Below are 55,705 nucleotides of genomic sequence, written 5' to 3' on the forward strand. Positions count from 1 at the left end.
CCGATGACAAACCCCGTAGCCAGCAGGCCGCCGGTAACGGCGCCGCCGCGGCTCCCAAGCCGTCCGGCCCGACGCCGGCCACGGCAGCACGGCCGGGCCCCCCGGCCAAGCCGGCACCCGCAGCGGCCGCCGCACCGACGCCGTCCGCGCCGGTGAAGCCGTCCGCACCCAAGCCCGCTGCACCGCCACCACCGGCCGCCGCGCCGAGCGCGCCCGCGCCGTCCGCGCCAGCGCCCGCAGCGAGCGCCCCGGCCGCGACGCCCACCCCGGCGCCGCGCCCGACTCCGGGCGCCACACCCGGCCCGAGGCCGGGTCCGGCACCCAAGCCCGCGCCGCGCGCCCCGCGCGTCGGCAACAACCCGTTCTCCACGCAGCAGCCTGCGGAGCGTCCCATTCCGCGGCCGCAGCCCCGTCCCGGGGCTCCGCGTCCGGGCGGCGGACCGCGTCCGTCTCCGGGCAACATGCCGCCGCGTCCGGCGGGCGCCGGTGCGCCCGGCCGTGGCGGACCCCGTCCCGGCCCGCGTCCCGGCGGTGGCCCCCGTCCCGGCGGTGCCGGTCAGGGTGGTCGTCCCGGCGGCGGTGGCGGCGGTAATTACCGCGGCGGCGGTGCCGGCGCTGGTGGCGGCGCAGGCGGCGCGGCTGCTGGAGGCTTCCGTGGTCGTCCGGGTGGCGGTGGCGGCGGTGGCCGCCCCGGCCAGCGCGGCGGTGCCGCGGGTGCGTTCGGTCGCCCCGGCGGTGCGCCCAAGCGTGGCCGCAAGTCGAAGCGGGCGAAACGCGCCGAGTACGAGAACATGCAGGCCCCCGTGGTCGGTGGTGTGCGGTTGCCGCACGGCAACGGCGAGACCATCCGGCTGGCCCGCGGCGCGTCGCTGTCCGACTTCGCCGACAAGATCAATGCCAACCCGGCTTCGCTCGTGCAGGCGCTGTTCAACCTCGGCGAGATGGTCACCGCGACTCAGTCGGTCGGTGACGAGACGCTTGAGCTGCTCGGTAGCGAGATGAACTACGTCGTGCAGGTCGTCTCGCCCGAGGACGAGGACCGCGAGCTGCTGGAATCGTTCGATCTCACCTATGGCGAGGACGAAGGCGGCGAGGAGGACCTGGAGGTCCGCCCGCCGGTGGTCACCGTCATGGGCCACGTCGACCACGGCAAGACCCGACTGCTGGACACCATCCGGAACGCCAGCGTCCGCGAGGGCGAGGCAGGCGGCATCACCCAGCACATCGGTGCCTACCAGGTCGAGGTCGACCTCGACGGCACTGTCCGGCCGATCACCTTCATCGACACCCCGGGTCACGAGGCGTTCACCGCCATGCGTGCCCGCGGTGCGAAGGCCACCGACATCGCGATCCTCGTGGTCGCCGCCGACGACGGCGTCATGCCGCAGACGGTGGAAGCGATCAACCACGCGCAGGCCGCCGACGTGCCGATCGTGGTTGCGGTCAACAAGATCGACAAGGAAGGTGCCGACCCGCAGAAGATTCGCGGTCAGCTCACCGAATACGGGCTGATCCCCGAGGACTACGGCGGCGACACCATGTTCGTCGACATCTCGGCCAAGCAGGGCACCAACATCGAGGCCTTGCTGGAAGCGGTCGTGCTGACCGCCGACGCCGCACTGGACCTGCGGGCCAACCCCGACATGGAGGCCCAGGGCGTGGCGATCGAGGCACACCTCGACCGTGGCCGCGGACCGGTGGCGACTGTGCTGATCCAGCGCGGCACGCTGCGCGTCGGCGACTCGGTGGTGGCAGGCGACGCCTACGGACGTGTCCGCCGCATGGTCGACGAGCACGGCGAGGACGTCGAAGAGGCGCTGCCGTCGCGTCCCGTCCAGGTCGTCGGCTTCACGTCGGTGCCCGGCGCCGGTGACAACTTCCTCGTCGTCGACGAGGACCGCATCGCCCGCCAGATCGCCGACCGGCGCAGCGCGCGCAAGCGCAACGCGCTGGCCGCCCGCAGCCGCAAGCGGATCAGCCTCGAGGACCTGGATTCGGCGCTGAAGGAAACCAGCCAGCTGAACCTGATCCTCAAGGGCGACAACGCCGGTACGGTCGAGGCGCTCGAGGAGGCCCTGCTGGGCATCCAGGTCGACGACGAGGTCGAGCTGCGGGTCATCGACCGTGGCGTCGGTGGCGTCACCGAGACCAACGTCAACCTGGCGTCGGCGTCGGACGCGATCATCATCGGCTTCAACGTCCGCGCCGAGGGCAAGGCGACCGAGCTCGCGAACCGCGAAGGTGTGGAGATCCGGTACTACTCGGTGATCTACCAGGCCATCGACGAGATCGAGAGCGCGCTCAAGGGCATGCTCAAGCCGGTCTACGAGGAGAAGGAGCTCGGCCGCGCCGAGATCCGCGCCATCTTCCGGTCGTCGAAGGTCGGCAACATCGCCGGCTGCCTGGTCACCTCGGGCATCATGCGGCGTAACGCCAAGGCACGCCTGCTGCGCGACAACGTGGTGGTCGCGCAGAATCTCACGGTGTCCTCGCTGCGCCGGGAGAAGGACGACGTCACCGAGGTGCGCGACGGTTACGAATGCGGTCTGACGCTGACGTACTCCGACATCAAGGAAGGCGATGTCATCGAGACGTACGAACTCGTCGAGAAAGCACGTACCTAGAAGTGGCTGATCCTGCACGCGCGAAACGACTCGCCAAGCGGATCTCCACGATCGTGGCCTCGGCCATCGAGTACGAGATCAAAGATCCTCGTCTCGCCGGGGTCACGATCACCGATGCGAAGGTATCGGGGGATCTGCACGACGCCACGCTGTACTACACGGTGATGGGTGCGACGCTCGACGACGACCCGGACTACGCGGGTGCCGCGGCGGCGCTGGAGAAGGCCAAGGGCGTACTGCGCTCGAAGGCCGGCGCCGGCCTCGGCGTCCGGTTCACCCCGACTCTGGCGTTCGTCCGCGACACCGTGCCCGACACGGCTCACCGGATGGAGGAGCTGCTGGCCCGGGCGCGGGCCGCCGACGAGGAAGTGGCCAGAGTTCGGGAGGGTGCCACGCACGCCGGTGACGCCGACCCGTACCGTGTGAACGGGGCGGAGGAAAACGGGCCAGCCGACGGGGCAAACGCTGAGGATGCCGGTGACGACAACCGATCGGACGACTGACATAGCTCCTGGCGTGCGCGTCAACGCGCACCAGGCCGCCGACCTGCTGTCGCAAGCGTCGAGTGTCAGTGTGGTCTGTCACGTCTATCCCGACGCCGACACGATCGGTGCGGGGCTGGCGCTCGCTCAGGTGCTGGAGGGTGCGGGCAAGCAGGTCGAGGTCGCGTTCGCGGCGCCCGCCCAGCTTCCCGAGTCACTGCAGACGCTGCCGGGCGGTCATCTGCTCGTCGCTCCCGAGACGATGCGCGACGACGCCGAACTGGTTGTCACGGTGGACATTCCGAGTGTCAACCGGCTCGGCGCGCTGCGTGATCTCGCGGAGGACGGTCGCCCGGTGCTCGTGATCGACCACCACGCGTCCAACCAATTGTTCGGCAGCGCGAACTACGTCGATCCGACCGCGGATTCCACCACGATGCTGGTGGCCGAACTGCTCGACGCCTGGGGCAAGCCCATCGACGAGCAGGTCGCCCACTGCCTCTACGCGGGCCTGACCACCGACACCGGTTCGTTCCGCTGGGCGACCGCGCGGGCACATCGGCTCGCGGCCCGGCTCGTCGAACTCGGCGTGGACAACGCCGCCATCAGCCGTACCCTGCTCGACACGCACCCGTTCGCGTGGCTGCCGATGCTGTCGCGGGTGTTGGCGTCGGCTCGGCTGTTGCCCGACGCCGTCGACGGCCGCGGTTTCGTGTACGCCGTCGTCGCGCACACCGAGTGGGCCAGCGCCCGCCCCGAGGAAGTCGAGAGCATCGTCGACATCGTCCGCACCACGCAGCAGGCCGAGGTGGCCGCGGTGTTCAAGGAGATCGAACCGATGCACTGGTCGGTGTCGATGCGGGCCAAGTCGGTCAACCTGGCCGAGATCGCCAGTTCGTTCGGAGGCGGCGGACACCCGCATGCGGCCGGATACTCGGCCACCGGCCGGGCCGATGACGTCGTGCGGGCGCTCGCGCAAGCCCTTGGTTGAACCAGCGGGCGACCTGCCCGTCGCCCCGGCCACAAGCCGTCGCATCGCGGGTCTGGCCCTGCCCGCCCTCGGAGTGTTGGCCGCCGAGCCCATCTATCTGCTGTTTGACATCGCGATCATCGGCCGCCTCGGCGCGGTCAGCCTCGCCGGTCTCGCGATCGGTGGATTGATCCTGAGCCTGGTCAGTACCCAGCTGACGTTCTTGTCCTACGGCACAACGGCGCGCTCGGCCCGGTTTTTCGGAGCCGGCGACCGGCCCGCCGCGGTCCGTGAAGGTGTGCAGGCCACGTGGCTCGCGCTCGCGCTCGGCCTGGCGATCGTGATCGTGGTGCAGGGGATCGCCGCACCGCTGGTGTCGGTGCTCGCAGCGGGTGGCGACATCGCCGACGCGGCATTGCCGTGGTTGCGCATCGCGATCCTGGCCGCCCCGGCCATCCTGGTGTCCCTGGCCGGCAACGGGTGGATGCGCGGTGTCCAGGACACCGTGCGACCGCTGCGCTATGTGGTGTTCGGGTTCGCGGTGTCGGCGGTGTTGTGCCCGCTGCTGGTGTACGGCTGGCTCGGCATGCCCCGCATGGGCCTGCCAGGGTCCGCGGTGGCCAACGTCGTCGGCCAATGGCTGGCCGCGGTGCTGTTCATGTGGGCGCTGCTGGCCGAGAAGGTGAACCTGCGAGTCCAGCCCGCGGTGCTCCGGGCTCAGCTCGTGATGGGCCGTGATCTGTTGTTGCGCACCATGGCCTTTCAGGCGTGTTTCGTCTCAGCGGGGGCGGTGGCTGCCCGATTCGGCGCGGCCGCGGTGGCCGCGCACCAGGTGGTCCTGCAGCTGTGGAGTTTCCTTGCCCTGGTGCTGGATTCGTTGGCCATCGCAGCCCAGTCGCTGGTGGGGGCGGCGCTGGGCGCGGGACAGTTGGCCCACGCCAAGTCGGTGGCCTGGCGGGTCACGGTGTTCTCGGCGTTGGCCGGCGTGGTGCTCGCGGTGTTGTTCGCGGTCGGTGCGTCGGTGCTGCCGCCCGTGTTCACCAACGATCAATCGGTGCTCGCGGCGATCGGTGTGCCGTGGTGGTTTCTCGTCGCGCAATTGCCCGTCGCCGGAATCGTTTTCGCCCTCGACGGGGTTCTGCTCGGCGCCGGCGACGCGAAGTTCATGCGCAACGCCACACTGATCAGTGCCCTCGTCGGGTTTCTGCCGCTCATCTGGCTGTCGCTGGCGTTCGGGTGGGGCTTGCTCGGCATCTGGTCGGGCTTGAGCACCTTCATGGTGCTGCGGCTGGTTTTCGTCGGCTGGCGCGCCTTCTCCGGTCGCTGGCTCGTGCCGGGGACCGCCTAGTCGGTTTTGCCGAGCGTGCGCGTCTGCCGGCGACACACCGCTCTTTTTCCGACAAACGTGCACGCTCGCGAGTTATTACCGCGTCCCGCTGACAATCCACACGGCGCCTCGGCCGCTTCCGTGCGTGCCCACGCACACGTCCTCGAATCCGATGCTCCGGCACAGTGCCGCGAAGGACTCTGCCTGTTGCTGCGTCCAGCCGTGACTGGCCAGGCCCGTCGCACCGACCGGTGACTGCCGCTCGATCGCGATCAGCCGTCCGCCGGGGGACAGCACCCGGTGCGCCTCGCCGACCCCTTTGCCGACGTCCTGCCAGTGATGCACGGTGGCCAGTGCCCAGACGACGGTCGCGTCGCCGTCTTCGACGGGCACGTCCTCGGCCGTGCCCTCCCGCCACGTGATGTCGCCCGTCCGGGTGACGAAGTCCGCGACGCGCAACATCGCGGCCGACGGATCGACGCCCGTCACGCGCGCACCAGAGCGGGCCGCGACGCGAGCCGCGGTGCCCGGACCACACCCCACGTCGACGACGTGATCGGCGGCGGAGATCTCGGCGACGCCGGCGGCAAGCTTGGCTTTGGCGCGGCCGACCAGCATGAACATGATCCCGAACAGCACGCCGGTCGCCCCGGAGAATCCCGGATGGTCGGCGTGGTGGTTGATCGCAAGCGCGTCGTTCATACCTCGACCTTGCCGGTTCAAGTCGGGTTGAAGTCAAATGTCGACATGGACGTGATCTCGATCGGCGAGGCGGCGGCGCGGTTGCAGATGAGCCCGTCGGCGTTGCGGTACTACGACGAGCGCGGGCTCGTGTGCCCGCGGATGCGTCGGGGCGGCAAGCGGATGTATGGCCCTGACGAACTGCGCCGGCTCGCGTTTCTCAAGATCGTGCACCGGTTGGGGCTGCCGCTCGACACCGCGGCCGCGGTACTCGACGCGCCGAGCGAACAGTGGCGTCAGACGGTTCGCGAGCAGATCGCCGAACTGGACCGGGTGATCGCCCAAGCACAAGGCGCACAACAGTTCCTGACGCACGCCTTGCATTGCCCGACCGATCACCCCGCCCGCGACTGCACCACGATGACCGGTGCCTTGGACCGGCTGGTCGACGGCATGAGCGTCGAGGACCTCGCCGCCGAACAGACTGGAAGGAGTTGGATTGCCGACTGATCGCAAATTGCGCCGCGAGCGTGCGCGAACTGCTGCTGTTTTACGGCGTGTCGAGCAACAGACGCGCACGCTCGCGGTGCAAAGCAAACAGGGTCAGTCGGCGGCGCTGGAGCTGCCGAGCAGGTCACGCACGCGATTGGCGACGCGGATGAACTCCGGGCGCTCCATGGTTTCGGCATAGTCGCGTTCGGCGGGCAGGTCGACGTCGAGCATCTCGACGATCCGGCCGGGGCGCGGGCTCATCACCACGACGCGGTTGGCCAGGTACACCGCCTCGGCGACCGAGTGCGTCACCAGCACCACGGTCGTGCCGGTTTCGCGCCAGATGCGGTGCAGCTCGACGTTCATCTTCTCGCGGGTCAATGCGTCCAACGCGCCGAACGGCTCGTCCATCAGCAGCACGTCGGGTTCGTGCAGCAGCGCCCGGCACAGCGAAACACGTTGCTGCATACCGCCCGACAGCTCGTGCGGCAGTGCGTTCTCGAAGCCGGTGAGGCCGGTCATCTCGATGAGATAGTCGCAGCGCCGCGCGGCGGCCTGGCGCGGCATCCCACGCATCTCGGCCTGCAGCAGGATGTTTCGGCGCACCGAGCGCCATTCCAGCAGTGCCGCGCGCTGGAACACATAGCCGATCTCGCGTTGCGGCCCGCGGACGCGATTGCCGCGCAACCGGACCTCACCGGAGGTGGCGTCGGTCAGCCCGGCGATCACCTTGAGCAAGGTCGACTTGCCGCAACCTGACGGGCCCGCGATGGAGACGAATTCACCGTCGGCCACCCGCAGGTCGATGTCCTCGAGGGCGGTAACCGTGGCTCGCTTGGAGGCGAACCGGACGGACAGGTTGTCGACTGTGATGGCTTCAGCGGCTTCGGTGGTCACCGTGGTCCCTGGCGCGGTGATGGTGGCAGTGGTCATGTCGATCTGCTCCTACTACTGCGCCGGCTTCGGGGCGAACGACGAGTCCCAGTAGTCCGCAGGCGATTTCGCGGTCTTGAGCAGTCCGGCGTCGGTCAGTGTGGTGATCGTGGTGGTCCAGTCCTCCTCGGCGTTGGCGCCCGGCGGCTGGTTGGTGGTGGCCTCGGTGCTCAACAGCGGGATGGTCTGCTGCCACTGGTTCAACAGCACCTCCTGCGGCGGCATCTGCGGGTCTTTGCCGGCCATCGCCTGAACGGCTGCCTCCGGATCGGCGGCGGCCGCGGTGAACGCCTCACTGGTGGCGTCGACCATCGACTGCACGAGATCTGCCTTGTCGCCGATGGTTTCGGTGTTGGCGATCAGGCCGTTGCTGTAGAAGTTGAGCCCGGCGTCGGAGTACTTCAGGTAGCGCACCTCGCGACCGCTCTTGTTCGCGATGGTGGGCCCCTGGTCGTGGGCGAATCCGATCAGACCGTCGACGCGGCCCGAGAGCATCGCCGACATCTTGCCCGCCGCGTCGAGGCTCTGCTGCGTGACCTGGTCGGCGGGCACGCCGACCTTGTCCAGGAAGATGGGGAACGTCGTGGTGGGCGCGTCTCCTGCCGAGACCGCGATGGTGCGGCCGGCCAGGTCCTTGGGCTCGTTGATGCCGGAGTCGGCGAACACCTGCACGGCCGACGGCGTGGTCTGCAGGAACACGCCGGTGCTCTTGACCTTGACGCCCTTGTCGATGTTGGTGAGCACGGCGGGCGTATCGGCCCAACCGAAGTCGGCCTGCTGCGAGCCGACCGCTTGAACCGTCTTGGTCGAGCCCTGGCCCGCATCGATCGTGAGGTCGATGCCGTGCTTGGCGAAGATCCCCTCTTGCACACCGTAATAGAAGGGAGCGTGTTCGCCGTACGGATACCAGTTCAGCATCAGGGTCGCCGGAGTGGTCGAACCCTCGGCGGCTGGGGCGTTTTCGGTGTCGCTTCCGCCGCACCCGGCGAGGACGAGGGCTGCGGTGCAGGCCAGCGTGACGGTGGCGCGGCTTCGGGAAAAGATCATGTGTCTACTCCTGGGTCGGTCAGGCGGAGGTGGCGGACTTGGTGGTACGGCGGGACGAATGCCATGGGATGAGCAGCTTTTCGGCGATCTCGATGATCGCGAACAACACGATGCCCAGAATGGACATGATGATCAGTGCGGCGAACAGCATTGCGGTGTCGACGTTGCCGTTGGCCTGCAGGATCACATAGCCGAGACCTTCGTTGGCGCCGACGAATTCACCCACCACGGCACCGGTCACCGCGAGGGTGGCCGCGACTTTGAGGCCCGACATCAACTGCGGAAGAGATGCCGGGAAGCGGATCTTGAGGAAGGTCTTGAAGCGGCTGGCGCCCATGGTCGAGGTCAGTTCGAGAATCTCGGGGTCCACTGAGCGCAGGCCGGCCAGGCCCGAGATGACGATCGGGAAGAACGCCATCAGCACGGCAACGAGAATCTTCGGTGTCGGGCCGAATCCCAGCCACACGATGAACAGCGGGGCGATCGCGATTTTCGGGATCACTTGCGCGAACAGGATGAGCGGGTAGACGGTCTTCTCGAGACTGGCCGAGTAGATCATGACGACGGCCACGAACTCGCCGACGATTGCGGCGATGAGGAAGCCGAGCACGGTCTCCCAGCTGGTCACCCAGGTGTGCTGGGCCAGGTAGGCCGCGTTCTCCTGGGCCGTGCGCCAGGTGTCGGTCGGCGAGGGCAGGATGTAGGGCGCGACAAGTTCAGCCTCGGTGACTGCCCACCAGCCGGCGAGCAGCGCCGCGACGAGTGCCAGCGGACGCCACAGCGCCGACGCCGTGCGTTGCAGAGAGAAAGCCCGGGCGGGGGAGAAAGTTCGGCGCCGGGGTGCCGGCCCGGAGGCCGGGGACCCGGAGGGGCGCACACCGGCCGAAGCGGTTACCGCCATGGATAAGTCCTAAGGTCGCAGTGGCACGGGGCCTGGGCCCCGATCTGGGAATGCGCTTTCCGAAGCGCCTCGACCATAACGTGACCCAGCGCACACTGTCAACGGCGGTGTGCCGTCTGCCCGAATCCGCCAGCTCAGGGCAGCCGCGTGCTGTCGCGCAGCACGACGCGCCCTGGTATGCGTTCGCGCAGGTCATCGCAGTCGGTGTCAGTGCGCAGGGCGAGTTCGACGGCTCGTCTGCCGATTTCTTCAAGCGGCAGGACGACGGTCGTCAGGCTGGGGGTGTAGTCCCGCAGCGTCGGGATGTCGTCGAACCCGGCGATGCCGACGTCGTCGGGCACCGACAGCCCGAGTTCGCGCCACGCCGCGATCGCGCCGATCGCCATGACGTCGGTGACGGCGAATACGCACACGGGCTCGGCCTGGGCGCCCGGGCTGATCTGCAGCGCCCCGGCCAGCCTGCGCGCCGCCGAGTAGCCGCCGTCGCGCGTGAACTCGCCCGACACCTCCACCAGTGGGGTCAGGCCGCGGCGCCCGAGCGCGTCGACGAACCCGTTGCGGCGGTCGACGCCCGTGCGGATGCTGCCGGGGCCGCCGATGACGGCGAACTGCGTGTGTCCTTCTGCTATCAGTGCGTCGGCCAATTCCCCTGAGGCAAAATAATTTTCGGGTTCGACGGCACCTCCGAAGGCCAGCGGCTGCCCGATCGCGACAACCCGGCCGCCATTGGCGCGGTAGCGCCCGAACTCGGCCTCGAGGTCGCGGTCGAGGTCGCCGCTCTGGCGAGACCCGGCGAGGATGATCGCGTCGGCGCGGTGTGCGATGAACGTGCTGACCGACTCGCGCTCGATGTCGAAGTCGCGGTCGGTGCTCGCCAGCAGCACTTGCTTGCGGGCCGTCCTCGCCGCGGTCTGAACTCCGCGAGCGATCGACGAGAAGTACGGGTCGGCGATGTCGTGGACGATCAACCCGAGCAGGCCGGTCGAGGCTCTCGCCAAGGCCTGGGCCTGGGCATTCGGTACGTATCCGAGTTCGCGGGCGGCCGCGCGCACGCGATCGGCGACGCCGATGCCCGGTACCCGGCTCGAGCCGTTGAGCACGCGCGACGCGGTTGCCTGCGATACGCCCGCGCGGGCGGCCACGTCCTGCAGTGTCACTGCTGCCATCTGCGCTCCCGCCTCGTTGGGGTTGACCGGATCGTTGCATGAGCTTACCGTGGAAAGCGCATTCCGAAGTGCTGACATCGCTGACTCCGCGTAGGAGCTGTCCGGCGATGCAGGTCAGTCGACCGCGCTTGCCGGTGTTCGCCGGCTTATCAGATAAGGCATCACTCGATGAGTACAACCACAGCACGCCGCACTCTGCGCATCGCCATGAACGGCGTCACCGGCCGCATGGGTTACCGCCAGCACCTCGTCCGGTCCATCCTGCCGCTGCGCGACTCCGGGCTGACGCTCGACGACGGCAGTCGCGTGTCGGTCGAGCCGATCCTGGTCGGGCGCAACGCCGACAAGCTCGCCGACATGGCGGCCGAACACAACATCGAGCATTGGACCACCGACTTCGGCTCGGTGATCGCCGATCCGACGGTGGACGTCTACTTCGACGCCCAGGTGACCTCGCGGCGCGTGGAGGCGCTGACCGCGGCCATCAAAGCAGGCAAGCACGTCTACACCGAGAAGCCCACCGCAGAGACGCTGACCGAGGCGATCGAACTGGCCCGGATGGCCGAGAACGCCGGAATCACGGCCGGCGTGGTGCACGACAAGCTGTACCTGCCGGGTCTGGTCAAGTTGCGTCGACTGGTCGACGAGGGGTTCTTCGGCCGCATCCTGTCGATGCGCGGCGAGTTCGGCTACTGGGTGTTCGAAGGCGACGGCCAGCCTGCGCAGCGCCCGAGCTGGAACTATCGCGCCGAGGACGGCGGCGGCATCACCGTCGACATGTTCTGCCACTGGAACTACGTGATGGAAGGAATCCTCGGCAAGGTCGAGGCGGTGACGGCCAAGGCCGTGACCCACATCCCGACCCGGTGGGACGAAGCCCGCCAGCCGTACCAGGCCACCGCCGACGACGCCGCATACGGGATCTTCGAGCTGGCGGGTGGCATTGTCGCGCAGATCAATTCGTCCTGGGCGGTGCGGGTGCACCGCGACGAGTTGGTCGAGTTCCAGGTCGACGGTACGCACGGATCGGCCGTCGCGGGCCTGCGCCGCTGCGTCGCGCAGCATCGGTCGCACACCCCGAAACCGGTGTGGAATCCCGACCTTCCCGCCACCGAACCGTTCCGCGACCAGTGGCTTGACGTGCCGGCCAACGCCGACCTCGACAACGGTTTCAAGCTGCAGTGGGAGGAGTACCTGCGCGATCTGCTCGCGGGCCGGCCGCACCGCTACGGCCTGTTGTCGGCAGCCCGTGGCGTGCAGTTGGCGGCGCTGGGACTGCAGAGCTCGGCCGAGGGCAGGCGCATCGAGGTGCCGGAGATCGTGCTGTGACCGCAACCCAAACCGGCATCACCCTCGTGCTGCCGCTCGACGGCGAGATGCGCCGCGTCGAGCTCGGCGAACCGGGCCGGTGGCGACGGCCCGAACAGCCGATCACGTCTCGGATCGCCTATGCCGCAGCGCATGTGGTGCCCCGAACCCTGGGTGACAACACGCCCGGCGCCCCGGCCGACCTCGACTGGGATGCGACCCTGGCCTACCGCCGGGAGCTGTGGTCCTATGGTCTCGGCGTCGCCGACGCGATGGACACCGCCCAGCGTGGGATGGGCCTGGACTGGGCCGCCACCCGGGAGCTGATTCGCCGCAGCGGCCGGGAAGCCGCGGCGGTGGGCGGTCGGCTCGCGTGCGGAGCGGGAACCGATCAGCTTGTGCTCGACGATCTTCCGTCCGGTTCGAGAGGATTGGTGACGATCGTCGACGCCTACCGCGAGCAGATCGACGTCGTACGCGACGCCGAGGCGCAGGTGATCCTCATGGCGTCACGCGCGTTGGCGCGCGTCGCGCAGTCACCCGCCGACTACCTGACCGTGTACGACGCGGTGTTGTCCGCGGCTGATCAGCCGGTGATCCTGCACTGGCTCGGCGACATGTTCGACCCGGCGCTGCGCGGGTACTGGGGCTATGGCGAGATCGATTCCGCGACAGCGGTATTCCTCGATCTGATCGGGTCCAACGCGGACAAGGTGGACGGCGTGAAGGTCTCACTGCTCGACGCCGAACACGAGATCGCCCTGCGCCGGGCGCTGCCTGCCGGCGTGCGCCTCTACACCGGGGACGACTTCAACTACCCCGAGCTGATCATCGGGGACGATCAAGGCCATTCCGATGCCCTTCTCGGAATCTTCGCCGCGATCTATCCGGCCGCCTCGACGGCACTACAGGAACTCGATGCCGGCAACGGCGAAGGCGCAGGCGCGATCCTGGAGTCGACGCGTGCGCTGGGGCGCCACATCTTCGCCGCGCCCACCTACTACTACAAGACCGGGATCGCATTCCTGTCCTGGCTCAACGGGCATCAACCCGGGTTCGCGATGGTCGGTGGGCTGGCGAGCGGGCGGTCGGTCGGGCACCTGGCCGAACTGTTCGTCCTGGCGGACCGGGCGGGCCTGCTCACCGATCCGGCGCTGGCTGCGCAGCGGATGCAGGCGTTCCTGGAACTGAACGGAGTGCGGTCATGAGCCCCGATGCCAACCGCCGGCTGTCGCTGAACACCATGACCACGAAGGCGTTCACCCTTCGTGAGGCGGTCGAGGCCAGTGCCGCAGCCGGTTTGGAGGCCGTCGGACTGTGGCGCGACCGGGTGGCCGAGGCCGGCCTGGATACTGCTGCGAAGCTGGTTCGCGACAACGGTCTTCGGGTGTCCAGCCTGTGCCGCGGCGGTTTTCTGACCGGTGCGGACCGGGCCGCCGCGCTTGACGACAATCGCCGAGCGATCGAAGAGGCGGCCACCCTCGGGACCCGCGAGCTGGTGCTCGTGGTGGGCGGCATCCCTGACCGCGACCTGGCCGCCGCTCGGCAGCGCGTGGCCGAGCGGCTCGGCGAATTGGTGCCCTACGCCGTCGAACACGACGTCCGGCTGGCGCTGGAGCCCCTGCACCCGGTGTTCTGTGCGGATCGCGCCGTGATCTCCACGCTCGGCCAGGCGCTTGCGATGGCGGCGCCGTATCCCGCCACCGCGGTCGGGGTCGTCGTCGACACGTTCCACGTGTGGTGGGACCCCGAACTGGCGGCCGGGATCCAAGCCGCCGGTGCGCAGGGCCGCATCAGCTCCTATCAGATCTGTGACTGGCTCGTGCCGATGATGCCCGACCCGCTGGTGTCACGCGGCATGCTGGGCGACGGCGTCATCGATTTCTCGGCGATCACCGCGCACGTTCGCGATGCCGGCTACCAGGGTGACGTCGAGGTCGAGATCTTCAACGAAAAGGTCTGGGCGACAGCGGGATCGACCGTCATCGAAACCATGAAGGAGCGGTATCGCGAGCTCGTGGCCCCGGCGCTCACGGCAGGCTGATCATGAGTACTCCGGCAAGTACGACACCGGATGCGACGGCACGCCGGGCACCGAGCTTCTCGCCAAGGAAGATCGAGCCGATCAACGCACCGAACACGATGCTGGTCTCGCGCAGTGCCGCGATCGGCGCGAGTGCGCCGCTGGTCTGCGCGGCCAGCACGATCGTGTACGCGGTGAGCGAGATGGCGCCGCCTGCCAAGCCGGGCACCGCGCACTCCCGCACGGCGCCGGCAAGTCGTGGGCCGCGACGCACGGCGGCGAGAATCGCCAACGGCGGGCCCTGCAGCAGAAACATCCAGCCGGCGTACGCGAACAGCGGTGAATGCTGCACGCCCACACCGTCAATCACGGTGTAGCCGGCGATCGTCACGCCGGTCAGCAATGCTGCCCCTAGCGCCGGAAGGTCCTTGCGATTCGGCCGGCCGCCCAGAAAGACAAGGCCGATCAACCCAGCCGAAATCGTCAGCACGCCGATCAATTCGGTGACGGGCATATCGCGACCCAGGAACATCATGGCGATCACCGCCACCAACCACGGTGAGGTTCCGCGCGCCAGTGGGTACATCTGGCTGAACTCGCCAAGCTGATAGCTCGCGAGGAGCAGCAGGTTGTACACCACGTGCGCGAGTGCCGAGGCGATGATGAAGGGCCAGGCTCCGGCGGGCGGCAGGCCGCCGATGGCGGCAAGCGCGGCGCCGCCGATGGCGTCGACGAGGCCGATCAATGCGAATCCGACGAGGCGGTCAGGGACCGCGTGGGCCAGCGAATTCCAGACCGCGTGCAGGAGAGCGGACGCGAGCACTGCAAGCATGATCGGTACGGACACCAACGGCTCCCTTGGGTCGGCCCCATGGCGGGGCGCGGGTTAAGGAAGCCTCCAGGCTTTTATCCCGTCAGCTGAGGACTGATGTCCTGGCGCCGCTCGGTCCAGGCCCGAACCGTCCTGATTGTCGATACCGGGCGGACGGCCGGCGGAACCCTAGGCGCAATCGAATTCAACATACCTGCATGGGGTCAGTGCGCTTTTACGCGGCCCCGTAATGCGACGAAGACATCGTCGAGCACGCGTGGGCGCCCGGCCCGCTCGGCGGTCTTGCGTGACGACGGATTGTGCCGGTCGATGGTTCCGACGAGCATTCGTGTGCGGTCGACGGCGACGTATGTGGCCCAGGCAGTTTGAGCCGACACCGCGTAGCCGTTGCCGCAATGTTCTGCACGGATGACTTCTTCGTTGATTTCGTCGCCGCCCAGCCAGCCGATCGCGCCGGGCACGATGGCGATGGCTCCGACGATCTCGTCGCGGACTCCGATGGCACGTAACCGACCGTCGTCGTGCCATCGACGTATGTCGGCCGGATCGGCGGGGGAGATATTGCGTGCCAACGCAGGCTGGGTGGCCGCGACATGCTCGTACCGTCGGCCGACGAGGTCGACGGCCTGCTGCGCGTCGGCGAACGGATGCAGCTGCACCCGGCCGTCGAAGCCCGTCATGTCGCAGTGGCGGGCGGCATGAATACTGACGTCGAGCACCACATCGGGCCCGGTGATACGTCCCGGCCGACTCCGTAACCGAAAACAGCCCGGCCTGAACGCCGCCCATTCTGCGTTTACGCAATCAGCCAGTACCGCAACGTCATCGAAGCTGTGCGCCACCACCTCCACGAAAGGGCGCGTGACGTCTCGGCTGTAGAACCGGATGCCGCCGACAAGATCGCCGCGGGCCGTGCGTAGATGGCGATGCGCATAATCGGCCGACCGGATACCGGGCAACGAGATGTGATCGGAGAAGGTGCGGGCGAACTCGAGGTCGTCGACCCGTGCCGTCTGCTCGGCGAGCCATGCACCGACCATTCGGGGGCCGCGTTCGCCGAACAGCGACGTGGCTATTGCGATCTGGTCGCCCAGCGAAGGCCATGCGACGGGATCGTCCATGTGCCACAGGATTCCCGTCGCAGTGCGCCGCGTCCACTGATTTCTGCGGTCGTCAGTCCACCGTCAGAGTCCTGGTGCCGGTGTCGATGACGGCCTGCGCGCCGAGCGGCACCGTCAGCGCGTGCGCGCCGTGCCCAAGCGGAAGCCCGCCCAGGATCGGAACATCGAGACGTGCGAAGTGGTCGCGCAACAGGGCGACGATGCTGATGCCCTTGCTCGGCTCGATTTTCGTGAAGCGCCCGACGGCGATGCCACACACCCCGTCGAGGTGGCCCGCGTTGCGCAGCATGGTCAGGCGGCGATCGACCTGGCCGATGTACATGTCGATCGCTTCGATGAACAAGATCGCCCCGTGTAGATCGGGCAGCGCCCAACCGGCGGCCGTGGCGATCATCTCCAGATTGCCGCCGAGCAGCGGGCCACGTGCGGTCCCTACCGTGGTGAGTTCGTGCGTCGGATCGTCCGGAACGGCCGTGACGACGGACGGACCGTCCGCCATCAGTGCCGCACGCAGTGATTCACTGCTGATTTCGGAGATTCGCCCCGTCGATTCGTCGACATAGAGCGCGCCGTGCAATCCGGCGACGGCGCTGTGTCGCCACAGACTCATGTGCAGAATCGTGATGTCGCTGATCCCGACGAGGAACTTCGGATCACGACGCGCGGCATCGAAATCCAGGCGGTCGGCGATGCGGTAGGACCCCTTGCCGCCACGCGTCGCGACGATCGCGCGGACGGTGGGATCTCTCAGCGCAGCGTTCAGATCCGCCAGCCGCTCGTCGTCGGTGCCCGCGAGGTAGCCGTAGCGGCGATAGACATGGTCGCCGAAATCGACGTCCAGTCCCCAGCTCCGCAACATCCGACCGGTCTGCGACACACTGTCGCGGTCGGGCGGGCTGGCCGGCGACACCAGACGAACCTTGTCGCCGGCCCTGAGCGGTCTCGGCCGCACCGGCGCGATATCTCGATCGCCCGTGCCCGCCATCGTCAACCGGTCAGCGCACCTGCGCGCGCCCTCGGTCCATCACGGCCGCTCGGTTGGCCGCGATGTCGTCACCGGTTGCTGTCGCCATCCACTCGCGGGCCGAGGCGGCCTCGATCCACAGACCCTCGTTGGTCTGAGATTCGTCGATGCGGTGATACGACGCCAGCAGGGCACGGACCGCGGCTTGGTTGTTGCCGACGATCGAGGCCGCCACCCGCCGTGCGGCGGGCAGGAGCTCGTCATGCGCGACGACCTCGGTGACGAGGCCCGCGCGCAGCGCGTCGGCGGCCGAGAGATAGTCGCCGGTGAGGCTCATCCGCCGGGCCAGGCCCACGCCGACCTTCTGCGGCAACCGCACGCTCAGGCCCCACGTCGGTAGCAGTCCCACGCGGGCATGGGTGTCGGCGAATCGAGCCTGCTCCGACGCGATCAGGATGTCGCAGTACAGGGCGAGTTCGAGGCCACCGGTGACCGCGGCGCCGTTGATGGCCCCGATGACCGGTTTGGTCATCGCCGGCCATTTCGGCGAGATGTCGGGCAGCTCGGTGGTGTCGCCCAGCTCCTTGAGGTCCAGCCCCGCGCAGAACACCGGGTCGGCACCGGTGACGATGACGACGTCGACATCGTCGTCGGTCTGGGCGTCGCGCAGGGCGCCGTAGAAGGCCCTCCGCAGTTCCGCCGAGAGCGCGTTGCGGGACTGCGGCCGGTTCAGCGTCAGCGTGCGGACCCGGTCGGTGGTGTCGATGAGCAGAACGGCAGAGTCGGTCATCCGCTCACCGTATCCGGCGTGCGCATCGCGCATATCGTGGGTTCCATGTGCCGGAACATCACCGAGCTGCGCGGGCTCGAACCCGCCGCCACCGCCGAAGAGATCGAAGCCGCCGCGCGTCAGTACGTCCGCAAGGTCAGCGGAATCACGCGGCCGACCGGGGCGAATGTCGATGCGTTCGAAGCCGCGGTCGCCGAGGTCACGGCCACCACGACGCGCCTGCTGGACGGCCTGGCGCCGCGGCGTCAGCCGCCGAAGACCGTTCCGCCGCTGCGTCGTCCAGAGGTGCGCGCGAGGCTTGCGGCGCAGTGACCGCACCCGCGGCCACGCAGGCCGCGCTCAAGGAGTGGAGCGCGGCCGTGCACGCCCTGCTGGACGGGCGCCAGACTGTGCTGCTGCGCAAAGGCGGCATCCACGAGAAGCGGTTCGAGGTCGACGCGTCCAGATTCGTGTTCTTCCCGACGATCGCGCACAGCCACGCCGAGCGGGTGCGCCCCGAACACGCCGATCTGCTCGCCGCCGCGGCCGACGACAGTACCGAGGATGCGGTGACCATTCGGGCCGGTGCCAAAGTGATTGCCGCCGTTGAGGTCCACCGGCCCGAAGCAATCGACGAGCTGGCCGATCTGCACATCTGGACGGCGGAATCCGTGCGCGCCGACCGGTTGGATTTCCGCCCCAAGCACCGGCTCACGGTGCTCGTGGTGCAGGTGAGCCCGCTCATCGCGCCGGTACGGCTGACACGCACGCCCGATTACGCGGGATGCAAGAGCTGGGTCGAGCTTCCGGTTCAGGCCGAGTGGGGGACACCCGTGCACGACGACGCGATGCTGGTGGACATCGCCGAGCGCGTGCGCAACTCAGTCGGCTGACGGCGGCTGCGGACCGGCGGGCAACAACACACGCGAGACCCCGCCGTCGCCGTGATGCACGGTGTGGCGGGCACGGGCCAGTCGTGAGCCCGAGATCTGGGGTTCACCGGTGCCGAGATTGCGGGCGAACCGGGGGTGTGAGCCACCCGCCACCAGGAGGCGGATCCGCGAGCCCGCCGCGAAACGGTGTGCCACGGCGTCGAGTTCGAGCCGTATGGTCCCGGACTGGTCGGTGCGCCTGCGGAAGGCATCGGTGACGTTGCGGGAGCGACCCTTGGCGTCGACCTCGCTGATCCGGACGAACACGTCGTTGTTCGGGTTGTCGCAGCTGTGTGCGAGCTCGACCACCGGTGTGCCGACGACGTACAGATCGGCCGGTAACGGGTCCCCGGTGAACGTCACGACGTCGGTGCGCCGCGCGAGCGACGTGTCGTCACGGTAGCCGCCCTGCCGGGCCAGTTGGCGGCCGCCGACCGCCGGAGTCGGGCGCGCCGGGTGATAGGTGAACGACGACGGCGGCGCGGTGGGTGCGGGCGGCGCGTCGGTGAGCCGCCCGGTGGGCTGCAGGAACAGTTCCCGCTGCGGCATGACGGGAGGCCACTCGGGTAGCTCGACCCAGCTGTCCCCGTTGATGTGGATCCGGACCGGGCAGCGCCGCGAGCTCGGGCGCCCGGCCAGGTGCGTGCCGAGCCATTCCAGTGACTCGGCCAGCACGGTCGGCGCGCCCTTGGTCATCAGCTGCCCGTGCGTCCACGACCCGACCGTCAGCGCGACGGGCACGCCGCGCCGGTGCAACTGGGTGTACTGCTCCAGCGTCTGGTCCAAGAACAGGTCCTGCCATCCGCTCAGCAGCAGGATCGGCACCTCGACATGCTCTAGCGCCTCGTCGAATCTCAGCAGTTTCCAGAACGGGTCGTCACGTTCGGGATGCTCGAGCCACGATTCGAACCACGGCGCGCCGCTGCCGAGCAGCTGGCGCCCGGCCGCACCCATGGGCAGGCCACTGGCCGCGCGCGCGAGTTCACGGGGCCCGCGTAGTTCCCTCGCGAGGGCGGCGAGCAGGCCGGGCTCCTCCTGGCGGGCGACCATCGCGCTCCAACCGAGGAAATCGTTGAGGGTGAACGAGCCGGTGCCCCACGCCGACTGGCTGAAGTCGTGCGGGCCGACCGTGATGACGGCCGCCTTCATCTCCGGCGGGGGATCGGCCAGCAGCGCCCACTGGGTGAATCCGAGGTAGGAGATCCCGACGGTCGCGAAGGAGCCGGTGAACCACGGCTGACCGCGCAACCAGTCGACCGTGTCGGCGCCGTCGGCCATCTCGTGGACCATCGGCGTGAACTCCCCGCCCGAGCCGAACGTCCCGCGCACGCTCTGCAGCACGACGTGGTAGCCCCGCGCGGCGTACACCTCGGCGAACAGCGTGGAGAACGGGAACCGGCGGCCGTAGGGGCCGCGTACCAGCAGTGTTCCGGCGGGCCGGGCGGTCTCGGGCGCGTAGTGGTCGGCGATCAGTTCGACGCCGTCGCGCATCGGCACCCGCAGTCCGTGTTCGACGGTGTGGTCGGTCTCGTGCGGTGGGAGGCCCAACACACGGCTGATGGTCTGGCCGGTGAACCTGCGGAATCTGGTCACCGCACCAGGTTACGGATCAGAACTTGTAGTACGGCGCGAGCTCGTGGGCGCGCTGCAGATTGACCTGTAGGCAGTCGGGATCGGGCTCGGAGTAGATCGGCGAGTAGAACAGCGACTGCTGGATGACGCCGTAGCTGGTCTTGAACGCCACCATGCAGGTGATCCACCAGCGGTCGTTCCAGTCGGTGGGCTTCATGATCCAGTACTGCGCGGCGCGATGGCCGTCGATGTCCAGCTCGAGGGCGTCGGGCGGAATGGTCTCCTCGTACGTGCGCCAAACGAACGCCTCGACCGCCATCTGGTAATTGCCTGCGTCGTACTTGCAGCGCAGGCTGTCCTCAGGGGTCGGCGGGGTGAACGCCAGCCCGATTCGCTGGACTGCTTCGAGCGGGATGTCACGGCACGGATCGAACGGGGACGGGTCTGTGGTCTCGATCACCGGCCACTTGATGGTCGTCGACACGTTGGTCATGGGCATGTCGGTCGACTCCAGCCGCAGGACCCCGGCCGGCGAACCTGCCGACGGCCCCGTCTGCCACACCAGGATCACCGCCGCGACCAGCGCAGACAATGCCGACAGCAGGCGCAACCTGGCGGCCATCACACCCCCTAGCAGACTCGGTGAATATTCGTCCCCGGCTTGCGGGGAGTGTAGCGGTCAGCCACAGCGCACTCGACCATAAACGAGAACATGTTCTAGTTGCGAGCGCCTTCGCCGCCCGGTGCGCCGTTAGGCTGGTCGGTTGTGGTGGTGCAACTGTGGTGACGGACCAGGAGTCGCGGGACCGGCAGCCGGTGCTGTGGGCGATCAGCGATCTGCATACCGGGCACACCGGCAACAAGCCGGTCACGGAGTCGCTTTATCCGGCATCGCCGGACGACTGGCTGATCGTCGCGGGCGATGTGGGTGAGCGCACCGACGAGATCCGCTGGGCGCTCGACCTGCTCCGTAAGCGGTTCGCGAAGGTCATCTGGGTGCCAGGGAACCACGAATTGTGGACCACCAACAAGGACCCGATGCAGATCTTCGGGCGCGCACGCTACGACTACCTGGTCGACATGTGCGATCAGATGGGCGTCGTCACGCCCGAGCATCCGTTCCCGGTGTGGACCGAGCAGGGCGGTCCGGCCACGATCGTGCCGATGTTCCTGCTCTACGACTACAGCTTTCTGCCGGAGGGCGCCTCGACCAAAGCCGAGGGGCTGGCCATCGCCAGGGAGCGCAATGTCGTCGGCACCGACGAGTTCCTGCTGTCATGCGAGCCGTACGCAACCCGCGACGCCTGGTGCCGCGATCGGGTCAAGCACACGCGCAAGCGGCTCGAGGACCTCGACTGGATGACACCGACCGTACTGGTCAATCACTTCCCGCTCGTCCGCGAACCATGCGAGGCGATGTTCTATCCCGAGTTCTCGCTGTGGTGTGGCACGACCGCGACCGCGGACTGGCACACCCGCTACAACGCGATCTGCTCGGTGTACGGCCATCTGCACATACCGCGCACCACGTGGTATGACGACGTTCGTTTCGAGGAAGTGTCAGTCGGCTATCCGCGAGAGTGGCGGCGCCGCAAGCCGTATCGGTGGCTGCGCCAGATTCTTCCCGATCCCAAGTACGCGCCTGGATATCTGAACGAGTTCGGTGGTCACTTCGAGATCACGCCCGAGATGCGCGCCAACGCCAAAGCGATGCAGGACCGGATCAAGGCGCGGCGCGCATGACCGGCACGTTGTTGGCGCAGGTGCTGCCGGGTGGCGTGGTATCGGCGGAGTTGTACGACGATCCACCCGGTCTCGCCCCGCTTCCAGAGGAAGAGCCGCTCGTCGCGCGCTCGGTTGCCAAGCGCCGCAACGAGTTCGTCACGGTGCGGTACTGCGCGCGCCAGGCGCTGGGGGAGTTGGGAATCGGTCCGGTACCGATTCTCAAGGGCGACAAGGGTGAACCGTGCTGGCCGGACGGCGTCGTCGGCAGTCTCACCCACTGCCAGGGGTTTCGCGGCGCGGTCGTCGGCCGGGCGGGTGAGTTCCGGTCGATCGGAATCGACGCCGAACCGCACGACGTGTTGCCCAACGGCGTGCTCGACGCGATCACCCTGCCCGTCGAACGCACCGAGCTGAGCGCCATGCCCGGCAGCTTGCACTGGGACCGAATACTGTTCTGCGCCAAAGAGGCAACGTACAAGGCGTGGTATCCGCTCACGCATCGCTGGCTCGGATTCGAAGACGCGCACATCACCTTCGCGGTCGACGATTCGGGCACCGCGGGCCGCTTCCGGTCCCAGATCCTGATCGATCCGGCCGCCGAGCACGGGCCGCCGCTGACCGCGCTCGACGGCCGCTGGTCGGTGCGCGACGGTGTGACGTTGACGGCGATCGTGCTGTGAAAGCGGCTCCGGAAGCGGGGCTGGTCATCGTCGACAAACCTGCGGGCATGACGAGCCATGACGTGGTCGGCCGCTGCCGTCGGCTGTTCGGCACGCGCAAGGTCGGACATGCCGGCACCCTGGATCCGATGGCGACCGGTGTGCTGGTGATCGGCATCGAACGGGCCACCAAGATCCTCGGATTGCTCACCGCAACGGACAAGTCCTACGCCGCGACGATCCGGTTCGGCCGCACGACGTCCACTGACGACGCCGAAGGCGAAGTGGTCGAAGAGGTTTCGGCCGCCGCGGTCACCGACGAGCAGATCGAGTCCGCGGTGGCGGCGCTGCGCGGCGACATCGCGCAGATTCCGTCGGCGGTGAGTGCGATCAAGGTCGGCGGGCAACGTGCCTACAAGCTGGCGCGCGAAGGTCAAACCGTCGAACTGGCCGCACGCCCGGTGCGGATCGACCGGTTCGAGGTGCTCGCCGTCCGGCGCGAGGGCGAATTCGTCGATGTGGACGCCGAAGTCGACTGTTCGTCGGGCACCTACATCCGCGCGCTGGCCCGCGATGCCGGTGCGGCGCTTGGCGTGGGCGGGCATCTGACCGCGCTGCGGCGCACGCGCGTCGGGCGCTACGGCCTGGACGAGGCGCGCACGCTCGACGGACTGGCCGAGCAGGCCGAGCTGAGCTACACCCTCGATCAGGCTTGCCTGCTGGCCTTTCCGCGCCGCGACCTGACTGCCGACGAAGCCGAGGACACCCGACACGGCAGGGCGTTGAAGCCGGCGGGCATCGACGGCGTGTATGCGGCAACCGCACCCGACGGTCAGGTCATCGCGCTGCTACAGGACGGTTCGGTCCGCACCAAGAGCGTGGTGGTGTTGCGGCCCGCCACGTTGTAGGTCGGACACTGTAGGCGCATTCAAAGTTGGCCGTGTCGTGGGGGTTTCGTCCCCGACAGTGTGTAACGCCCGATGTGGTGCAGTTTCCAGCGCGTCGGATCGTGCAATGTGTGGGTGCGGGCATCGCGCCAGTAGCGCGCCAGGTTCCCACCGGCCGAGGCGCTGCGGGTGCCGCCGAACTCGAACAGTCTGGTCGACGCGTCGAGCGACGCGCGTACAGCCGACACCTTGGCGATCGCGACCGCGATCGACGCCGCCGCTGCGGTGTCCTCGGTGAGATCGGCGCGCGCCGCGTCGACTTGGCGGGCCGCCTCGGCCAACAGCGCCTGCGCTCCGCGGACCGTCACGGCAAGCTCACCGGCGACCTGAATCAGGGTCGGGTCATCGGCGGCATCGGACACTTTCGCCTCGAAATGCGGCCGGGCCTTGACGGCTTGGCGAACCCCCTCGTCGAGGGCGGCCGTCGCGATGCCGACGTCGATCGCGGCGTGCAGTAGCTGCGCACGTGCGCCGTAGACCGTGGGACGGGCGAAGATCGGCGTGAAATCCACGACGTGCTCGGCAGGGATTCGCACACCGTCCAGCGTGACAGTGCCCGACGCCGTCGTCCGTTGCCCCATCCCGTCCCAGTCGTCGACGACGGTCAGGCCCGGTGCGTCGCGCGGTACGAACGCAATGGCCTTCGGGGTGGAAGCCGTGGGTATCGCGCCCGAGCCGTCGGACAACGACGCCCGGACGATCAACCAGTCGGCGAACAGCGCACCCGTCGAATAGAACTTGCGACCGGTGAGAACGTATCCGCCGTCGGACGCCACCAGCGTCGTGGTGTCGACGTCGGTCGGGTGCGGACCGCGCTCGGACTGCGCGTTCGCGAACAGTGCGCCGTCGAGCACAAGCCCGTAGAAGAACGCCTTCTGCGATTCGGTGCCTTGCAGCCGCAATGCCTCCAGGAACGTGAAATGCGAATGGGGGATCTGTCCGAGCGACGGATCACCGTGGGCGAACAGCCTGATGACTTCCGCGAGGACGACGGCCCCGACATCGGGACCGCCGTACTCGGCGGGCACGGTCAAAGCCAGGAGCCCGGACTCTTTGAGAACGCGCACCTGCTCGTGCGGCAGCACCCGATCGGCATCCCGTGCGTTAGCGCCGTCCGCGAAGACCGCCGACAGCCGAGCCGCCGTCGCCAGTGCGTGGTCGGGCGAGGCGATGCGGGCGCCGCTCGCAAGCTCGGTCATCGCGCCGCACCGACGAACGGTATGGACGCCGGCGCCGCGGTGTGTGCCCCGACGTCGAACAAACCGCGCTTACGTAGGATCGGCACGACGCCTTCGCCGAACCAGAACAGCTCCTCGAGGTGGGGATAGCCCGAGAAGATGAACTCGTCGATGCCGATCGCGGCGTACTCGGCGATTCGCTCGGCCACCTCGGTGTGGCTTCCCACGAGCGCCGTGCCGGCACCGCCGCGCACGAGGCCGACACCCGACCACAGGTTCGGCGCGATCTCCAGGCTGCGGGCGTCACTCCAGCTGCCATTGCGCCGGTTCGCCTCGTGGAGTGCCAGCATCCGTCGCTGTCCCTCGGACTGGCTGCGGGCCAGCCCTTCCTGGGCGTTGCGCACGGTTTCCTCGTCGAGGGCAGCCACCAGCCGGTCGGCCTGTGCCCACGCCTCCTCGGAGCTGTCGCGGGAGATCGTGTGCAACCGGATGCCGAACCGCAGTTTGCGTCCCTGCTCTTCGCCGAGTGTCCTTATCCAGTCGATCTTCTGCCGCACCGCCTCCGGTGGCTCACCCCACGTCAGATAAACGTCGGAGTGCCGGGCCGCAACCGGCCCTGCTGCCGTGGAACTGCCACCGAAGTACAGGGGCGGCACCGGATTAGGCGGCAACGCGAGCGAGGCCTCTTCGACGTCGATGTACTGGCCGCGGTGCGTCACGGTCTCGCCCGCCCACAGGCGCCTGACGACGTCGAGGAATTCGTCGCAACGCGCGTAGCGGGCGTCCTTGTCGAGGTGGTCACCGAACGCGCGTTGTTCGTGGGCCTCGCCGCCGACCACGACGTTGAGCAGGATGCGGCCCGGGGCATGCCGCGCGAACGTCGCGGCCATCTGCGCCGACAGCGTCGGGCTGACGAGGCCGGGGCGGAACGCCACCAGGAACGCCAAGGACGTGGTCTCGCGGGCCAGCAGCGATGCCGTGATGAACGCGTCCTCGCACCACGCTCCGGTCGGGATGAGCGCGCCGGTGAAGCCGAAGGTTTCCGCCGCCCGGACGATCGAGGCGAGGTAGTCGATGCTGGCGTCGCGGTCGCTGTGGGCAGCTCCGGCCGGCGTGCCGTGGCCACCGCCGACGATGAACCGGCTGTCGCCGTAGGTGGGCAGGAACCAGTGCAATGTGACAGTCACAAAGACGTCATCCTGGTCGGCGACCGGGACCAAGGCACGAGTAAGAATCGCCGTGATCCCAGGGTTGCGAAACGCTAGCTGGCGACCACCCAGATGGCATCCGCGGCGGGATTGCCCAGATCAACGGTGGTGTCGGGATCGCTCGATCCGACCGGGGATTCCACGGCCACCGAGATCAAGCCTGCGAAATCGCGCCGCGCGAGCACCCTCAGCCGGGAATCGAGGCTGATGCCCACACTGTCGAAATAGCGCAGCATCTCGGGATCGGCGTCGGAGATACGGGCCACTGTCCCGGCCTCGCCGTCCTGGCAGGCCGAAAGCTGGCGCGCCGGTGGCGTGGGGACCTGCCCGTCGGCGGCCGGGATGGGGTCACCGTGCGGATCGCGGGTCGGGTGGCCCAGCTTCGCGTCGATGCGGTCCAGCATCCGGTCGGACACGGCATGTTCGAGGATCTCGGCCTCGTCGTGCACCTCATCCCAGCTGTAACCGAGCTCCTGGACGAGGAAGGTCTCCATCAAGCGGTGGCGGCGCACCATCGCCAGCGCGGCCCGGCGGCCCTCGTCGGTCAGGGTCACCGCACCGTACTTCTCGTGGTGCACCAACCCCTGATCGGCGAGCTTGCGGATGGACTCCGACGCGGTCGATGCCGACACGCCGATCCGTTCGGCCAGCAGTTTTGTGCTGACCTTCTCGCGCGACCATTCCTGGGCTGTCCAGATGACTTTCAGATAGTCCTGGGCAACCGTCGAGAGGTCGCGATGGTTACCGTCTGGACTCACAGTAAGGAAGTTTAGGCAATCGTCACCTGACTTGGTGATCTAGAGCAGACCACGGCGCGGCCGGGCCGTAGGCTAGCTGCTGTGCAGCGCTGGCGTGGGCAGGACGAGATCCCCACGGACTGGGGCAGGTGTGTTGTCACCATTGGGGTGTTCGACGGTGTTCACCGCGGACACGCGGAGCTGATCAGTCACGCGGTGAAGGCGGGCAGATCGCGCGGGGTACCCGTGGTGCTCATGACCTTCGATCCCCATCCGATGGAGGTGGTGTTCCCGGGGAGTCACCCGGCTCAGTTGACCACCCTGACTCGCAGGGCCGAGTTGGTCGAGGAGCTGGGCGTCGACGTGTTTCTCGTGATGCCGTTCACGTCGGACTTCATGAAGCTCACCCCCGAGCGCTACATCCACGAGTTGCTCGTGGAGAACCTGCATGTCGTCGAGGTCGTGGTGGGGGAGAACTTCACGTTCGGCAAGAAGGCGGCGGGCAATGTCACGATGCTGCGCAAGGCCGGTGAGCGGTTCGGCTTCGCCGTCGAGGGCATGAGTCTGGTCGCCGAGCATCACCGCGACGAGACGGTCACCTTCTCGTCGACCTACATCCGGTCGTGCGTGGATGCCGGCGACGTGGTCGCGGCCGCCGAGGCGCTGGGCCGTCCGCATCGCGTCGAGGGCGTCGTCGTGCGCGGCGACGGCCGGGGCCGGGTGCTGGGATTCCCGACGGCCAACGTGGCGCCGCCCATGTACTCGGCGATCCCGGCCGACGGTGTGTACGCGGCCTGGTTCACCGTGCTCGGACACGGCCCGGTGATGGGCACCGTAATTCCCGGTGAGCGATATCAGGCCGCGGTTTCGGTGGGCACCAACCCGACGTTCTCGGGTCGTACCCGCACCGTGGAGGCGTTCGTCCTCGACACCAACGCCGACCTGTACGGCCAGCACGTCGCGGTCGATTTCGTGGCCCGCATCCGCGGCCAGGAGAAGTTCGACGCGGTGAAGGATCTCGTGGTTGCCATGGAGGCCGACACCGAGAAGGCGCGGACGATTCTCCGCGATTCTTTCTGAGCACTGACGAACTGTTAGACTTCTCGCCGATCCGGCGCATGCTGCAGTCCGCGGTGGCTGCGCCGAGAATATGTTCGCGGGACCTATTGATGGAGTTGCTTCGTGGCGCTTACAGCCGAGCAGAAGAAAGAAATCCTGGGTAGCTACGGTCTGCACGAGACCGACACCGGGTCGCCCGAGGCGCAGGTCGCGCTGCTGACCAAGCGGATTTCGGACCTCACCGAGCACCTCAAGGTGCACAAGCACGATCACCACTCGCGGCGCGGCCTGTTGCTGCTGGTCGGCCGTCGGCGCCGGCTGCTGAAGTACGTCGCTCAGGTCGACGTCGAGCGCTACCGCTCGCTCATCGAGCGCCTCGGGCTGCGTCGCTGACGCGGCTTTAGTGGCATCCCTGCCCGCGGCCGTCGTGGGGGCGGCCGCGCTACTCGCCATCGGGGGGTTGACAGGGTGTTCGTCCGCGGCTGCCGCGGACATGCAGGCGGGAGACTGCCTCAAGATCGGTGGCACATACGACCGGCCGGAAGCCTCCGAAGCGCAGTGTGGCAGCAAGCAGTCCAACTACAAGGTGGTCTCGACAGTCACCGACAGCGACCAGTGCCCCATGGACGTGGATTCGTACTACTCGATGAAGAGTCCGTTCAGCGACGAATCCGAGACGGTCTGCATGGACATCGACTGGATCGTCGGCGGGTGCATGAGCATCGACCCGGAGAACGACACCGACCCGTACCGGGTCGACTGCTCGGATTCGACTGCGCCGCATCGACAGCGGGCCACCGAGATCCTCCAGGGCGTGTCGAACGTCGATCAGTGTGCCAGCGGTGTGGGCTACGCCTATGACGAACGGCAGTTCACCGTGTGCGTCGAGGACGTCGGCTAACCCGGCCTGAGCTGGGCCGGATTGGCGTTCACGCGGTTGCTGCCGTGTAACATGAGGGCGTTCGATGGCCGAAATTGATTCGAGAGCGCACTACGAATACTTTCTGGCTGGTCGGACGCGAGGTGCGGTACCCGCGATCCGCGGGCGCTGCTCCTGCGAGTCACGTCAGGGCCCGTCTGTTCGGGCGGTCTTCGGTAGTGGCTGCCGGGAGCTCCCATCGGGACATGTCCGGCCGCTTCGATCGACGGCCGTAGCCGAATCCAGACCCGTGGCACATCTGAGCGTGACGACGCGAAACAGCTGAATGAAATCGAAAGAGGCCGCGGACTAAATGTCTGTAGTTGAACTTGAAGACGGTGTGTTCGAAGCCACCGCTGTCATCGACAACGGGAGCTACGGCACCCGCACCATCCGTTTCGAGACCGGGCGCCTCGCCCAGCAGGCCGCCGGCTCCGCCGTCGCCTACCTCGACGACGAGACCATGCTGCTGAGCGCCACGTCCGCCAGCAAGAACCCCAAGGATCACTTCGACTTCTTCCCGTTGACGGTCGACGTCGAGGAGCGCATGTACGCCGCGGGCCGCATCCCCGGCTCGTTCTTCCGCCGCGAAGGCCGCCCGTCCACCGACGCGATCCTGACCTGCCGCCTGATCGACCGTCCGTTGCGTCCGTCCTTCGTCGACGGCCTGCGCAACGAGATCCAGGTTGTCGTCACCGTCCTGAGCCTTGATCCCAAGGACCTCTACGACGTGCTGGCCATCAACGCCGCCTCGGCGTCCACCCAGCTCGCCGGCCTGCCGTTCTCCGGGCCCGTCGGCGGCACCCGCGTCGCGCTGATCGACGGCCAGTGGGTCGGCTTCCCGACCGTCGAGCAGCTCGAGCGGGCCGTGTTCGACATGGTCGTGGCCGGTCGGATCGTCGGAGACGGCGACAGTACCGATGTGGCGATCATGATGGTCGAGGCTGAGGCAACCGAAAACGTCATCGAGCTGATTTCGGGTGGTGCCCAGGCGCCGACCGAGGCCGTCGTGGCCGAGGGCCTGGAGGCCGCCAAGCCGTTCATCAAGGCGCTGTGCGCCGCGCAGCAGGAGCTCGCCGAGGCCGCCGCCAAGGAGACCGGCGACTTCCCGGTGTTCCCGGACTACGCCGAGGATGTCTATTACGCGGTGTCCTCGGTGGCCACCGACGCGCTGTCGGAGGCGCTGACCATCGCAGGCAAGACCGAGCGCAACGACCGCACTGACGAGATCAAGGTCGAGGTGCTCGAGCGCCTGGCCGAGCAGTACGCGGGCCGCGAGAAGGAAATCGGCGCGGCATTCCGGTCGCTCACCAAAAAGCTTGTGCGCCAGCGCATCCTGACCGATCACTTCCGTATCGACGGGCGCGGCATCACCGACATCCGGGCGCTGTCCGCCGAGGTCGCCGTGATCCCGCGGGCGCACGGCAGCGCGCTGTTCGAGCGCGGTGAGACCCAGATCCTCGGCGTCACGACGCTCGACATGATCAAGATGGCTCAGCAGATCGACTCGCTCGGGCCCGAGAACACCAAGCGCTACATGCACCACTACAACTTCCCGCCGTATTCGACCGGTGAGACCGGCCGGGTCGGTTCGCCCAAGCGCCGCGAGATCGGCCACGGTGCACTGGCCGAGCGGGCGCTGGTTCCGGTGCTGCCGAGCGTCGAAGAGTTCCCCTATGCGATCCGTCAGGTGTCGGAGGCGTTGGGCTCCAACGGTTCGACGTCGATGGGCTCGGTGTGTGCCTCGACGCTTGCGCTGCTGAACGCCGGCGTGCCACTCAAGGCGCCGGTCGCCGGTATCGCCATGGGCCTGGTGTCCGACGATGTCGAGACGGATGGCAAGACCGAGCGTCGCTTCGTGGCGCTGACCGACATCCTGGGCGCCGAGGACGCATTCGGCGACATGGACTTCAAGGTCGCGGGCACCAAAGACTTCGTGACCGCCCTGCAGCTCGACACCAAGCTGGACGGCATCCCGTCTAAGGTCCTTGCGGGTGCGCTCGCTCAGGCCAAGGACGCGCGGCTGACGATTCTGGACGTGATGGCCGAGGCCATCGACCGCCCGGACGAGATGAGCCCGTACGCGCCGCGGATCACCACGATCAAGGTGCCGGTCGACAAGATCGGCGAGGTCATCGGGCCCAAGGGCAAGATGATCAACTCGATCACCGAGGAGACCGGCGCGCAGATCTCCATCGAGGACGACGGCACGGTGTTCGTCGGTGCGGCCGACGGGTTGTCGGCGCAGGCCGCGATCGACAAGATCAACGCGATCGCCAACCCGCAGCTGCCCAAGATCGGCGAGCGGTTCCTCGGAACCGTGGTCAAGACCACCGACTTCGGTGCGTTCGTGTCGCTGTTGCCGGGCCGCGACGGCCTGGTGCACATCTCGAAGCTGGGCCGCGGCAAGCGCATCGCCAAGGTCGAGGATGTCGTGAAGGTCGGCGACAAGCTCCGCGTCGAGATCGCCGATATCGACAACCGCGGCAAGATCTCGCTGGTTCTCGTCGACGAGGAACAGGCGGAGAAGGCGGAAGGCACCCCTGAGGGCTCGGAGGGCACTCCTGCAACCACCGATGTTGCGCCCGCCGAAGCCTGATACGCCGCTGGAGACCTCGCACGTCCGCCGGACCACGTTGCCCGGCGGGCTGCGAGTGGTCACCGAGTACATCCCATCGGTGCATTCGGCATCGGTCGGGGTGTGGGTGGGCGTCGGTTCCCGCGACGAGGGTCGTAGTGTCGCGGGCGCCGCGCATTTCCTCGAACATCTGTTGTTCAAGGCCACTCCGACCCGCACAGCGGTCGAGATCGCCCAAGCCGTCGATGCTGTCGGCGGTGAGCTGAACGCATTCACCGCCAGAGAGCACACGTGCTACTACGCGCACGTGCTGGACACCGATCTGGAATTGGCGGTCGATCTGGTCGCCGACGTGGTGCTGCGCGGTCGGTGTGCGGCCGATGACGTCGAGGTCGAGCGCGACGTGGTGCTCGAGGAGATCGCCATGCGCGACGACGATCCCGAGGACACGCTGGGAGATGTGTTCCTGTCGGCCATGTTCGGCGATCACCCGGTCGGACGGCCGGTCATCGGTAGCGTCGAGTCGATTTCGGCGATGACGCGCGCGCAGTTGCATTCGTTCCACATGCGGCGCTACACGCCCGATCGCATGGTGTTGGCGGTCGCGGGCAACGTCGACCACGACGATGTCGTGGCTCTGGCCCGCGAGCACTTCGGCAGACGACTCGTGTCGGGGCGGCGCGCCATTGCGCCGCGCAAGGGTTCGGGTCGCCTGTCCGGACGGCCGACGCTTGAGGTCATGGACCGCGACGGGGAACAAATGCACGTCTCACTAGGGGTACGCACCCCCGGGCGGCACTGGAAGCACCGATGGGCACTGTCGGTACTCAACACCGCGCTCGGCGGCGGCCTGAGTTCGCGTCTGTTCCAACAGATTCGGGAGAGCAGGGGACTGGCGTACTCGGTCTATTCGACCGTCGACACCTTCTCTGACAGCGGCGCACTCTCGGTCTATGCGGGTTGTCAGCCCGAGCGGTTCGACGAGGTGATCCGCGTGACCACCGATGTGCTCGAAAGTGTTGCGCGCGACGGCATCACCGAGAATGAATGCCGCATCGCGAAGGGCTCGCTGCGGGGCGGGCTCGTGCTGGGCCTGGAGGATTCGGCTTCGCGTATGCATCGCATCGGCCGGAGCGAACTGAACTACGGTGAGCACCGCAGCATCGAGCGCACCCTGACCCAGATCGAAGCGGTCACCCTCGACGAGGTCAACGCCGTCGCGCGGCAGTTGCTGACCCGCGACTACGGCGCCGCGGTACTCGGCCCGCAAAAGTCCAAACACTCGCTACCGCAACGACTTCGGGGCATCGCGGGCTGATCGACTACGGTGGGTCGGGTGACTGGACTCTCGCGACGCAACGTTTTGATCGGATCCCTCGCGGCGGTGGCGGCTGTCGGGGTGAGCAGCAGAACCGCATTCGCGGCCCCCGTGGACGACGAGATCGGTGAGCTGGAACGCCGGCACAACGCGGTGATCGGCATATATGCCGTCAATCTCGACTCGAACCGGACCGTGAGCCACCGCGCCGACGACATGTTCGCGATGTGCTCGACGTTCAAGGCTTATGCCGCCGGCCGGGTCCTGCAGATGGTCGGGCGCGGTCAGCTGTCGCTCGACAACCGGGTGTTCGTGGACCGAGATGCCATCGTGATGAACTCGCCTGTCACCGAACCGCGTGCCGGCACTGAGATGACCCTTGGCGAGCTGTGTGCGGCCGCGCTGCAACGCAGCGACAACACCGCAGGCAACTTGTTGTTGAAAACGATTGACGGGCCGGCAGGTATCACCGCATTCGCGCGCAGTGTCGGCGACGAGCGCACGCGGCTGGACCGGTGGGAGGTCGAGCTGAACTCGGCGATACCCGGCGATCCGCGCGACACGAGCACCCCCGCGGCGCTGGCCATCGGCTACCGCGCGCTGTTGGTCGGCGACGCGCTCGCCCCACCGCAGCGTCAACAGCTCGAGGATTGGATGCGAGCCAATCAGACGTCGAGCATGCGGGCGGGGCTTCCCGCAGGTTGGACGACCGCGGACAAGACCGGCAGCGGCGACTACGGCAGCACCAACGACGTCGGTGTCGCGTACGGTCCGGCGGGTCAGCGGCTGCTGCTGGCGATGATGACGCGGTCACAGACCGACGACCCGAAAGCCGCCAATCTGCGACCGCTCATCGGTGAGCTGACGGCGTCTGTGCTGCCGTCGTTGCTCTGATCGTTTCGCTCGGATCTACTCCGAGGCCTCGGCTTCGGTGGTGTGGTTTTCGACGGTCGCGTTCTCGACGCTGTGGTTCTCGGCGTTCTGAATTGCGATGTGCCGCGTGCCGGACGGGTTCTGCGAGAGCGGGACCCGGACGGTCAGGATTCCGCGCTCGTAGCTGGCGGTGATCTCGTCCTCGTTCGCCTCGGCGGGCAGCGTCACGGTGCGCAAAAACGATCCGTACGAGAACTCGGAGCGGGAGTTCACCTCGGCCCGCTCGGCACGCTCGGCCTTGACCGTGAGCTGGCCGTCGGCGACGGTGATGTGGACGTCGGTGGCCGGGTCGATACCGGGAATCTCGGCGCGCAACTCGTAGTGGTCATCGGTGACCTCGTCCTCGATGCGCATGAGGTTGCGCTCGAAGATGGGCCGCAGGCTGGAGAACGGGGTGATTCCGGCGAAGAACTCGGACAGCTCGGGCAGGAACGGGCGGGGCTGGTGCGCAACGGGCAGGTTAACCACGGGTGACTCCTAGGACTCAGGTTATCGGCCGAAAAGGCCTTGCGACGCTTGCTCTTTCGATCCAAGCATCGCTTTCGATCCGTCGGCCGAATGCGCGGTGAACAGCTCGAGTACGCGTGGCTGCTAGGCCAGCCGCCGTGAGTCGTCGCGGCGCAGCACGAAGAAGTAGGGCTTGCGGGAACCCCGCAGGTCCATGGCCCCGATAACCGCGTCGTCGGACAGCTTGCGGAACACGTCATTGATCGGAAGCTGGTCGTAGATCATCGTTGCGGTATCGACACCGCGGTACCGCGTGGTGCGCAGCCGCGCCTTCGCCGACCGCGTCTGCAGCAGGGGCCGCATGGCGGCGATCGGCGCCACCATGGACCGGTTCTTCAACAGCGGCAGCTTGGTCGACAGTCCGAGGCCGCCGAACGCCACGGCCGGGTTGAGCGCCCACAAGCCGGTGCTGTCACGGGCAGGAAACAGCAATGGGTGCACGGTCTCGGCATCGATGAACTGCTTGCCCCACCAGCCGCTCGCCGCCAGCAGGCCGTCCATCGGGTGGCCGGTGGGCAGTTCGGCGCCGTGCCACGTCCCGATCATGAATTCTGGCTCGACGGCGTCCGCGGCGTCGAACGCCTCAAGGGCATCAGCGGTGACGGTCGGAACGGTGGAAAACAACTCCTGCAGCATGCCGACACTGTAGTTGACACGTGTCAAGAGCTGCCAGCTGTCCACAAACCAATCGCCCGGCCGGAGCGCGTCCGGCCGGGCGATGGTGGGGGCCTACTTACGCCAGGAACGCCGCGGGATCGGTGAACGGGAGATCGAGATCCTTGGCGACCTGCTCGGACAGCAGTCCGCCTTCATGCGTCGACAGGCCCTTCGCCAGTGCTGGGTCCGCCGCGCATGCGGCCTGCCAACCCTTGTCGGCCAGCTTGAGCACGTACGGCATGGTTGCGTTGGTCAGCGCGAAGGTCGAGGTGCGCGGCACCGCACCGGGCATGTTCGCCACGCAGTAGAACACCGTGTCGTGGACGTTGAAGGTCGGATCGTCGTGCGTGGTGGGTCGAGAATCCTCGAAGCAACCGCCCTGATCGATCGCGATATCCACCAGCACTGCCCCCGACTTCATATGGGCGACAGTCGAATTCGTGACGAGCTTCGGCGCCTTGGCGCCCGGGATGAGAACCGCGCCGATCACCAGGTCGGCCTTCTTGACGGCCTCTTCGAGTTCAAGCGAGGACGAGTACCGGGTCTCGATGCTTCCGCTGTTCTCGTTGTCGATCTTGCGCAGCGTGTTGATGTTCAGGTCGAAGACCGTGACGTGAGCGCCCATGCCCTTGGCGATGCGGGCGGCGTTGTAGCCGGCCACGCCACCGCCGATGACGACGACCTCGGCCGGTGCGACGCCGGGAACGCCCCCCATCAGCACGCCGCGGCCACCCTGGGTGCGCATCAGGTGGTAGGCGCCGACCTGAGCCGAAAGGCGACCGGCGACCTCGCTCATCGGGGCCAGCAGCGGCAGTGCCCCGTCGGCGGTCTGGACGGTCTCGTAGGCGATCGAGGTGGTGCCCGATGCCAACAACGCGTCGGTGCACGGCTTCGACGCCGCGAGATGCAGATAGGTGAACAGGGTCTGGCCCTTGCGCATGCGCGAGTACTCGGCCTCGATCGGCTCTTTGACCTTGAGCAGGAGCTCGGCATCGGCCCACACCTGGTCGGCCGAGGTGACGATCTCGGCGCCCGCGGCCTTGTAGTCGTTGTCGGCGATGGCTGAGCCCTCGCCGGCGCCGGCCTGGATGATCACATCGTGGCCACGACGGGTCAGCTCGGCCACTCCGGCGGGGGTGATGGCAACGCGGTACTCGTTGTTCTTGATCTCAGTCGGGATGCCGACGAGCATGATCGCTCCTTCAGATTCGGTGTGCTAGAACAAGTGTGAAGAACCTTCGAAGTGTGGGCAATATCTCTGATGAATATTCGATAAGATCGCGCAATGGGCGAAGAATCGACGAATAGCGCGGCGAGTCAGGCTCGTCTACCGAAGGATGTTCGGCACGCGGAACTCGATGACATCGATCGGCGCATTCTGCTGGCGCTGCACGCCGATGCGCGGATGTCCAACAGTGCGCTGGCCGATTCCGTCGGCATCGCGGCCTCGACATGTCACGGCCGGGTGCGGAGGTTGCAGGAGATCGGCGTGATCCGGGGGTTCTATACCGACATCGACCCAGCCGCGGTCGGCCTGAGTCTGCAGGCCATGATCTCGGTGAGTCTGCAGTCGAACGCGCGCGGCAAAATCCGCAGCTTCATCGCGCAGATCCGCAAGCGCCCGCAGGTGATGGATGTCTATTTTCTCGCCGGCGGTGACGATTTCATCCTGCATGTCGCCGCACGCGACACCGATGACCTACGGGCGTTCGTGGTGGAGAACCTCAACGCCGACGCCGATGTGGCCGGCACCCAAACGTCGCTGATCTTCGAGCACCTGCGCGGGGCCTCGCCACTCTGACCAATTGCGGCTACTGGGCCCGCAGCACCAATCCGTAGCCGTCGGCGCCCGTCAGAGTCAGTTCGTCGCTGTCGATGGCGGTCTGCACCTTGCCGTCGAGCACCCGCAACACGGCCTGTTCCACCTCGTCGAGGCCGTTCGGGCAGGCCTTCCTGGTTGTGGCCAACGGCCCGAATTCAATGATGGCCGGCGTCCCCGAAACCACTGCGTGACCGGTGATCTGGTTGCAGCCGGTGGATCCGGTGACGGTGCCGTCGGCCGCGATCTTGATTGTGGGCTTCGCCTGCTCCAACGCCTGTGACGTCGAAACCGATTGGCCGGAAACCAGACTGGTGACTTGCCAGGTGGTGTCGGTGAGCGGGCGATCGGGATGCACGACCTTTTTGTCCTGCAATGTGACGGTCGCGGTATCCGTCTTCAGGGTCAGCGTGTCGCCGGACAGCGACCATGACGGCTGGGCCTCGAAGAACTGCGACATCCACACATCGGCATCACCGAGCGGCGGCGGGCACGCCATCATCGTGCTGGCTAACTCCGTGACTACCCGGCCGTTGGACAGGTCGACCGGCCCCGAGCCGTGGTTGCAGCCCGCGAACGTGCTGATCTGGCCGCTGTCGAAAACCACGGTCAGTGGTCCGCCGCCGGGGATCTGATCGCCCTCGACCCCAACCGAGACGAATGTGCGGCCGTTCGGGTTCTGGTCATCGGCGTTGCCGGTGTCAGAACAGCCGGCGAGAGCCAGGACAGCGATCGCGATCGGGAGCAGACGCATGACACCACGGTAGAGCGCGCGTAACGCCGAACGGTTCAACTCGCACGCCCGTAATACAAGCGTGGCCGGATGCGGTCACTCCGAGAAAGGAAAGACAATGAAGTCTCTCGCCGCTGCCGCTGTCACTGCAGCCGTCGTTTCCATCGGTATCGGGCTGACCGGCGTCGCCGGCGCGGCCCCTACTGCTCCGACCTCACCCGCCCAGGCCGTCAACGATCTGCGGGCGCAGGGCTACAACGTCATCGTCAACAAGGTTGGCGCCGGACCGCTCGAACAGTGTGTGGTCGACGCAATCCGACCCGGGCAGACGTTTACCCGGATGGACTCCGGCGTGCCGGGTGCCGGGAACGACATCCGTACCACCGTCACAGCACACACGGTGTACGTCGACGTGACTTGCTGACCGCGGTGCTACCCGGCTTCATCGTCTTCGTCGTTGTCGGTGAGGTAGGTCTGGGGGTGGTGGTAGGTGTTGATGCGAGGCTGGCCGGTGTCGAGTAGTGGTGGTGGGGTCCAGTGGCAGCGGCCGTTGCGCATGGTGGTGGTCCACTTACCCGTGGCGACGAGGCGATTGTCGGGCCCACAGGCCAGGGCGAGTTCGTCGATATTGGTTTGGCCGCCCACGGTCCAGTCCTGGTGGGCGTGATGGGCCTGGCAGCGGTAGCCCCCGGCCGTGCAGCCGGGACGGGTGCAGCCCGGTCACGGGCGAACAACACCAACCGCTGGGCCGGGGTGGCGATGCGTTTGGTGCGCCCGAAATACAACGGCACCAGGGTGGCGTCGTCGAACACCGCCAGATAGTGCCAGGCATGCGCCGCGAGGCGGATCACCTCGGGGATCGGCAGTTTCGAGCCGCCGGTGACCGCAATCCCCGCCCCGGCTTCGAGTTCGGCCAGGGTGGTGGTGACGATCAACGACACCGGCAACCCATTGTGGGAGCCCAGCTCGCCCGACATCAGCGCGTTGCGCCCGATCATCACCAGGGCGTCGTGATGGCGTTGCGCCGCGGTGCGGGTATCGGCCTCGATCGCTTCCTCAGAGGGTGATCCCGCCACGCAGGGTGATTCGTCGTCGGGATTGCACATGCCCGGGGCGGCGTATTTCGCCAACAGCGGTTCGACCACCGCGCGGCCTTCGGCGCTCAACCAGCCCGACACCTTCGACGTCCCATCGGGCTGCTGCGGATGCACCGTGAAACCGCGCTTGCGCTCGGCCGCATCGACCGGTTCCTCACCATCCTGATTCAGCAGATACAACACTTCGGCGACGGTTTGGCGCAACATCTCGGGCGTCTCCTGCGCGGCGACGGCGACGAGTTTGCGTTCGAAGGCGTTGCGGCGTGCCGCGTCGACCCAGTCCGGGCACTTTGTGAAGAACGTCTCCAACTCGTCGAGGTGATCAGGGGTCAACCAGCCACCCGCTTGCGCGGCGGCGGTCACCGCGCGAACCGGTGCCAACGCTTCACCGGTCACCGACCGCCGTGGCCCGAAGTTCATGGCATCGCGGACCCGCCGCCGGGCCTCGGTGCCCGAGATCCGCAACCGGATCCGCAACGCCTCGGGCCAGGACTTCGCCCCGATCGCCCCGGGTGTCGTGCACTCCGAGAGCGCACTGATCGCGGCATGCTCGACGGTCGGCACCAGGTTGCGGACCTCTTGCATCCCGGCGCACACCCCCAACAGGTCGGCTTCGGGCAGTGACCCCCAGGGCAGGTCGCGCACCCCGGCCAGCGCCGCGCGTAACGCCGCGAGCTTGGCAGCGACCTGACCATCCACGCTTCGAACACTAGTTCGAACCGCCGACAGGTAATCGTGGCCTACACGGATGCCCGGCGGGTTCGGCGCAGTAGGCTCCCAGCCATGCGAGTTGGTGTTCTGGGTGCAAAGGGCAAGGTTGGCGCGACCATGGTGCAAGCGGTCGAGGCCGCTGAGGATCTGACGTTGTCAGCCGGAGTCGACGCCGGTGACGAACTCAGCCTGCTCACCGAGTCTCAAACCGAGGTGGTCATCGACTTCACGCACCCGGATGTGGTGATGGACAACTTGAAGTTCTTGATCGACAACGGAATTCACGCAGTCGTCGGCACCACGGGGTTCACGTGGGAACGCATCGAACAGGTCGAGGCCTGGCTCAAGGACAAACCGGAGTCCGCAGTCCTGATCGCGCCGAACTTCGCGATCGGCGCCGTGCTCTCGATGCATTTCGCCAAGCAGGCCGCTCGGTACTTCGAGTCCGTCGAGGTCATCGAACTGCACCACCCGCACAAGGCAGACGCCCCCTCCGGCACCGCGGCGCGTACCGCGAAGTTGATCGCCGAGGCACGAAAAGGGTTGCCGCCCAATCCGGATGCCACGAGCACCGGCCTGGAGGGCGCGCGTGGTGCCGACGTCGACGGTATTCCGGTGCACTCGGTGCGGCTTGCCGGATTGGTGGCCCATCAGGAGGTGCTGTTCGGCACGCAAGGGGAGACTCTGACGATCCGTCACGACAGTCTGGACCGATCGTCATTCGTGCCGGGCGTCCTTCTGGCCGTGCGGAAGGTGGGCGAACGGCCGGGTCTGACCATCGGTATTGAGCCCCTGCTCGACCTGTCGTGAGCGAGAGCGCGCGTTCGCTGCGCATCCAGTTCCTGATCGGCTTCATGTGTCTGGCGCTGGTCGTGTACTTCCTGATGCTGGGCCGCACCGCGTTCGCGTTCATCACGTCGGGGGAGCCCGCGGCGATCGGGCTCGGGCTCGCATTGCTGGTCTTCCCGCTGATCGGCGTCTGGGTGCTGTTCTCGACGTTGCGGGCCGGATTTGCTCATCAACGCCTCGCCCGTCTCGCGCGTGAACGGGGGATGGAGCTCGACCTGAGTGCGTTGCCGCGCAGGCCATCTGGCCGCATCGAGCGCGACGCGGCCGACGAGCTGTTCGTCACCGTCAAGACCGAACTGGAAGCCGACCCCGACAACTGGGTGCGGTGGTACCGATTGGCGCGCGCGTACGACTATGCCGGGGACCGCACCCGAGCCAGGGAGACGATGCGAACCGCGGTGCGGATGCAGGAAGCGCAGCAATGAGCAAGCTGCTCGTCGTGCATCACACGCCGTCACCCGCCACGAGGGAATTACTCGCAGCGGTGCTGGCCGGAACTCACGATCCCGAGATCGGCGGTGTCGAGATCGTGCCTCGCCCCGCGCTCGCAGCAACCATCACCGACATGCTCGAAGCCGACGGATACCTGTTCGGCACGACCGCGAACTTTGGTTACATGAGCGGTGCACTCAAGCATTTTTTCGACACCGTTTACTACCCGGTGCTTGACCACGTCGCCGGCCGCCCGTATGGATTGTGGGTGCACGGTAACAACGACACCGCGGGCGCGGTGATGGCCGTGGACCGGATCGTCACCGGACTTGCGCTGGTGAAAGCGGCTGAGCCGCTGGAGGTCACCGGCGCGGTAGATGCCGCAGTGCGAGAACGGGGCTACGAACTGGGCGGCACGTTGGCCGCGACTTTGACGGAGTAAGGAGAGCCATGCCGGGGATCGCCGAACTTGCACTTGGTGCCGCACCGATCGCCGGAGGTGCGATGCTCGGGGTGATCGCGGGCAATCTCAAGCCGCCGGATGTACGGGGCATGATCGCCAAGGACATGGATCTTCTGGAACGGCTTCCCGCCGAAGACGTCGAACTGCGCGCACGGCTCAAGGCCAACATCGACGAGCGAATCAGCGATCTGATCATGGCTGGTGAGCGCAGCCGCGAACTCCGCGAGGCCGCGATGTCTTACCGCGGAAACTGGCGTGACATCGTCGTGTTCATCTGCGCGTTGCTGTTCACGTTCATATGGTGGAACGTCAGCCACAGCCGGGCAAACTGGCTCGTTATGTTCATCGCGATGATCATCGTTTCGGTCGCAGCGGGCATCTATGCCGGCAGGGGTGTGCTCCGGGCCGTGCGGACGTTCCTGCACCGCAACGACGCAGGCTGACCAAAGCCGCTAGTGCTCCAACCCTGAAAAACTTACCCTGCACGGTAATGTTTTCCGTGGTTGGATATCTGGGTGACCGCCACACAGCCGATATCCCGCTCTCTTCCAGTGGTTTCCGGCAGCATGCCGGTTCTTGGCCATCTCCCAGAGTTTCTGCGCGCGCCGGAACAACTGTTCTGGCGCGGGCACAGCGAGCACGGCAACCTCTTTCAGATGTCCATGCCGGGTTCGAAAGCTGTCGTCCTGCTCGGGCGCGACCTGAGCGACTTCTTCTTCAAGGAGACTGACAACCGGCTCGCGATCGAGACTGCCTATCCATTCTTCTCTCGGATGTTCGGCCCGGATTTTTACTTTCTGGGCGGCGTCGAGCAGTGGAAAAGGCAGCGAGATGTGGTTCTGCCCCGCTTCCGCGGCCACGTGATCGACGAGTACGTCCGGATCATGGACGACGAGGCGTCGCAATTCGTTGCGTCGTTGGGTGACAGGGGTGAGTTCGTCCTCACCGAGGAATTCGGACCACTGGTGATGCGAATCGCGGCTCGGGCGTTCCTGGGTGACGAGATCGCAAGGGTGTTGATTCGCGATGGCTTCTTCGACGACTTCCGCCAGTTCAGTAGGGGCATGTCGTTCTACCTGCCGGGTTGGCTTCCGATTCCCAGGATGATTCGAAGCAGGCGGGCTCGCAACAGTTTGCGGAAATCACTAAGGGAGATGATTCGGGTGCGCCGCCGCGAACCACTTGCGCCGCCCGACTTCCTGCAAACCCTGTCGGAATCGCGTTATCCGACAGGCGAACCGGTGCCCGACGAGGTGTTGGTCAACTTCGTGCTGTTGTTCTGCTGGGCCGGACATGAGACGACGACCGGTCACCTGGCGTGGGCGTTGGCCGACCTGATCGCCCACCCCGACGCGTTGGAGCGAGCCGTTGGCGAGGCACGCACTCTGTTCGAGCATGAAACCGTCGACCTGCCGGCAATGAAGGCGCTGGAGTTCACCGCCAACTGTTTGCACGAAACGGAACGACTCCACCCAGTCGCGCATATCTTGGCCCGGCAGGCCGTGACCGATATCCAACTGGGCGAGTTCACCATTCCCGCCGGCGCGTTGGTCTTCGCAGTACCGTCCGTGACGCACCGGTTAGCCGACGAATACTCTGCTCCGGACGAATTCCGACCGGACCGGCTATCCGGGCCAGACGGGCGGGCGGTGCGGTCATCGCTCATCGGATTCGGCGGTGGCGCACACCGCTGCCTGGGAACGAACTTCGCATACCTGGAAATGCAGATCATCGCTGCCCGGCTTCTCGCTGCGTTCGATCTCGAAATGCCCGACGGAATGCCCGCTGCGATGGCAGGGGCGGGCACCACGAAATGGCCTGCGGGCCCGTGCATCGTGCGATATCGGCGACGAGCCGATGTGGTGGCCGCTTCGTGAGCGCCGATCAGTAGTGATACGTGTCAGACGGGGCGGGCACGTGGTCGGGGTCGTCGGTGTACTCGGGTTCGTGAATGCCGTATGCCTTGGCCAGATCGAGGATCTTGTTCGCGCGGGCAATGCGCGGCAGGTCTGAGCCGTTGCGGATTTCGCCGCCGTCGCGCTGAAACTCGGCGAAAAACTCTTTGGCCCAGCTGATTTCATCCTGTGACGGCGACAGGCCTTCGTTGACCGTCGGGCATTGATCCGGAGTGAGGCAAATCTTCCCGGTCATACCGAACTCGGCCGACACGGCGGTGGCTTCCGAGAGCCTGAGCGCACTGGAACCGACGGTCGGTCCGTCGATCGCGCTGGGCAGATGTGCGGCCTTGGCGGCGATCGTGAAACGCGAGCGGGCGTACGCGAGGGTGGCGGGATTGTCACCGAACCCGGTGTCACGACGGAAGTCGCCGATGCCGAACGCGAGCCGGAAAGTACCTTTGGCAGACGCGATCTCGGTGATCCGCTCGAGTCCGCGCGCGGTCTCGACGAGCGCGACGATCGGGATGTTCGGCAGCCGCTTGGCGGTCTCGGTGACATGGTCGACGGACTCGACCATGGCCAGCATGATCCCGCCGACGGACGTGCCGGTGAGCATCTCCAGATCGTCGGCCCACCACGGGGTGCCGAAACCGTTGACCCGGACCCAGTCGCTGTTGCCGTCGGCCAGCCAGCGGGTCACGTTGTCACGGGCCGCCACCTTGTCCTTTGGGGCGACGGCGTCCTCGATGTCGAGCACGACGATGTCGGCGCGTGACCGGGCCGCCGGGGCGAACCGCTCGTATTGCGCACCGTTGACCAGCAGCCAACTGCGGGCGAGTACCGGGTCGATGCGGAACCCCGGATCAGCTCCGGCGTCTGGGTCATTGGTGACGGGCTGGTCGTACACGGGGTCAATCGTCGCCTACGGCCCGGCCGCCGGGCAAAGCAGGGTTCAGCCCAGACGGGCCCCGAAGAAACTCTCCATCGCTTCCCAATGCTGCTTGGCGGCCGCCGCGTCGTACGGCGCGTTGTCGGGAACCGCGAAACCGTGTGCGGCATCGTACATTTCGATGGTGTGCTCGACACCCGCGGCGGACAGCGCCGATTCCAGTGTCTTGGCATGCTCGGGGGTGAACGACGCGTCGTCCTTGGCGCCGCCCACATAGACCGCGGCCTGGATCTTGTCGGCCAGCAGATGCGGGCTGCCCGGATCGTCCGAAGCCAGCCCACCGCCGTGGAACGACATGGCGGCCGCGACGCGCTCGGGCACCCGACCGGCGACCACCAGCGACGTGCGACCACCCATGCAGTAGCCCGTGGTGCCGAACTTGCCGTCCACGACGTCCGGGCGTTGCTCCAGATAGTCGAAGAACGCCGCGGCGTCGGCGGCCATGATGTCGGGGGTGACCTTCGAGATCATCGAGAACAGCCGGGCCCGCTCGTCCTGGTCTTTGAACACGGTCGCCATCTCGAACGGCGCCCACCCCGCGTCGCGGTAGTACACGTCGGGTACCAGCACCGCATAGCCTTCGTCCGCGAGCTGGGTCGCCATCTCGTCGAACGTGGCCCGGGCACCGCCGGCGTCGGGGTACATGACCACACCGGGCCACGGCCCACTGCCGTCGGGGGTCGCGAACGTGACGGTGCAGGTGCCGTCGGGCGTGCTGATGGAGTCCTTGATGGTCGGCATGGCTTCCGTTCTACTCCTAGGCGCTGCACGTAAGCTGAGTGAGTGCCGATCCAGACGCCCTACGAGGACCTGCTTCGCGTGGTGATGGAGCGTGGGACACCCAAATCAGACCGCACCGGCACCGGTACGCGCAGTCTGTTCGGTCATCAGATGCGATACGACCTCGCCGCCGGCTTTCCACTCATCACCACAAAGAAGGTGCACACCAAGTCGGTCATCTACGAGCTGCTGTGGTTCCTGCGCGGCGACTCGAACGTCCGCTGGCTGCAGGAGCACGGCGTCACCATCTGGGACGAATGGGCCAGCGACACAGGTGAACTGGGCCCAGTTTACGGCGTGCAGTGGCGGTCGTGGCCGACGCCGTCGGGCGAGCACATCGACCAGATCAGCAATGCGCTGGAGCTGCTCAAACGCGATCCCGATTCGCGCCGCAACATCGTCTCGGCCTGGAACGTCGGCGAGATCCCGCAAATGGCGCTGCCGCCGTGCCACGCGTTCTTCCAGTTCTATGTGGCCGACGGCAAGCTGTCCTGCCAGCTCTACCAGCGCAGCGCGGACCTGTTTCTCGGCGTGCCGTTCAACATCGCAAGCTATGCGTTGCTGACGCACATGATGGCCGCGCAGACCGGCCTGGGTGTCGGCGAGTTCGTCTGGACCGGCGGGGACTGCCACATCTACGACAACCACGTCGAGCAGGTGAGCCTGCAACTGAGCCGGGATCCCCGGCCGTACCCGGAACTTGTTCTGGCACCGCGTGATTCGATCTTCGATTACACCTACGAGGATGTGGCGATCGTCAACTACGATCCGCACCCCGCGATCAAGGCCCCAGTCGCGGTATGACTGTCGGCCTCATCTGGGCGCAGTCGGGCACCGGCATCATCGGCCGCGACAACGGCATTCCGTGGCGACTGCCCGAAGACCAGGCCCGATTCAAGGAACTCACGCTGGGCCACACCGTGGTGATGGGCAGGCTCACGTGGGAATCGCTGCCGGCCAAGGTTCGCCCGCTGCCGGGGCGGCGCAACGTCGTCGTCACGCGCGACGCGGCATACCGCGCCGAAGGAGCGGAGGTGGTCACCGACCTGCCCGACGACCTCGACGGCTGGGTGATCGGCGGCGCGCAGATCTATGCCATGGCGCTGCCGATCGCCGACCGCTGCGAGGTCACCGAGATCGACATCGATCTGCCGCGCGACGATCATGATGCGCTGGCCCCTGTCCTCGACGAATCGTGGGTGGGAACCGTTGGCGAATGGCAGACCAGCACGTCGGGTCTGCGGTACCGGTTCTGTAGTTACGGGCGCGGGATGTAGTCAGTGAGGTATCCGCGACGTTTCCCTGGCACCGGAATAAGACGACCGGTCACTTTGTCTGAATGTGCACTACGACGAAAGGGTGCGACATGAAACTTCTCGACGAGGTGCTTGGTGCCTACGGCGGTGTCGATCGCTGGCGCGACGCCACGTCGATCACGATCCATCAGCGGGTAGGCGGCGTGCTGTGGCCGTTGAAGGGCGTGGACGGCATCATCAACGACTCCACGGTGCGCATCGACCTCCACGAGCAACGCGCCTGGCATTGGCCCCTGCCTGGTCCCGGGTTCCGGTCGTCGTTTCGCCCGGCCGTCGTCGCCATCGAAACCGACGCGGACAACCCCGAGGTTGTCGAGAGCTTGGCGGCTCCCCGCGACTCGTTCGCCGGTCACACGCTCGAGACGCCATGGACACATCTGCAGCTGGCCTACTTCGCCGGCTATGCGATGTGGACCTACTTGTCGGAGCCGTTCTCACTGACCCTGCCGGGCGTCGAGACCGAAGAACTCGGCACCTGGGCAGAGGATGGTCAGACGTGGCGCCGACTGGGCATCCGTTACCCCGAAACCATCGCCACCCACAGCCGCGACCAGGTGCTGTACGTCGATTCCGACGGTCTGCTGCGCCGCCGTGACTATCAGGTCGACATCGCCGGCGGTTCGCCGGCCGCACACTACGCCGACGACCATCGCGAGTTCGGCGGCCTCGTCTTACCCGTGAAGCGGGTGGTGTACGGGCGCGACGGGAACGGTCAGCGGATCCCGGAGCCGATCACCGTCACCATCGACATCGACGACGTGACCATCGAGTGAGGAGTGCTGTGCCGAAGCCGAGTTTGCGCGACGCGCTGCTGGACGCCGCGTTCGACCAATTGCATGCCGGTGGCTACTCCGCAACCGGTGTGGCCGCGATAGCGGCGGCCGCCCACGCTCCAAAAGGCTCGTTCTACAACCACTTTCGGAGTAAAGAAGCGTTGACGATCGAGGTTCTCGAACGGTACGGCCTGACCCGTCGGCTGGATCTGCTGGCGGACGATGCGGTGACGCCGACGCAACGCATCCGCAACCACCTGGCACATCTGAGGCAGGATCTGGCCGCCCACGATTACCGTCGCGGATGCATGTTCGGAAACTTCGCGGCCGAGAATCCGGCAGGCGCGCCCTCCGTCACCGCCACGGTGGCCGCGTCGTTCGACGCGTGGCGCGGCGCCCTGGCCGAGGCGATCCGCGCCGGCCAGGTCACCGGTGATTTCGATTCCGGTATCGACGCCGAGAATGCGGCGGCGTTGATCGTCGACGCCTGGGAGGGCGCCGCCCTGCGCGCCAAGGGCCTCGGCGACGGTTCACCTGTCGACAATGTGATCGACTTCGTGTTCAGCCGCGTCCTCGTACCGCCTGCCGACAACTTGTCGGTGGGTTGAGGAACGATGACGGGGTGGCCACTCTCACTACCGCACAGGCCCGGCGCGTCGCTGTCGCCGCGCAGGGGTTTCACGAATCCCGGCCGCGTGGCCCGGTCACTCGCACCAATCTGCGCCGATTGATCTCGCGCATCCAAGTGCTGCAGCTGGATTCCGTGTCGGTAGCGGTGCGCGCCCACTACGCGCCCGTCTTCAGCCGGCTCGGGCCGTATGACCGTGACGTGCTCGACCGCGCGGCCTGGGCGCACAGCGCCCGGTCGCCGCGGCTGTTGGTGGAGTACTGGGCACATGAGGCCGCGTTGATGGCGGTCGAGGACTGGCCGCTGCTGCGCTGGCGCATGCGCGAGTACACGCACGGCCGCTGGGGGACGGAGATCGTCAAGAAGAACCCGAAGCTTGCCGAGGACATCGTCGCGGCCGTCGCCGAGTTGGGCCCGTCAACGGCCGGTCAGATCGAGGCGCACCTCGAGGCCGAACCCCGCGGCCGCAAAGGTCCGTGGTGGGACCGCAGCGAGACAAAGTGGGTCGCCGAGGCGCTGTTCGCCGCCGGGGTCCTGACGACGGCGACGCGCGTCGGTTTCGCACGTCATTACGACCTCGCCGAGAACGTGCTGCCGCCCGAGGTGCTGGCGCGCGAAGTCGGTGACGACGAGGCCATCCGCGAGTTGACGCTACGAGCCGCCACCGCGCTCGGGGTCGGCACCGAAGCCGATATCCGTGACTATTTCCGGCTCGGCGCCAAACAGGTCAAGCCCGCGATCGCCAAGCTCGTCGCCGACGGCGAACTGGAACCCGTCGACATCGACGGCGCCCCCGCTTACCTGCGGGCCGGGCAGATCGTGCCGCGCCGCGACCGCGGCACCGCGCTGCTGTGCCCGTTCGATCCGTTGATCTTCTTCCGTCCTCGAGTCGAGCGGTTGTTCGGCTTCCACTACCGCATCGAGATCTACACCCCGGCCCCGAAGCGCCAATTCGGTTACTACGTATGGCCATTTCTGCTGGACGGCGAGTTGGTGGGCCGGGTGGATCTCAAACGTACGGATGGCGCACTGCAGGTGCTCGGTGCATTCACCGAGGACGGCCAGGACCGGTCGCGTGTGGCGACGGCCCTGGCCGCGGAGCTGACGTCGATGGCTGGCTGGTTGGGTGTCGACGCGGTCGAGGTGGGGGACCGCGGTGACCTCGCCGGCTCGTTAGGCTCGGTCCTCGGCTAACTCGGGCACCCCGCGGCCACGAACCATGTTGGCGCCGAACACGATCCCACCGATGATCAACCAGACGATGCCGCCGATCTTGGCCAGCGCGTCGGCATTGATCAGCACGTAAGCGATGATCACGAAGCCGACCGCCGGAACCACGAGGTGCAGCAGATAATTCTTCGACTTCTTGCGCACGACATAGAACCAGATCACCGACGCGTGCAGCATGCAGAACCCGAACAGTGCGCCGAAGTTGACCAGTGAGGAGATCAGGCCGATCTGACCGACGAAGAACAGCACGAGCACCAGGCTCAGCGCGCTGACGACGAGGATCGCGGCGAACGGAACCTTGCGCGAGCTGATCGTGGACAAGACGGCGGGCAGCTGACGGTCACGGCTCATCGAGAACAACAACCGGCTGGTGGCGGCCTGGGCGGCCATGGCGTTCGCGAAGCCGACCGCCAAGACGTTGACGACGAAGAACGCGTTCATCCAGCCGGTGCTCGACGCGGCCTGTACCAGCAGGAAGAAGGCGTTGCCCACCTCGTCATCGCCGAACGACGCCCGGCCGCCGGCGAGCAGGCTTGCCAGCCAGGTTTGGACGATGAACAGCGAAGCAACGACGAACAGCGCGATGATCATGGCGCGGCCGGCCGGGTTCTTCTTACCGGTCGATTCCTCCGCAAGGGTCGAAATACCGTCGAAGCCAAGGAAACTCAACACGGCGATGGACAGTGCGGCCGCGATGAGCGGTGCGTTGACCACATCAGAGTTCCAGATCGGCAGCGTGCTCCAGCCGACGTCGGGAAGTGACTGGCCGTTGATGGCCCGCACCGCGATGATCACGAACAACACCACGAACACGAGCTCGATCGCCAGGAACACCCGGTTGACGATCTTCAGCGACCCCACGCCGAGCAGGTTGATCACGGTGTTGACGACGACGAAGACGATCGCCCACACCCAGCGTGGTGTCCCGGGGAACAGGCCCACCATCGATTCGGCGGCGAAGACGTAGAGCAGGGTCGGGATCAGCAGGTAGTCCAGGAGAATCGCCCAGCCGGCGAAGAAGCCGAGCCCGGGGTGAATGCCGCGGCCCACATAGGCGAACACCGAGCCGGCGAGCGGAAACGACTTGGCCATCTGGGCATACGCGAGCGCAGTGAACACCATTGCGATGAGGCCGATGAGATAGACCAGCGGCACCATGCCCGATGCGCTGTTGTAGACGGTGCCGAAGATGGTCCACGGTGCGATCGGGACCATGAAGACCAAGCCGTAGACGACGAGGTCGACCGTCGAGACCGATCGGCTCAATTCCTGTTTGTAGCCGAATGATTCGAGACTGCGCTGGCCCTCACCGGTGGTGAGGGGGCCGGTGGCCGGGCCTGTTTCTGTTGCCATGGCGATCCTGTCGGGTCGAGGGGTGGTGGGGGTCAGACCCGGGCGGCGGCCAGATCGTGCTGCTGCAGGAACTCCGCGATGACCGCGCGGAACTCCTCGGGTTGTTCGAGGTGTGTGCAGTGGCTGGTGTCGGAGAAGACGTGACTGCGGACGTCGGGGATAAGCTCGACGTAGGGCTGCCAGGTGGCCGGGGTGGCCTCGTCGAACTCACCGGCGACGACGAGCACCGGCGCGGTGACGGACGGCAGCCGATCGATGATGCTCCAGTCACGCAGCGTGCCGATGACGTGAAACTCATTGGGGCCGTTCATCGTGTGATACACCGTCGGCTCTGCTTCCATCTGTGCTTCGCTGTCGGCGAAGTCCAAGGGCATCGGCACGACGCGGCAGACATGGCGACGGTAGAACTCCTGCGTCGCGGCGAGATACTCCGGATCGGTGACGGTGCCGTCGGCTTCGTGGCGTTGCAGTGCCGACCGGGTCTCCGGTGGCAGCTGCGCCCGGAGTTCGGCGGCACCCTCGACCCAGAGTTGCATCGAGGCGGGGGAGTTGCAGATGGCCAAGGACGCCAAACCCTCGGGCGCGGCCACCGCGATTTCCGCGCCGAGCATGCCGCCCCATGATTGCCCGAGCACGTGGTAGCGGTCGATGCCCAGTGCCGTGCGCACGGTGTGGAACTCCTCGACGAATAGTTCCGGAGCCCAGAAATCGGTCGGCGCATCGGGTAGGTGGGTGCTGTTGCCGCAGCCCAGTTGGTCGTAGTGGATTACGGTGCGTCCGGTTTCGTCGGCGAGGGCCGCGATGTTCGCGACGTAGTTGTGGGCCATGCCGGGCCCGCCGTGCAGGACGAACAGCGGTAGCGCGTCGGGGTTGACGATTTCGGGCGTTGTGACCTGAACCCAGGTTTCGTACTCACGGAAGGGCACCATGCGGGTGGAACGAGGCATGCGGGCTAGCATGAAGTGGTAATGGTCTCGCCGCAAGACCATTAATCAGTTTTTAACAATTGGCTTCGATACTGTGTGGACCATGGGGGAACCGGACAGGCAGACGACCCATCCCACCGGCGCAGGCGCGCCCGGTCTGCTCGAGCGCGAGCTCGAGTTCCCCTCGCGGGTCGACGAGATCACCGACCGGCTCGTCACGGCGATCGCAGTCGGCGAGTATCTGCCAGGGGCACGGTTGCCCGCGGAACGTGAACTCGCGGCGTCCCTGCGGGTGGGACGGATGACGGTGCGCGCGGCGCTGGCCCGGTTGGTCGAGCAGGGCTTGGTGGAAACGCGGCGCAGTGGCCGGGGCGGCGGCACCTATGTGCTGCAGCAATGGCCGGAGTCGTCGACAGCGGCCGTCGGCAGGACGCTGACCATGCGAGCCGACGAATTGCGGGACCGGTGCGACGCGATCTGCCGGATCCACGGCGCGGTGTGCCGGGCCGCGGCCGAGTCGCGGACCGACCGCGACGTCGCCGTGTTGCGCGAACAACTGGAGGCGTACCGGAACGCGCAGAGCGGTCTGGCGTCTCAGCAGGCAGACAGTGCACTGCACCTGGCCATCATGGATGCGGCCCGCAACCCGGTGCTCAAGCAGGTGCTGCTGGACCTGGAGTCCTCGGTGAGCATCGGCGCTCCCGCCCACATGTGGGGCGAGCAGGAAACCATGCACGACATGGAGCTAAGGGCGTTGCGCGACCACGAGGCACTCATATCGGCGATCGCCGACGGCCGCGGTGACGACGCAGAGGCGTTGGCCCGCACCCACGTCGCGATCGACTTCGAACACATCTCGGCGGCCATGCGCCGCGCCGGGGTGCTCGCGGACTAGGGCTCCGGTCGTTGGTTGCGCCGACCAGCTTTTCGCCGAGATTGACACCAGGGTCGTGATTTTCGTCGTTCAACAGCCCTGGCGTGGATCTCGGCACTGAGGCTTCAGTTGAGCGGGATGGCATTGTCGTCCTTCGATTCCTGGTACTGCTCGGAGAGTGCCGCGTAACGGGCGCGGATCCGCTGCTCCTGCTCGCGCAGCGGTTCGGAGTCGATCAGATCCGGTATCGCGTACGCGGTCCAGAACGCGTTGGTATGTCGGTATCCGCCCGGCTCCAGCCCGAATAGCTCTTTGAGGATCTTCAGGTCATGGGGGATCGCGAAGGCGTCGCGCGAATCCTTATGGCTAAAGAGGTAGTAGAAGTTGTCGAAGCCGGCTCACGTGATCGCCGACATGCACATCGTGCAGGGCTCGTGAGTGGACAGGAAGATGAGCTCTGCTGTCGACGGGTGTTCGGGCAGCTCGTAGAACTGCTTCAAGGTGTGGACTTCGCCGTGCCACAACGGGTTCTGCGTCTCGGCGTTCGTGCCAGCAATCACCAACGACAGGTCCGACTTGCGCAGGATCGCCGCGCCGAACACCTTGTTGCCGGCAGCGACGCCCTGCTCGGTCAGCGGTAGAACGTCGTGTTCGGATGACGTCGAGTAGGCGGCTGGCGACGTTCGGCGGCATGGTCGACCTTAAACCGGGGTCCCGGTGCGGTGCAGGATCGACGACCTCGAGGTCCTCTTCCGGCACGGTCACCAATGCTCACGTCGTTCCGTCGGATTTCACGAACTCGTATGCCGCGCAGATCAGGCTTGCGAACTTTCGTGTGGTCGTCGATGTCTTCTGGGTCCGTCCTCAGCTCCGGATAGGGCACATATGCGTCCGCGTCCTCGAAAAGTACTTCTAGAATCGCGAACACATCGTCCGCAAGTATTCTATGGTCGGCCCCGATTGCGCTCATGCATGGCATTTTCAAATTCGGGTGCACTGCTCTTGTCTGAAATAAAGCCGTCTATCAGTGAGAGGAACTTTGAGATCTCGGGCAAGTGGATGGGCCGTGATGCCATGTGAGGCTTACTCTTCTTGACGTCTCCGGTCATGCGGTTCCAGAGTGTGCAAGCTTCCTCTGAAGATTGAACACCAAGAGGAGGTCGTATCCTCCTATATTTTCAATTTTGTCGAATATGCTCCGCGCAGTTTGTTCTTCCCTGGCCTTATCGTTGCCAAGGTCGCGAATGGTAGCAAGGATAGGGTAGGAGCTGAACGGCATACCAAAATCATCGTCGAATTCATGTTGCATCTGAACTTCAATAACAGCGTTGGAGAGGCGGGCTCCGTACGTTATGGAGTTATGTACAGTTTGAATCGGGCTGATCTCGACGCCGGCTGCAACGCTGAGGTCGTTGATTAAATCTTGATCCGGTCTCTTCGTTCGAATAAATATCTGATGATACGCGGTCATCTTGGTCTCCTATGGCCAAACAATTTCCCAGCCGTCCCCGACGATTCTGATGCTAGTCATCCGTTCTGGGTTAACCCCAAGGAACCTATCCAATCCACGCCGCGCTTCTTCCTGGCTGATTCCGCTGCCTCTTCCGTCGATTATGGCATTGTCAGCCTGTCCCTTCGCGCTATTTAGTGCATTCTTGACCGTACTGTTCGACGCGTCTTCTCCTAGAGTTTTGAATTCGGTTGGTTTCCCATCGACGATGGCATCCGGCGTGCGTTGGCCAGGAGTCTCGGCTTCTTTTACGGATCTGACCTCCTTACCTTCATCCGCAAGAAGATCTGCGACCTTCCGTTCTTCCGGGCTGAACGGCTTCGCGGACTCGTCGATGGTTCCTCGTCTTGGTGGCGGCTTGGGGCCGGGATTCTGCTCTTCCGGCTTGCCCTTGCGTCCCAAATCCTTGATTCGTTGCAGCCGTTGACGCACAGCCGCGACATCGTGGGCTTTCTTCACGCCCGCGCTAATGTTCTTGGAAATCTTCCACGTACTAAGCGCGGTACGGATGATGCCAGCGTATCTTTTGACTGCCTCGGCTGACTTGGCCGCCGCAGCCACGGCCCCGGCGCCCACACTTACAAACGAGGCAGCGATTCCGATCAAAGCGGTTAGCGCTATCTCTACGGCCAACTGCTCTAGAATACCCTTCAGGTTTCCTCGCAATTCGTCGAGTGCAGCCCGGTATTCCTTGCATGACTGGGATAATTCCTCGCATCCGTCTAAGACCGCCTCGGCGGCATCGCGGAGTTCGCGCAGGTCTTTGGCGATGTAGTCCATTTCCGGCGTCACGGTTTCGCTGAAACGGCCGGCGCTGAGTTCGAGTGATTCGACAATCGTGGCAGTGAGCCGCGCCGTCGCCAGACGTCCCCACGCGCCCGCCGCTTTGTCGATCTTTTCGGTGTTGCCGTCGGGAACGGGAACTCCGATCTGCTCAACCAATCCGAGCATTTCGATTAGCCCGGTGCCTGGTCCGCCCGCAGCTGGCGGTGCCGTGAGTTCTGCGGCCTCGCTTGTCGGCTCGGGTGGGCGTTGCGGCGCGGGGCCAGCACCCGGAGTGGAGTTGTGCTCTTTGACGGCATGGTTGTACCCGGCTTGGATGAGAACTCCGCCGTAGTTTTCCAGCGCCGCGATCAAGTCGTTGGCAGCACCGAGCACTTCGCCAGCTCGCGCGTCATAGGACTTTGCCCATGCCATCCCGTCGTCATCGCTGCCTGCCATTGCCCCGGTATCGCCCAAGCGGTCGACTACCGATTGGAACGACTTGTACACGTCACCAGCCAGTTCGAATAGACGGTTCCCGACCCCGTAGAACGTCTCCGGATCGACATCCTGAACGGTCAAATGGGATACCTCCGCCGACCGCGCGCCGACTCGTGTCCATGGGCTGGCCTACCGGCTGTCGCGAGCGTCATGACAGCATCGCAATGTTGAGTTGAACGGCCTCGTTGTAGTTGCGGTATGCGTTGTCTGCAGCCTGCCGCAGCTGTGTCAATGCCTCTCGCGTCTGCGTTGCCGCGGCGGTCCACTCGGCATGCTGAGCGCGGTGTGCCGCGGCTGCATCGCCCGACCAACTCTTCTGCAGCTGTGCGACTTGCTCGTCGATCCGGCCGGCGATCGCTTCGGCGCGCTGCTCGAAAGCTTGCAAGGCCTCGACAAACGCCAGGAGTTCGTCGAGCTCTACGCGGTACCGCATCACAGTCCCATCTCGAGGGCCGGCGCCTCGAGCGCCTCGGCGGAATTTGTGTCTTGTTCTGCGTATGCAACTGCGGCTTGTGCGAGGTCCCGTGATGACTCGGCGAGTGCGTCCACTATCTGCGTGGCGCCCTGGTGCCAGTCCTCCCAGAGCGGCGTATATGCCGACGCAGCAGCACCTGACCAGCCCTGTGAGAGGTTCCGCCATTGTTGGATGAGGGCGGATAACTCTTGCCGAAGCTCCTCAGCGTCGTTGCTCAGCGCATGAGCGATGTTGAATGCAGCGTCGGTATCGACGTTTAGTTGTCCCACCCCGCCCCCAGAGCCCGATACAGTCACTTCCGAGATTAGTACGTGGTCAGCAGTGGTTCAGACACCAATTTCGCGATAGGCCACACTGTTCGGAACGTCCGCCCGATAAGCCGTTGCCCGCCGCCCCAGACGACGTCGAACGGAGTGCTGGGCCAGCCGACCTTAATGCCGGCTCAGCCCCGCGGCGTCACTCCCGCTTCCAGCGCCGCGAATGCCTCATCGACAAACATGACGAGATCCTGGCCGTCGTCGGCCGCCCATGCGGTGATCGCAGGCGCGACCGTGGCCAGTGCAGCCGAGGCTTGCACGATGCAGGACAAGTCCGGGGCGTCCAGACCCGCGCGACGGGCGAGCGCGCGGGCGAACAGCTCCCGGGTTTCGTCCTGCGCCACGGTATTTCGTGCCCGCAGCGTGGGATTCGCGAGAATCAGCCGAGTGCGCTGCAGCAGCGCGTCGTGATCGGTGGGCAGGATGGCCTGCAGGCCCACCCGGACGGCACGGTGAATCGCCGTCAGGGGCGGTTCGTCGGCCGGCCTGGCCGCGATCAGCTCCTCGATCATGGGGTCGTACTCGTCGTACTCGACGACCTCCTCCTTGCGGGGGAAGTACCGGAAGAACGTCATGTGCGATACGCCGGCCGCCGCCGCGATGTCCTCGACAGTTGTTGCGTCGTAGCCATTTTCGGCGAACAACCGCAGCGCATGTTCCTGGATGGACTGGCGCGTGGCCGCCTTCTTGGCTTCCCGCCAGTCCGTCATGGCCGGCCCAATGCGGTGTCCAGCCAAGCC

The 55,705-nt window shown here is 66.5% G+C and carries 62 protein-coding genes (2 of these 62 cut by a window edge); 32 read left to right on the forward strand and 30 right to left on the reverse strand.

The window, feature by feature from the left end; genetic code table 11:
* The 4 genes in view from infB to ACRCUN_RS13230 are tightly spaced (at most 2 nt apart) and all read left to right on the forward strand, a layout consistent with a single transcriptional unit that may run on beyond the window.
* A protein-coding gene (gene infB / locus ACRCUN_RS13215) for a translation initiation factor IF-2 (RefSeq protein WP_462142098.1) crosses the window boundary here: on the forward strand, positions 1–2,624 show its 3' portion. 187 nt of this gene lie to the left of the window's left edge; only the last 2,624 of its 2,811 coding nucleotides appear in the window; the start codon falls outside the window, past its left edge; it ends in the stop codon at positions 2,622–2,624.
* Positions 2,625–2,626: 2 nt separating this feature from the next.
* Positions 2,627–3,127, forward strand: coding sequence for a 30S ribosome-binding factor RbfA (rbfA, locus tag ACRCUN_RS13220; protein WP_462142099.1), 501 nt, complete (start codon positions 2,627–2,629; stop codon positions 3,125–3,127).
* Complete coding sequence (locus tag ACRCUN_RS13225) at positions 3,096–4,097, forward strand: DHH family phosphoesterase (RefSeq protein ID WP_462142100.1); 1,002 nt, start codon at positions 3,096–3,098, stop codon at positions 4,095–4,097. Before rbfA ends, ACRCUN_RS13225 begins: the two co-directional genes overlap by 32 nt.
* Positions 4,090–5,424, forward strand: a complete 1,335-nt coding sequence (locus ACRCUN_RS13230) for an MATE family efflux transporter (RefSeq protein ID WP_462142101.1) — start codon at positions 4,090–4,092, stop codon at positions 5,422–5,424. Before ACRCUN_RS13225 ends, ACRCUN_RS13230 begins: the two co-directional genes overlap by 8 nt.
* Positions 5,425–5,499: 75 nt before the next feature.
* On the opposite strand, the gene ACRCUN_RS13235 is transcribed toward ACRCUN_RS13230, so the two are convergent.
* The gene (locus tag ACRCUN_RS13235) at positions 5,500–6,105 is read right to left on the reverse strand and encodes a class I SAM-dependent methyltransferase (protein WP_462142102.1); all 606 of its coding nucleotides are present in this window, start codon (positions 6,103–6,105) and stop codon (positions 5,500–5,502) included.
* A 45-nt stretch (positions 6,106–6,150) separates the two neighbouring features.
* Here ACRCUN_RS13235 and ACRCUN_RS13240 point away from each other — a divergent pair, with 45 nt between their 5' ends.
* Positions 6,151–6,594, forward strand: a complete 444-nt coding sequence (locus ACRCUN_RS13240; RefSeq protein ID WP_462142103.1) for a MerR family transcriptional regulator — start codon at positions 6,151–6,153, stop codon at positions 6,592–6,594.
* A gap of 93 nt (positions 6,595–6,687) precedes the next feature.
* Here the strand turns inward: ACRCUN_RS13240 and ACRCUN_RS13245 are convergent, their stop codons facing one another.
* From ACRCUN_RS13245 to ACRCUN_RS13260, 4 genes are all read right to left on the reverse strand, one after another.
* Positions 6,688–7,509, reverse strand: coding sequence for an ABC transporter ATP-binding protein (locus tag ACRCUN_RS13245; protein ID WP_462142104.1), 822 nt, complete (start codon positions 7,507–7,509; stop codon positions 6,688–6,690).
* 15 nt (positions 7,510–7,524) lie between these two features.
* Positions 7,525–8,556, reverse strand: a complete 1,032-nt coding sequence (locus ACRCUN_RS13250) for an ABC transporter substrate-binding protein (RefSeq protein WP_462142105.1) — start codon at positions 8,554–8,556, stop codon at positions 7,525–7,527.
* Positions 8,557–8,575: 19 nt separating this feature from the next.
* Entirely contained in the window at positions 8,576–9,457 is an 882-nt protein-coding gene (locus ACRCUN_RS13255; protein WP_067852507.1) for an ABC transporter permease, read from the reverse strand.
* A gap of 134 nt (positions 9,458–9,591) precedes the next feature.
* Entirely contained in the window at positions 9,592–10,623 is a 1,032-nt protein-coding gene (locus ACRCUN_RS13260) for a LacI family DNA-binding transcriptional regulator (protein WP_462142106.1), read from the reverse strand.
* 168 nt (positions 10,624–10,791) lie between these two features.
* Here ACRCUN_RS13260 and ACRCUN_RS13265 point away from each other — a divergent pair, with 168 nt between their 5' ends.
* The 3 genes from ACRCUN_RS13265 to ACRCUN_RS13275 are packed head-to-tail and all read left to right on the forward strand — an operon-like array spanning position 10,792 to position 13,975.
* A complete protein-coding gene (locus ACRCUN_RS13265) occupies positions 10,792–11,952 on the forward strand; it encodes a Gfo/Idh/MocA family protein (protein ID WP_462142107.1) in 1,161 nt (386 codons plus the stop codon).
* Positions 11,949–13,139, forward strand: coding sequence for a dihydrodipicolinate synthase family protein (locus ACRCUN_RS13270; RefSeq protein ID WP_462142108.1), 1,191 nt, complete (start codon positions 11,949–11,951; stop codon positions 13,137–13,139). Before ACRCUN_RS13265 ends, ACRCUN_RS13270 begins: the two co-directional genes overlap by 4 nt.
* Positions 13,136–13,975, forward strand: coding sequence for a sugar phosphate isomerase/epimerase family protein (locus tag ACRCUN_RS13275; RefSeq protein WP_462142109.1), 840 nt, complete (start codon positions 13,136–13,138; stop codon positions 13,973–13,975). The genes ACRCUN_RS13270 and ACRCUN_RS13275 overlap by 4 nt, the downstream gene beginning before the upstream one ends.
* Here ACRCUN_RS13275 and ACRCUN_RS13280 read toward each other — a convergent pair.
* From ACRCUN_RS13280 to ACRCUN_RS13295, 4 genes are all read right to left on the reverse strand, one after another.
* On the reverse strand, positions 13,962–14,801 hold the full coding sequence (locus tag ACRCUN_RS13280) for an EamA family transporter (RefSeq protein ID WP_462142110.1): 840 nt from the start codon (positions 14,799–14,801) through the stop codon (positions 13,962–13,964). The genes ACRCUN_RS13275 and ACRCUN_RS13280 overlap by 14 nt on opposite strands.
* 188 nt (positions 14,802–14,989) lie before the next feature.
* Entirely contained in the window at positions 14,990–15,907 is a 918-nt protein-coding gene (locus tag ACRCUN_RS13285) for a GNAT family protein (RefSeq protein ID WP_462142111.1), read from the reverse strand.
* Positions 15,908–15,959: 52 nt separating this feature from the next.
* Positions 15,960–16,817 carry a S66 peptidase family protein gene (locus tag ACRCUN_RS13290; RefSeq protein ID WP_462142112.1) on the reverse strand — a complete coding sequence of 286 codons (858 nt, stop codon included), beginning with the start codon at positions 16,815–16,817 and terminating at the stop codon, positions 15,960–15,962.
* An 85-nt stretch (positions 16,818–16,902) separates the two neighbouring features.
* Positions 16,903–17,661: an enoyl-CoA hydratase gene (locus ACRCUN_RS13295; RefSeq protein WP_462142113.1), complete on the reverse strand. Its 759-nt coding sequence runs from the start codon at positions 17,659–17,661 to the stop codon at positions 16,903–16,905.
* Positions 17,662–17,706: 45 nt separating this feature from the next.
* Between ACRCUN_RS13295 and ACRCUN_RS13300 the strand changes: the two genes are divergently transcribed.
* Positions 17,707–17,973 carry a DUF2277 domain-containing protein gene (locus ACRCUN_RS13300; protein ID WP_462142356.1) on the forward strand — a complete coding sequence of 89 codons (267 nt, stop codon included), beginning with the start codon at positions 17,707–17,709 and terminating at the stop codon, positions 17,971–17,973.
* Positions 17,970–18,533, forward strand: a complete 564-nt coding sequence (locus ACRCUN_RS13305; protein ID WP_462142114.1) for a DUF1802 family protein — start codon at positions 17,970–17,972, stop codon at positions 18,531–18,533. Before ACRCUN_RS13300 ends, ACRCUN_RS13305 begins: the two co-directional genes overlap by 4 nt.
* Here ACRCUN_RS13305 and ACRCUN_RS13310 read toward each other — a convergent pair.
* Complete coding sequence (locus ACRCUN_RS13310) at positions 18,522–20,165, reverse strand: CocE/NonD family hydrolase (protein ID WP_462142115.1); 1,644 nt, start codon at positions 20,163–20,165, stop codon at positions 18,522–18,524. The genes ACRCUN_RS13305 and ACRCUN_RS13310 overlap by 12 nt on opposite strands.
* Positions 20,166–20,181: 16 nt before the next feature.
* The gene (locus tag ACRCUN_RS13315) at positions 20,182–20,766 is read right to left on the reverse strand and encodes a DUF3558 domain-containing protein (RefSeq protein ID WP_462142116.1); all 585 of its coding nucleotides are present in this window, start codon (positions 20,764–20,766) and stop codon (positions 20,182–20,184) included.
* 158 nt (positions 20,767–20,924) lie between these two features.
* On the opposite strand from ACRCUN_RS13315, the gene ACRCUN_RS13320 reads away from it, so the two are divergent.
* Genes ACRCUN_RS13320 through truB form a run of 3 tightly spaced genes read left to right on the forward strand, consistent with a single transcriptional unit; the run spans position 20,925 to position 23,436 of the window.
* Entirely contained in the window at positions 20,925–21,887 is a 963-nt protein-coding gene (locus ACRCUN_RS13320) for an ACP phosphodiesterase PptH (protein ID WP_462142117.1), read from the forward strand.
* Positions 21,884–22,549, forward strand: a complete 666-nt coding sequence (gene pptT, locus ACRCUN_RS13325) for a 4'-phosphopantetheinyl transferase PptT (protein ID WP_462142118.1) — start codon at positions 21,884–21,886, stop codon at positions 22,547–22,549. The genes ACRCUN_RS13320 and pptT overlap by 4 nt, the downstream gene beginning before the upstream one ends.
* A complete protein-coding gene (gene truB, locus ACRCUN_RS13330) occupies positions 22,546–23,436 on the forward strand; it encodes a tRNA pseudouridine(55) synthase TruB (RefSeq protein ID WP_462142119.1) in 891 nt (296 codons plus the stop codon). The genes pptT and truB overlap by 4 nt, the downstream gene beginning before the upstream one ends.
* 20 nt (positions 23,437–23,456) lie before the next feature.
* On the opposite strand, the gene ACRCUN_RS13335 is transcribed toward truB, so the two are convergent.
* From ACRCUN_RS13335 to mntR, 3 genes are all read right to left on the reverse strand, one after another.
* A complete protein-coding gene (locus tag ACRCUN_RS13335) occupies positions 23,457–24,674 on the reverse strand; it encodes an SfnB family sulfur acquisition oxidoreductase (protein WP_462142120.1) in 1,218 nt (405 codons plus the stop codon).
* Complete coding sequence (locus tag ACRCUN_RS13340; protein ID WP_462142121.1) at positions 24,671–25,840, reverse strand: LLM class flavin-dependent oxidoreductase; 1,170 nt, start codon at positions 25,838–25,840, stop codon at positions 24,671–24,673. The genes ACRCUN_RS13335 and ACRCUN_RS13340 overlap by 4 nt, the downstream gene beginning before the upstream one ends.
* A gap of 74 nt (positions 25,841–25,914) precedes the next feature.
* On the reverse strand, positions 25,915–26,619 hold the full coding sequence (gene mntR / locus ACRCUN_RS13345) for a manganese-binding transcriptional regulator MntR (RefSeq protein ID WP_462142122.1): 705 nt from the start codon (positions 26,617–26,619) through the stop codon (positions 25,915–25,917).
* 81 nt (positions 26,620–26,700) lie between these two features.
* Between mntR and ACRCUN_RS13350 the strand changes: the two genes are divergently transcribed.
* The 6 genes from ACRCUN_RS13350 to bla all read left to right on the forward strand — a co-directional run bounded on the left by ACRCUN_RS13350 (position 26,701) and on the right by bla (position 33,366).
* On the forward strand, positions 26,701–27,678 hold the full coding sequence (locus ACRCUN_RS13350) for a bifunctional riboflavin kinase/FAD synthetase (RefSeq protein ID WP_462142123.1): 978 nt from the start codon (positions 26,701–26,703) through the stop codon (positions 27,676–27,678).
* Between the two features lie 102 nt (positions 27,679–27,780).
* Complete coding sequence (gene rpsO / locus ACRCUN_RS13355; RefSeq protein ID WP_036437013.1) at positions 27,781–28,050, forward strand: 30S ribosomal protein S15; 270 nt, start codon at positions 27,781–27,783, stop codon at positions 28,048–28,050.
* A gap of 10 nt (positions 28,051–28,060) precedes the next feature.
* Positions 28,061–28,558 (forward strand): LppU family putative lipoprotein, encoded by a 498-nt coding sequence (gene lppU / locus ACRCUN_RS13360; protein ID WP_462142124.1) that lies wholly within the window; start codon positions 28,061–28,063, stop codon positions 28,556–28,558.
* Positions 28,559–28,889: 331 nt separating this feature from the next.
* Positions 28,890–31,175 carry a polyribonucleotide nucleotidyltransferase gene (locus ACRCUN_RS13365; RefSeq protein WP_462142125.1) on the forward strand — a complete coding sequence of 762 codons (2,286 nt, stop codon included), beginning with the start codon at positions 28,890–28,892 and terminating at the stop codon, positions 31,173–31,175.
* Positions 31,153–32,472, forward strand: a complete 1,320-nt coding sequence (locus ACRCUN_RS13370; RefSeq protein WP_462142126.1) for a M16 family metallopeptidase — start codon at positions 31,153–31,155, stop codon at positions 32,470–32,472. Before ACRCUN_RS13365 ends, ACRCUN_RS13370 begins: the two co-directional genes overlap by 23 nt.
* An 18-nt stretch (positions 32,473–32,490) precedes the next feature.
* Complete coding sequence (gene bla / locus ACRCUN_RS13375; RefSeq protein WP_462142127.1) at positions 32,491–33,366, forward strand: class A beta-lactamase; 876 nt, start codon at positions 32,491–32,493, stop codon at positions 33,364–33,366.
* Positions 33,367–33,381: 15 nt separating this feature from the next.
* On the opposite strand, the gene ACRCUN_RS13380 is transcribed toward bla, so the two are convergent.
* From ACRCUN_RS13380 to ald, 3 genes are all read right to left on the reverse strand, one after another.
* Entirely contained in the window at positions 33,382–33,873 is a 492-nt protein-coding gene (locus ACRCUN_RS13380; RefSeq protein WP_462142128.1) for an Hsp20/alpha crystallin family protein, read from the reverse strand.
* 123 nt (positions 33,874–33,996) lie between these two features.
* The gene (locus ACRCUN_RS13385; protein ID WP_462142129.1) at positions 33,997–34,548 is read right to left on the reverse strand and encodes a DUF4334 domain-containing protein; all 552 of its coding nucleotides are present in this window, start codon (positions 34,546–34,548) and stop codon (positions 33,997–33,999) included.
* Between the two features lie 97 nt (positions 34,549–34,645).
* On the reverse strand, positions 34,646–35,761 hold the full coding sequence (gene ald, locus ACRCUN_RS13390; protein WP_462142130.1) for an alanine dehydrogenase: 1,116 nt from the start codon (positions 35,759–35,761) through the stop codon (positions 34,646–34,648).
* 93 nt (positions 35,762–35,854) lie between these two features.
* On the opposite strand from ald, the gene aldR reads away from it, so the two are divergent.
* Entirely contained in the window at positions 35,855–36,370 is a 516-nt protein-coding gene (gene aldR / locus ACRCUN_RS13395; protein ID WP_462142131.1) for an HTH-type transcriptional regulator AldR, read from the forward strand.
* 10 nt (positions 36,371–36,380) lie between these two features.
* Here the strand turns inward: aldR and ACRCUN_RS13400 are convergent, their stop codons facing one another.
* Positions 36,381–37,142, reverse strand: a complete 762-nt coding sequence (locus ACRCUN_RS13400; protein WP_462142132.1) for an META domain-containing protein — start codon at positions 37,140–37,142, stop codon at positions 36,381–36,383.
* A 97-nt stretch (positions 37,143–37,239) separates the two neighbouring features.
* On the opposite strand from ACRCUN_RS13400, the gene ACRCUN_RS13405 reads away from it, so the two are divergent.
* Positions 37,240–37,545: a hypothetical protein gene (locus ACRCUN_RS13405; RefSeq protein WP_462142133.1), complete on the forward strand. Its 306-nt coding sequence runs from the start codon at positions 37,240–37,242 to the stop codon at positions 37,543–37,545.
* On the opposite strand, the gene ACRCUN_RS13410 is transcribed toward ACRCUN_RS13405, so the two are convergent.
* Positions 37,508–38,917 (reverse strand): 13E12 repeat family protein, encoded by a 1,410-nt coding sequence (locus ACRCUN_RS13410; RefSeq protein ID WP_462142134.1) that lies wholly within the window; start codon positions 38,915–38,917, stop codon positions 37,508–37,510. The two genes, ACRCUN_RS13405 and ACRCUN_RS13410, sit on opposite strands and share 38 nt — an antisense overlap.
* An 84-nt stretch (positions 38,918–39,001) precedes the next feature.
* On the opposite strand from ACRCUN_RS13410, the gene dapB reads away from it, so the two are divergent.
* From dapB to ACRCUN_RS13435, 5 genes are all read left to right on the forward strand, one after another.
* Positions 39,002–39,739: a 4-hydroxy-tetrahydrodipicolinate reductase gene (gene dapB / locus ACRCUN_RS13415; RefSeq protein WP_462142135.1), complete on the forward strand. Its 738-nt coding sequence runs from the start codon at positions 39,002–39,004 to the stop codon at positions 39,737–39,739.
* Positions 39,736–40,203 (forward strand): hypothetical protein, encoded by a 468-nt coding sequence (locus ACRCUN_RS13420; RefSeq protein ID WP_462142136.1) that lies wholly within the window; start codon positions 39,736–39,738, stop codon positions 40,201–40,203. The genes dapB and ACRCUN_RS13420 overlap by 4 nt, the downstream gene beginning before the upstream one ends.
* Positions 40,200–40,652: a flavodoxin family protein gene (locus ACRCUN_RS13425; RefSeq protein WP_462142137.1), complete on the forward strand. Its 453-nt coding sequence runs from the start codon at positions 40,200–40,202 to the stop codon at positions 40,650–40,652. The genes ACRCUN_RS13420 and ACRCUN_RS13425 overlap by 4 nt, the downstream gene beginning before the upstream one ends.
* An 8-nt stretch (positions 40,653–40,660) precedes the next feature.
* Entirely contained in the window at positions 40,661–41,116 is a 456-nt protein-coding gene (locus ACRCUN_RS13430) for a hypothetical protein (protein WP_462142138.1), read from the forward strand.
* A gap of 123 nt (positions 41,117–41,239) precedes the next feature.
* A complete protein-coding gene (locus ACRCUN_RS13435) occupies positions 41,240–42,550 on the forward strand; it encodes a cytochrome P450 (protein ID WP_462142139.1) in 1,311 nt (436 codons plus the stop codon).
* Between the two features lie 7 nt (positions 42,551–42,557).
* Here the strand turns inward: ACRCUN_RS13435 and ACRCUN_RS13440 are convergent, their stop codons facing one another.
* Complete coding sequence (locus ACRCUN_RS13440) at positions 42,558–43,478, reverse strand: HpcH/HpaI aldolase/citrate lyase family protein (protein ID WP_462142140.1); 921 nt, start codon at positions 43,476–43,478, stop codon at positions 42,558–42,560.
* 45 nt (positions 43,479–43,523) lie between these two features.
* Positions 43,524–44,261, reverse strand: a complete 738-nt coding sequence (locus ACRCUN_RS13445) for an alpha/beta fold hydrolase (protein WP_462142141.1) — start codon at positions 44,259–44,261, stop codon at positions 43,524–43,526.
* Between the two features lie 42 nt (positions 44,262–44,303).
* On the opposite strand from ACRCUN_RS13445, the gene ACRCUN_RS13450 reads away from it, so the two are divergent.
* From ACRCUN_RS13450 to ACRCUN_RS13470, 5 genes are all read left to right on the forward strand, one after another.
* Positions 44,304–45,104 (forward strand): thymidylate synthase, encoded by an 801-nt coding sequence (locus ACRCUN_RS13450; RefSeq protein WP_462142142.1) that lies wholly within the window; start codon positions 44,304–44,306, stop codon positions 45,102–45,104.
* The gene (locus tag ACRCUN_RS13455) at positions 45,101–45,577 is read left to right on the forward strand and encodes a dihydrofolate reductase (protein ID WP_462142143.1); all 477 of its coding nucleotides are present in this window, start codon (positions 45,101–45,103) and stop codon (positions 45,575–45,577) included. The genes ACRCUN_RS13450 and ACRCUN_RS13455 overlap by 4 nt, the downstream gene beginning before the upstream one ends.
* An 89-nt stretch (positions 45,578–45,666) precedes the next feature.
* The gene (locus ACRCUN_RS13460) at positions 45,667–46,389 is read left to right on the forward strand and encodes a hypothetical protein (RefSeq protein ID WP_462142144.1); all 723 of its coding nucleotides are present in this window, start codon (positions 45,667–45,669) and stop codon (positions 46,387–46,389) included.
* 8 nt (positions 46,390–46,397) lie between these two features.
* Positions 46,398–46,997: a TetR family transcriptional regulator C-terminal domain-containing protein gene (locus ACRCUN_RS13465; protein WP_462142145.1), complete on the forward strand. Its 600-nt coding sequence runs from the start codon at positions 46,398–46,400 to the stop codon at positions 46,995–46,997.
* A 14-nt stretch (positions 46,998–47,011) separates the two neighbouring features.
* The gene (locus ACRCUN_RS13470) at positions 47,012–48,211 is read left to right on the forward strand and encodes a winged helix-turn-helix domain-containing protein (RefSeq protein ID WP_462142146.1); all 1,200 of its coding nucleotides are present in this window, start codon (positions 47,012–47,014) and stop codon (positions 48,209–48,211) included.
* On the opposite strand, the gene ACRCUN_RS13475 is transcribed toward ACRCUN_RS13470, so the two are convergent.
* Positions 48,191–49,600 carry an APC family permease gene (locus tag ACRCUN_RS13475; protein ID WP_462142147.1) on the reverse strand — a complete coding sequence of 470 codons (1,410 nt, stop codon included), beginning with the start codon at positions 49,598–49,600 and terminating at the stop codon, positions 48,191–48,193. The genes ACRCUN_RS13470 and ACRCUN_RS13475 overlap by 21 nt on opposite strands.
* A gap of 32 nt (positions 49,601–49,632) precedes the next feature.
* Entirely contained in the window at positions 49,633–50,559 is a 927-nt protein-coding gene (locus ACRCUN_RS13480) for a proline iminopeptidase-family hydrolase (RefSeq protein WP_462142357.1), read from the reverse strand.
* 70 nt (positions 50,560–50,629) lie between these two features.
* Here ACRCUN_RS13480 and ACRCUN_RS13485 point away from each other — a divergent pair, with 70 nt between their 5' ends.
* A complete protein-coding gene (locus ACRCUN_RS13485) occupies positions 50,630–51,421 on the forward strand; it encodes a FadR/GntR family transcriptional regulator (protein WP_462142148.1) in 792 nt (263 codons plus the stop codon).
* Positions 51,422–51,798: 377 nt separating this feature from the next.
* Here ACRCUN_RS13485 and ACRCUN_RS13490 read toward each other — a convergent pair whose 3' ends face one another.
* The 7 genes from ACRCUN_RS13490 to ACRCUN_RS13520 all read right to left on the reverse strand — a co-directional run.
* Positions 51,799–52,002 (reverse strand): cytidine/deoxycytidylate deaminase family protein, encoded by a 204-nt coding sequence (locus ACRCUN_RS13490; protein ID WP_462142149.1) that lies wholly within the window; start codon positions 52,000–52,002, stop codon positions 51,799–51,801.
* 503 nt (positions 52,003–52,505) lie between these two features.
* Positions 52,506–52,871, reverse strand: a complete 366-nt coding sequence (locus tag ACRCUN_RS13495) for a hypothetical protein (protein ID WP_462142150.1) — start codon at positions 52,869–52,871, stop codon at positions 52,506–52,508.
* 9 nt (positions 52,872–52,880) lie between these two features.
* Positions 52,881–54,254: a CdiA C-terminal domain-containing protein gene (locus ACRCUN_RS13500; protein WP_462142151.1), complete on the reverse strand. Its 1,374-nt coding sequence runs from the start codon at positions 54,252–54,254 to the stop codon at positions 52,881–52,883.
* A 67-nt stretch (positions 54,255–54,321) separates the two neighbouring features.
* Positions 54,322–54,606: a WXG100 family type VII secretion target gene (locus tag ACRCUN_RS13505; RefSeq protein WP_462142152.1), complete on the reverse strand. Its 285-nt coding sequence runs from the start codon at positions 54,604–54,606 to the stop codon at positions 54,322–54,324.
* Positions 54,606–54,944 carry a WXG100 family type VII secretion target gene (locus ACRCUN_RS13510; RefSeq protein ID WP_462142153.1) on the reverse strand — a complete coding sequence of 113 codons (339 nt, stop codon included), beginning with the start codon at positions 54,942–54,944 and terminating at the stop codon, positions 54,606–54,608. Before ACRCUN_RS13510 ends, ACRCUN_RS13505 begins: the two co-directional genes overlap by 1 nt.
* 146 nt (positions 54,945–55,090) lie before the next feature.
* Entirely contained in the window at positions 55,091–55,675 is a 585-nt protein-coding gene (locus ACRCUN_RS13515) for an acyl-CoA-like ligand-binding transcription factor (RefSeq protein WP_462142154.1), read from the reverse strand.
* Positions 55,672–55,705, reverse strand: the end of a protein-coding gene (locus ACRCUN_RS13520; RefSeq protein ID WP_462142155.1) for an FAD-dependent monooxygenase. The gene runs 1,430 nt beyond the window's last position; the window shows 34 of its 1,464 coding nt (coding positions 1,431–1,464); the start codon falls outside the window, past its right edge; the stop codon is at positions 55,672–55,674. The genes ACRCUN_RS13515 and ACRCUN_RS13520 overlap by 4 nt, the downstream gene beginning before the upstream one ends.

Source organism: Mycobacterium venezuelense (genome assembly GCF_054919535.1).

Excerpts from the sequence above, each read along its gene's own strand:
- ACRCUN_RS13240 (WP_462142103.1), top strand. The coding sequence starts at position 6,151 with ATGGACGTGATCTCGATCGGCGAGGCGGCGGCGCGGTTGCAGATGAGC.
- ACRCUN_RS13255 (WP_067852507.1), bottom strand. The coding sequence starts at position 9,457 with ATGGCGGTAACCGCTTCGGCCGGTGTGCGCCCCTCCGGGTCCCCGGCC.
- ACRCUN_RS13505 (WP_462142152.1), bottom strand. The coding sequence starts at position 54,606 with ATGCGGTACCGCGTAGAGCTCGACGAACTCCTGGCGTTTGTCGAGGCC.
- ACRCUN_RS13315 (WP_462142116.1), bottom strand. The coding sequence starts at position 20,766 with ATGGCCGCCAGGTTGCGCCTGCTGTCGGCATTGTCTGCGCTGGTCGCG.
- ACRCUN_RS13300 (WP_462142356.1), top strand. The coding sequence starts at position 17,707 with ATGTGCCGGAACATCACCGAGCTGCGCGGGCTCGAACCCGCCGCCACC.
- ACRCUN_RS13400 (WP_462142132.1), bottom strand. The coding sequence starts at position 37,142 with ATGCGTCTGCTCCCGATCGCGATCGCTGTCCTGGCTCTCGCCGGCTGT.
- ACRCUN_RS13265 (WP_462142107.1), top strand. The coding sequence starts at position 10,792 with ATGAGTACAACCACAGCACGCCGCACTCTGCGCATCGCCATGAACGGC.
- ACRCUN_RS13475 (WP_462142147.1), bottom strand. The coding sequence starts at position 49,600 with ATGGCAACAGAAACAGGCCCGGCCACCGGCCCCCTCACCACCGGTGAG.
- ACRCUN_RS13425 (WP_462142137.1), top strand. The coding sequence starts at position 40,200 with ATGAGCAAGCTGCTCGTCGTGCATCACACGCCGTCACCCGCCACGAGG.
- ACRCUN_RS13385 (WP_462142129.1), bottom strand. The coding sequence starts at position 34,548 with ATGCTGCAGGAGTTGTTTTCCACCGTTCCGACCGTCACCGCTGATGCC.
- ACRCUN_RS13235 (WP_462142102.1), bottom strand. The coding sequence starts at position 6,105 with ATGAACGACGCGCTTGCGATCAACCACCACGCCGACCATCCGGGATTC.
- ACRCUN_RS13370 (WP_462142126.1), top strand. The coding sequence starts at position 31,153 with ATGTTGCGCCCGCCGAAGCCTGATACGCCGCTGGAGACCTCGCACGTC.
- ACRCUN_RS13225 (WP_462142100.1), top strand. The coding sequence starts at position 3,096 with ATGCCGGTGACGACAACCGATCGGACGACTGACATAGCTCCTGGCGTG.
- ACRCUN_RS13365 (WP_462142125.1), top strand. The coding sequence starts at position 28,890 with ATGTCTGTAGTTGAACTTGAAGACGGTGTGTTCGAAGCCACCGCTGTC.
- pptT (WP_462142118.1), top strand. The coding sequence starts at position 21,884 with ATGACCGGCACGTTGTTGGCGCAGGTGCTGCCGGGTGGCGTGGTATCG.
- ACRCUN_RS13445 (WP_462142141.1), bottom strand. The coding sequence starts at position 44,261 with ATGCCGACCATCAAGGACTCCATCAGCACGCCCGACGGCACCTGCACC.
- ald (WP_462142130.1), bottom strand. The coding sequence starts at position 35,761 with ATGCTCGTCGGCATCCCGACTGAGATCAAGAACAACGAGTACCGCGTT.
- ACRCUN_RS13480 (WP_462142357.1), bottom strand. The coding sequence starts at position 50,559 with ATGCTAGCCCGCATGCCTCGTTCCACCCGCATGGTGCCCTTCCGTGAG.
- ACRCUN_RS13275 (WP_462142109.1), top strand. The coding sequence starts at position 13,136 with ATGAGCCCCGATGCCAACCGCCGGCTGTCGCTGAACACCATGACCACG.
- ACRCUN_RS13455 (WP_462142143.1), top strand. The coding sequence starts at position 45,101 with ATGACTGTCGGCCTCATCTGGGCGCAGTCGGGCACCGGCATCATCGGC.
- ACRCUN_RS13295 (WP_462142113.1), bottom strand. The coding sequence starts at position 17,661 with ATGACCGACTCTGCCGTTCTGCTCATCGACACCACCGACCGGGTCCGC.
- ACRCUN_RS13435 (WP_462142139.1), top strand. The coding sequence starts at position 41,240 with ATGCCGGTTCTTGGCCATCTCCCAGAGTTTCTGCGCGCGCCGGAACAA.
- ACRCUN_RS13460 (WP_462142144.1), top strand. The coding sequence starts at position 45,667 with ATGAAACTTCTCGACGAGGTGCTTGGTGCCTACGGCGGTGTCGATCGC.
- ACRCUN_RS13485 (WP_462142148.1), top strand. The coding sequence starts at position 50,630 with ATGGGGGAACCGGACAGGCAGACGACCCATCCCACCGGCGCAGGCGCG.
- ACRCUN_RS13250 (WP_462142105.1), bottom strand. The coding sequence starts at position 8,556 with ATGATCTTTTCCCGAAGCCGCGCCACCGTCACGCTGGCCTGCACCGCA.
- ACRCUN_RS13285 (WP_462142111.1), bottom strand. The coding sequence starts at position 15,907 with ATGGACGATCCCGTCGCATGGCCTTCGCTGGGCGACCAGATCGCAATA.
- ACRCUN_RS13245 (WP_462142104.1), bottom strand. The coding sequence starts at position 7,509 with ATGACCACTGCCACCATCACCGCGCCAGGGACCACGGTGACCACCGAA.
- ACRCUN_RS13260 (WP_462142106.1), bottom strand. The coding sequence starts at position 10,623 with ATGGCAGCAGTGACACTGCAGGACGTGGCCGCCCGCGCGGGCGTATCG.
- ACRCUN_RS13495 (WP_462142150.1), bottom strand. The coding sequence starts at position 52,871 with ATGACCGCGTATCATCAGATATTTATTCGAACGAAGAGACCGGATCAA.
- ACRCUN_RS13515 (WP_462142154.1), bottom strand. The coding sequence starts at position 55,675 with ATGACGGACTGGCGGGAAGCCAAGAAGGCGGCCACGCGCCAGTCCATC.
- dapB (WP_462142135.1), top strand. The coding sequence starts at position 39,002 with ATGCGAGTTGGTGTTCTGGGTGCAAAGGGCAAGGTTGGCGCGACCATG.
- aldR (WP_462142131.1), top strand. The coding sequence starts at position 35,855 with ATGGGCGAAGAATCGACGAATAGCGCGGCGAGTCAGGCTCGTCTACCG.
- ACRCUN_RS13335 (WP_462142120.1), bottom strand. The coding sequence starts at position 24,674 with ATGACCGAGCTTGCGAGCGGCGCCCGCATCGCCTCGCCCGACCACGCA.
- ACRCUN_RS13405 (WP_462142133.1), top strand. The coding sequence starts at position 37,240 with ATGAAGTCTCTCGCCGCTGCCGCTGTCACTGCAGCCGTCGTTTCCATC.
- ACRCUN_RS13430 (WP_462142138.1), top strand. The coding sequence starts at position 40,661 with ATGCCGGGGATCGCCGAACTTGCACTTGGTGCCGCACCGATCGCCGGA.